General features: G+C 67.3%; 51 protein-coding genes, 1 tRNA gene and 1 pseudogene (1 of these 53 cut by a window edge). 29 read left to right on the top strand and 24 right to left on the bottom strand.

Going from position 1 to position 56,418, the window contains the following annotated elements; all coding sequences use genetic code 11:
• Nucleotides 1-422, bottom strand: the 5' portion of a protein-coding gene (ilvD, locus tag CEF10_RS11860; protein WP_101068378.1) for a dihydroxy-acid dehydratase. The gene continues 1,336 nt to the left of window position 1, outside the view; 422 of the gene's 1,758 nt are visible here — the first part of the coding sequence; the start codon lies at nt 420-422; its stop codon lies beyond the left edge, outside the window.
• Between the two features lie 154 nt (nt 423-576).
• Here ilvD and CEF10_RS11855 point away from each other — a divergent pair, with 154 nt between their 5' ends.
• The 3 genes from CEF10_RS11855 to CEF10_RS11845 are packed head-to-tail and all read left to right on the top strand — an operon-like array spanning nt 577 to nt 3,757.
• Nucleotides 577-1,467, top strand: a complete 891-nt coding sequence (locus tag CEF10_RS11855) for a CPBP family intramembrane glutamic endopeptidase (protein WP_101068377.1) — start codon at nt 577-579, stop codon at nt 1,465-1,467.
• 59 nt (nt 1,468-1,526) lie between these two features.
• Complete coding sequence (gene accD, locus CEF10_RS11850) at nt 1,527-2,486, top strand: acetyl-CoA carboxylase, carboxyltransferase subunit beta (protein ID WP_101068376.1); 960 nt, start codon at nt 1,527-1,529, stop codon at nt 2,484-2,486.
• Nucleotides 2,483-3,757 carry a bifunctional folylpolyglutamate synthase/dihydrofolate synthase gene (locus CEF10_RS11845; RefSeq protein WP_101068375.1) on the top strand — a complete coding sequence of 425 codons (1,275 nt, stop codon included), beginning with the start codon at nt 2,483-2,485 and terminating at the stop codon, nt 3,755-3,757. The genes accD and CEF10_RS11845 overlap by 4 nt, the downstream gene beginning before the upstream one ends.
• Before the next feature lie 400 nt (nt 3,758-4,157).
• Here the strand turns inward: CEF10_RS11845 and CEF10_RS11840 are convergent, their stop codons facing one another.
• Nucleotides 4,158-5,063 (bottom strand): LysR family transcriptional regulator, encoded by a 906-nt coding sequence (locus CEF10_RS11840; RefSeq protein ID WP_101068417.1) that lies wholly within the window; start codon nt 5,061-5,063, stop codon nt 4,158-4,160.
• Between the two features lie 246 nt (nt 5,064-5,309).
• On the opposite strand from CEF10_RS11840, the gene CEF10_RS11835 reads away from it, so the two are divergent.
• On the top strand, nt 5,310-5,756 hold the full coding sequence (locus CEF10_RS11835) for a DUF4399 domain-containing protein (RefSeq protein ID WP_101068374.1): 447 nt from the start codon (nt 5,310-5,312) through the stop codon (nt 5,754-5,756).
• A gap of 26 nt (nt 5,757-5,782) precedes the next feature.
• Here CEF10_RS11835 and CEF10_RS11830 read toward each other — a convergent pair whose 3' ends face one another.
• The 3 genes from CEF10_RS11830 to CEF10_RS11820 form a co-directional block, all read right to left on the bottom strand.
• A complete protein-coding gene (locus tag CEF10_RS11830) occupies nt 5,783-7,810 on the bottom strand; it encodes an NADPH-dependent 2,4-dienoyl-CoA reductase (protein WP_101068373.1) in 2,028 nt (675 codons plus the stop codon).
• Between the two features lie 99 nt (nt 7,811-7,909).
• A complete protein-coding gene (locus CEF10_RS11825) occupies nt 7,910-8,563 on the bottom strand; it encodes a ChrR family anti-sigma-E factor (protein WP_101068372.1) in 654 nt (217 codons plus the stop codon).
• Between the two features lie 5 nt (nt 8,564-8,568).
• Entirely contained in the window at nt 8,569-9,123 is a 555-nt protein-coding gene (locus tag CEF10_RS11820; protein ID WP_332870151.1) for a sigma-70 family RNA polymerase sigma factor, read from the bottom strand.
• Nucleotides 9,124-9,357: 234 nt separating this feature from the next.
• Here CEF10_RS11820 and CEF10_RS11815 point away from each other — a divergent pair, with 234 nt between their 5' ends.
• The 6 genes from CEF10_RS11815 to CEF10_RS11790 all read left to right on the top strand — a co-directional run bounded on the left by CEF10_RS11815 (nt 9,358) and on the right by CEF10_RS11790 (nt 14,327).
• Entirely contained in the window at nt 9,358-10,659 is a 1,302-nt protein-coding gene (locus CEF10_RS11815) for an NAD(P)/FAD-dependent oxidoreductase (protein ID WP_101068370.1), read from the top strand.
• Nucleotides 10,656-11,411 carry a DUF1365 domain-containing protein gene (locus CEF10_RS11810; protein WP_101068369.1) on the top strand — a complete coding sequence of 252 codons (756 nt, stop codon included), beginning with the start codon at nt 10,656-10,658 and terminating at the stop codon, nt 11,409-11,411. The genes CEF10_RS11815 and CEF10_RS11810 overlap by 4 nt, the downstream gene beginning before the upstream one ends.
• Complete coding sequence (locus CEF10_RS11805; protein ID WP_101068368.1) at nt 11,411-12,643, top strand: MFS transporter; 1,233 nt, start codon at nt 11,411-11,413, stop codon at nt 12,641-12,643. Before CEF10_RS11810 ends, CEF10_RS11805 begins: the two co-directional genes overlap by 1 nt.
• A complete protein-coding gene (locus CEF10_RS11800) occupies nt 12,640-13,203 on the top strand; it encodes a DUF3833 domain-containing protein (protein WP_232796484.1) in 564 nt (187 codons plus the stop codon). The genes CEF10_RS11805 and CEF10_RS11800 overlap by 4 nt, the downstream gene beginning before the upstream one ends.
• Nucleotides 13,200-13,934, top strand: coding sequence for an SDR family NAD(P)-dependent oxidoreductase (locus CEF10_RS11795; protein WP_101068367.1), 735 nt, complete (start codon nt 13,200-13,202; stop codon nt 13,932-13,934). Before CEF10_RS11800 ends, CEF10_RS11795 begins: the two co-directional genes overlap by 4 nt.
• A 66-nt stretch (nt 13,935-14,000) precedes the next feature.
• Entirely contained in the window at nt 14,001-14,327 is a 327-nt protein-coding gene (locus CEF10_RS11790; RefSeq protein WP_101068366.1) for a DUF3775 domain-containing protein, read from the top strand.
• Between the two features lie 144 nt (nt 14,328-14,471).
• On the opposite strand, the gene CEF10_RS11785 is transcribed toward CEF10_RS11790, so the two are convergent.
• Genes CEF10_RS11785 through CEF10_RS11775 form a run of 3 tightly spaced genes read right to left on the bottom strand, consistent with a single transcriptional unit; the run spans nt 14,472 to nt 17,337 of the window.
• Complete coding sequence (locus tag CEF10_RS11785) at nt 14,472-15,614, bottom strand: saccharopine dehydrogenase family protein (RefSeq protein WP_101068365.1); 1,143 nt, start codon at nt 15,612-15,614, stop codon at nt 14,472-14,474.
• Nucleotides 15,611-16,672 (bottom strand): saccharopine dehydrogenase, encoded by a 1,062-nt coding sequence (locus tag CEF10_RS11780; protein WP_101068364.1) that lies wholly within the window; start codon nt 16,670-16,672, stop codon nt 15,611-15,613. The genes CEF10_RS11785 and CEF10_RS11780 overlap by 4 nt, the downstream gene beginning before the upstream one ends.
• Before the next feature lie 14 nt (nt 16,673-16,686).
• Complete coding sequence (locus CEF10_RS11775) at nt 16,687-17,337, bottom strand: histidine phosphatase family protein (RefSeq protein ID WP_101068363.1); 651 nt, start codon at nt 17,335-17,337, stop codon at nt 16,687-16,689.
• Between the two features lie 190 nt (nt 17,338-17,527).
• On the opposite strand from CEF10_RS11775, the gene fdhF reads away from it, so the two are divergent.
• Together fdhF and CEF10_RS11765 are read left to right on the top strand one after the other, a co-directional pair.
• Nucleotides 17,528-20,308, top strand: a complete 2,781-nt coding sequence (gene fdhF, locus CEF10_RS11770; protein ID WP_101068415.1) for a formate dehydrogenase subunit alpha — start codon at nt 17,528-17,530, stop codon at nt 20,306-20,308.
• Between the two features lie 40 nt (nt 20,309-20,348).
• A pseudogene (locus CEF10_RS11765) lies at nt 20,349-21,555 on the top strand (hydantoinase/carbamoylase family amidase).
• Between the two features lie 10 nt (nt 21,556-21,565).
• Here CEF10_RS11765 and CEF10_RS11760 read toward each other — a convergent pair.
• The 3 genes from CEF10_RS11760 to CEF10_RS11750 form a co-directional block, all read right to left on the bottom strand.
• The gene (locus CEF10_RS11760; protein ID WP_101068414.1) at nt 21,566-21,964 is read right to left on the bottom strand and encodes an MAPEG family protein; all 399 of its coding nucleotides are present in this window, start codon (nt 21,962-21,964) and stop codon (nt 21,566-21,568) included.
• Between the two features lie 77 nt (nt 21,965-22,041).
• Nucleotides 22,042-22,743 carry a response regulator transcription factor gene (locus CEF10_RS11755; RefSeq protein ID WP_101068362.1) on the bottom strand — a complete coding sequence of 234 codons (702 nt, stop codon included), beginning with the start codon at nt 22,741-22,743 and terminating at the stop codon, nt 22,042-22,044.
• Nucleotides 22,740-24,653: a hybrid sensor histidine kinase/response regulator gene (locus tag CEF10_RS11750; protein WP_232796483.1), complete on the bottom strand. Its 1,914-nt coding sequence runs from the start codon at nt 24,651-24,653 to the stop codon at nt 22,740-22,742. The genes CEF10_RS11755 and CEF10_RS11750 overlap by 4 nt, the downstream gene beginning before the upstream one ends.
• Before the next feature lie 198 nt (nt 24,654-24,851).
• Between CEF10_RS11750 and CEF10_RS11745 the strand changes: the two genes are divergently transcribed.
• From CEF10_RS11745 to CEF10_RS11715, 7 genes are all read left to right on the top strand, one after another.
• Complete coding sequence (locus CEF10_RS11745) at nt 24,852-26,825, top strand: AMP-binding protein (protein ID WP_101068360.1); 1,974 nt, start codon at nt 24,852-24,854, stop codon at nt 26,823-26,825.
• A gap of 5 nt (nt 26,826-26,830) precedes the next feature.
• The gene (locus CEF10_RS11740; protein WP_408638467.1) at nt 26,831-27,643 is read left to right on the top strand and encodes an ABC transporter ATP-binding protein; all 813 of its coding nucleotides are present in this window, start codon (nt 26,831-26,833) and stop codon (nt 27,641-27,643) included.
• Nucleotides 27,644-27,720: 77 nt separating this feature from the next.
• The gene (locus CEF10_RS11735) at nt 27,721-28,707 is read left to right on the top strand and encodes a branched-chain amino acid ABC transporter permease (RefSeq protein ID WP_101068358.1); all 987 of its coding nucleotides are present in this window, start codon (nt 27,721-27,723) and stop codon (nt 28,705-28,707) included.
• A gap of 4 nt (nt 28,708-28,711) precedes the next feature.
• Nucleotides 28,712-28,969 (top strand): hypothetical protein, encoded by a 258-nt coding sequence (locus CEF10_RS11730; protein WP_101068357.1) that lies wholly within the window; start codon nt 28,712-28,714, stop codon nt 28,967-28,969.
• A gap of 1 nt (nt 28,970) precedes the next feature.
• Nucleotides 28,971-30,047 carry a branched-chain amino acid ABC transporter permease gene (locus CEF10_RS11725; protein ID WP_101068356.1) on the top strand — a complete coding sequence of 359 codons (1,077 nt, stop codon included), beginning with the start codon at nt 28,971-28,973 and terminating at the stop codon, nt 30,045-30,047.
• Between the two features lie 82 nt (nt 30,048-30,129).
• Complete coding sequence (locus tag CEF10_RS11720) at nt 30,130-31,413, top strand: ABC transporter substrate-binding protein (protein WP_101068355.1); 1,284 nt, start codon at nt 30,130-30,132, stop codon at nt 31,411-31,413.
• Nucleotides 31,414-31,525: 112 nt separating this feature from the next.
• Nucleotides 31,526-32,350: an ABC transporter ATP-binding protein gene (locus CEF10_RS11715; protein ID WP_101068354.1), complete on the top strand. Its 825-nt coding sequence runs from the start codon at nt 31,526-31,528 to the stop codon at nt 32,348-32,350.
• Nucleotides 32,351-32,419: 69 nt separating this feature from the next.
• On the opposite strand, the gene CEF10_RS11710 is transcribed toward CEF10_RS11715, so the two are convergent.
• Nucleotides 32,420-33,271: a hypothetical protein gene (locus CEF10_RS11710; protein ID WP_157933023.1), complete on the bottom strand. Its 852-nt coding sequence runs from the start codon at nt 33,269-33,271 to the stop codon at nt 32,420-32,422.
• Between the two features lie 128 nt (nt 33,272-33,399).
• Between CEF10_RS11710 and CEF10_RS11705 the strand changes: the two genes are divergently transcribed.
• Nucleotides 33,400-34,620: a phenylacetate--CoA ligase family protein gene (locus tag CEF10_RS11705; RefSeq protein ID WP_101068352.1), complete on the top strand. Its 1,221-nt coding sequence runs from the start codon at nt 33,400-33,402 to the stop codon at nt 34,618-34,620.
• 30 nt (nt 34,621-34,650) lie between these two features.
• Nucleotides 34,651-36,414, top strand: a complete 1,764-nt coding sequence (locus tag CEF10_RS11700) for a peptidoglycan-binding domain-containing protein (protein ID WP_101068351.1) — start codon at nt 34,651-34,653, stop codon at nt 36,412-36,414.
• A 13-nt stretch (nt 36,415-36,427) separates the two neighbouring features.
• Here the strand turns inward: CEF10_RS11700 and CEF10_RS11695 are convergent, their stop codons facing one another.
• From CEF10_RS11695 to CEF10_RS11685, 3 genes are all read right to left on the bottom strand, one after another.
• Nucleotides 36,428-38,245 (bottom strand): PHA/PHB synthase family protein, encoded by a 1,818-nt coding sequence (locus CEF10_RS11695; protein WP_101068350.1) that lies wholly within the window; start codon nt 38,243-38,245, stop codon nt 36,428-36,430.
• 145 nt (nt 38,246-38,390) lie between these two features.
• The gene (gene ykgO, locus CEF10_RS11690) at nt 38,391-38,516 is read right to left on the bottom strand and encodes a type B 50S ribosomal protein L36 (RefSeq protein ID WP_101068349.1); all 126 of its coding nucleotides are present in this window, start codon (nt 38,514-38,516) and stop codon (nt 38,391-38,393) included.
• Between the two features lie 78 nt (nt 38,517-38,594).
• Nucleotides 38,595-38,669, bottom strand: a tRNA-Val gene (locus CEF10_RS11685).
• Between the two features lie 158 nt (nt 38,670-38,827).
• On the opposite strand from CEF10_RS11685, the gene CEF10_RS11680 reads away from it, so the two are divergent.
• The gene (locus CEF10_RS11680) at nt 38,828-39,691 is read left to right on the top strand and encodes an N-formylglutamate amidohydrolase (RefSeq protein ID WP_101068348.1); all 864 of its coding nucleotides are present in this window, start codon (nt 38,828-38,830) and stop codon (nt 39,689-39,691) included.
• A 19-nt stretch (nt 39,692-39,710) separates the two neighbouring features.
• Here CEF10_RS11680 and CEF10_RS11675 read toward each other — a convergent pair whose 3' ends face one another.
• Complete coding sequence (locus CEF10_RS11675) at nt 39,711-40,964, bottom strand: DNA polymerase IV (protein WP_101068347.1); 1,254 nt, start codon at nt 40,962-40,964, stop codon at nt 39,711-39,713.
• A 94-nt stretch (nt 40,965-41,058) separates the two neighbouring features.
• Here CEF10_RS11675 and CEF10_RS11670 point away from each other — a divergent pair, with 94 nt between their 5' ends.
• A complete protein-coding gene (locus CEF10_RS11670; protein ID WP_101068346.1) occupies nt 41,059-41,496 on the top strand; it encodes an NUDIX hydrolase in 438 nt (145 codons plus the stop codon).
• A 4-nt stretch (nt 41,497-41,500) separates the two neighbouring features.
• Here CEF10_RS11670 and CEF10_RS11665 read toward each other — a convergent pair whose 3' ends face one another.
• The 3 genes from CEF10_RS11665 to CEF10_RS11655 all read right to left on the bottom strand — a co-directional run bounded on the left by CEF10_RS11665 (nt 41,501) and on the right by CEF10_RS11655 (nt 43,393).
• Nucleotides 41,501-42,316, bottom strand: coding sequence for a hypothetical protein (locus CEF10_RS11665; RefSeq protein WP_101068345.1), 816 nt, complete (start codon nt 42,314-42,316; stop codon nt 41,501-41,503).
• Between the two features lie 69 nt (nt 42,317-42,385).
• Nucleotides 42,386-43,078, bottom strand: a complete 693-nt coding sequence (gene pyrF, locus CEF10_RS11660; RefSeq protein ID WP_101068344.1) for an orotidine-5'-phosphate decarboxylase — start codon at nt 43,076-43,078, stop codon at nt 42,386-42,388.
• 57 nt (nt 43,079-43,135) lie between these two features.
• Entirely contained in the window at nt 43,136-43,393 is a 258-nt protein-coding gene (locus tag CEF10_RS11655) for a hypothetical protein (RefSeq protein WP_101068343.1), read from the bottom strand.
• Nucleotides 43,394-43,607: 214 nt separating this feature from the next.
• Between CEF10_RS11655 and clpB the strand changes: the two genes are divergently transcribed.
• The 5 genes from clpB to CEF10_RS11630 all read left to right on the top strand — a co-directional run bounded on the left by clpB (nt 43,608) and on the right by CEF10_RS11630 (nt 51,218).
• Complete coding sequence (clpB, locus tag CEF10_RS11650; RefSeq protein ID WP_101068342.1) at nt 43,608-46,226, top strand: ATP-dependent chaperone ClpB; 2,619 nt, start codon at nt 43,608-43,610, stop codon at nt 46,224-46,226.
• A gap of 202 nt (nt 46,227-46,428) precedes the next feature.
• Nucleotides 46,429-48,456, top strand: coding sequence for a glycosyltransferase family 2 protein (locus tag CEF10_RS11645; protein ID WP_101068341.1), 2,028 nt, complete (start codon nt 46,429-46,431; stop codon nt 48,454-48,456).
• 6 nt (nt 48,457-48,462) lie between these two features.
• Entirely contained in the window at nt 48,463-49,434 is a 972-nt protein-coding gene (locus CEF10_RS11640) for a hypothetical protein (RefSeq protein WP_101068340.1), read from the top strand.
• A gap of 208 nt (nt 49,435-49,642) precedes the next feature.
• Nucleotides 49,643-50,497, top strand: coding sequence for a hypothetical protein (locus CEF10_RS11635; protein ID WP_232796482.1), 855 nt, complete (start codon nt 49,643-49,645; stop codon nt 50,495-50,497).
• Nucleotides 50,498-50,507: 10 nt separating this feature from the next.
• Nucleotides 50,508-51,218, top strand: coding sequence for a class I SAM-dependent methyltransferase (locus CEF10_RS11630; RefSeq protein WP_101068339.1), 711 nt, complete (start codon nt 50,508-50,510; stop codon nt 51,216-51,218).
• A 40-nt stretch (nt 51,219-51,258) separates the two neighbouring features.
• Here CEF10_RS11630 and CEF10_RS11625 read toward each other — a convergent pair whose 3' ends face one another.
• The 5 genes from CEF10_RS11625 to CEF10_RS11605 all read right to left on the bottom strand — a co-directional run bounded on the left by CEF10_RS11625 (nt 51,259) and on the right by CEF10_RS11605 (nt 54,042).
• A complete protein-coding gene (locus tag CEF10_RS11625; protein WP_198586191.1) occupies nt 51,259-51,777 on the bottom strand; it encodes a fasciclin domain-containing protein in 519 nt (172 codons plus the stop codon).
• A gap of 71 nt (nt 51,778-51,848) precedes the next feature.
• Nucleotides 51,849-52,328, bottom strand: coding sequence for a fasciclin domain-containing protein (locus tag CEF10_RS11620; protein ID WP_101068411.1), 480 nt, complete (start codon nt 52,326-52,328; stop codon nt 51,849-51,851).
• 130 nt (nt 52,329-52,458) lie between these two features.
• Complete coding sequence (locus CEF10_RS11615; protein WP_101068338.1) at nt 52,459-53,511, bottom strand: asparagine synthase-related protein; 1,053 nt, start codon at nt 53,509-53,511, stop codon at nt 52,459-52,461.
• A gap of 21 nt (nt 53,512-53,532) precedes the next feature.
• Nucleotides 53,533-53,727 (bottom strand): hypothetical protein, encoded by a 195-nt coding sequence (locus CEF10_RS11610; protein ID WP_101068337.1) that lies wholly within the window; start codon nt 53,725-53,727, stop codon nt 53,533-53,535.
• Between the two features lie 9 nt (nt 53,728-53,736).
• A complete protein-coding gene (locus CEF10_RS11605) occupies nt 53,737-54,042 on the bottom strand; it encodes a hypothetical protein (RefSeq protein ID WP_157933022.1) in 306 nt (101 codons plus the stop codon).
• A 199-nt stretch (nt 54,043-54,241) separates the two neighbouring features.
• On the opposite strand from CEF10_RS11605, the gene CEF10_RS11600 reads away from it, so the two are divergent.
• Entirely contained in the window at nt 54,242-55,735 is a 1,494-nt protein-coding gene (locus tag CEF10_RS11600; RefSeq protein ID WP_101068335.1) for an FMN-binding glutamate synthase family protein, read from the top strand.
• Nucleotides 55,736-56,418 lie beyond the last annotated feature (683 nt).

Here is a 56,418-nt window from a genome sequence, read left to right as displayed (position 1 = left end):
AGGCGCACCATCGCCATCATCATGCCCGGCAGGCTCTTGTCGCAGCCGGCGAGCCCGACCAGCGCGTCGTAGCAATGCCCGCGCATCGTGAGTTCGACCGTGTCGGCGATGGCCTCGCGGCTGGCGAGGCTCGAGCGCATGCCCTCGTGGCCCATGGCGATGCCGTCGGTCACGGTGATCGTGGTGAATTCGCGGGGCGTGCCGTGGGCCTCCTTCACGCCGCCCTTGACCGCCTGCGCCTGGCGGGCCAGCGCGATGTTGCACGGCGCTGCCTCGTTCCAGCAGGTGGCGACACCCACCAGCGGCTGGTGGATCTCCTCTTCGGTCATGCCCATCGCGTAATAATACGAGCGGTGCGGCGCCCGTGCCGGCCCCTCGGTCACGTAGCGGCTGGGCAGCTTGCTCTTGTCGAATTTCGTCATGGTGAACTCCCCCGAACAACGTTGCCCTCCGGCATAGGCGAGCGGCGCGCGCGACACAAGCTGCGGCCGTCCGCGTGCGGCTTTTTCCCCCACGCACAGCGCATCTTGCACCCTGGCGATTGCGCGGCCGCGCGGTGGTGACTAACTGTCGGGCATGGCCCGTTACGCCGCCTTCGAGACGCTGGTCGCACCGGCGCGCCCCTCTGCCGATCCGTGGCGCCTTCTGGCGGGTCTCGGGCTGACGGCCGTCCTTTTCATGGCGCTCAGCTTCCTGTACTCGGGCGTGCTGGCGACGGTGATGGGGCAGGGCACGTGGGAGTCCATGTCCGGATCACTGAGCAAGGGCACCACCCCGGCCGCCGTTCTGATCAACCTTTTCATCTTCGGCATGCTGATCCTTGCGATCTGGGGCGCGCTGCGCGTTGTTCACGGGCGCGGGCTGATTAGCGTGATCGGCCCGCCCGGGGTGGCGTTGCGGCAGTTCGGGCGGGTCTGCGTGGCGCTCATGGCGGTGTATCTGCTCGTGGGGTTGCTGCCGCTGCCCGAGGATGTCGCGCCGGTGCCCAACCTTGACCCGCGCGACTGGATCGCGCTGCTGCCGCTCGGTCTGGCCGGCCTGGTCGTCCAGACCTCGGCCGAGGAAATCGCCTTTCGCGGTTACATGCAAAGCCAGCTCGCGGCGCGCTTTGGTCATCCCGCCGTCTGGATCGTCGTGCCTTCGGTCGCCTTTGCGCTTCTGCACTACGCGCCCGGCCAGATGGGTGACAGCACATGGGCCGTGGTGATCTGGGCCGCGCTGTTCGGCGTCGCCGCCGCCGACCTCACGGCGCGCAGTGGCACGTTGGGCCCCGCGATCGCGATGCATCTGATCAACAACACCAGCGCCATCCTGTTCACCGCGCCGCAGGGCAATTTCGATGGGCTGGCGCTTTACACCTACCCGTTCTCGCTCGAGTCGGCGGCGGCCATGGCGGTCTGGCTGCCGCTGGACGTCATGGCGCTGTTCTGCAGCTGGCTTGCGGCGCGTCTGGCGCTGCGCCGCTGATTGCATTTCGCCGCGCCGCCGACTATCTCGGACGCAGGCGAAACAGGGACCGACAGCCGATGAACTGGATCACCAATTACGTGCGCCCGCGGATCAACTCGATCTTCTCGCGGCGCGAGATGCCCGAGAACCTGTGGTCCAAGTGCGAGGGCTGCGGCACGATGCTGTTTCACCGGGAGTTGAAGAACAATCTCAATGTCTGCACCAGTTGCGGCCATCACATGCCGATCGCGCCGCGGGCAAGGTTCGCCGCCCTGTTCGACGGCGGTGCGTTTTCCGAGGTCGCAGTGCCCGCGCCGACGCAGGATCCGCTGCAGTTCCGCGATCAGAAGAAATACCCCGACCGGCTGAAGGCCGCACAGCGCAAGACCGGCGAGAAGGAGGCGATGCTTGTCGCCACGGGCGAGATCGGGCGCACGCCCATCGTGGCGGCGGCGCAGGATTTCGCGTTCATGGGCGGGTCGATGGGCATGTACGTCGGCAACGCCATCGTCGCGGCCGCCGAGGAAGCCGTTAAGCTCAAGCGCCCGCTTGTCCTGTTTTCCGCCGCCGGCGGCGCGCGCATGCAGGAGGGCATCCTGAGCCTTATGCAGATGCCGCGCACCACCGTGGCCGTGCAGATGCTGCGTGAGGCCGGGTTGCCCTACATCGTGGTGCTGACCGACCCCACGACCGGCGGTGTCACCGCGAGCTACGCCATGCTGGGCGACGTGCAGATCGCCGAGCCGGGTGCGCTGATCTGTTTCGCCGGGCCGCGCGTGATCGAACAGACCATCCGCGAGAAACTGCCCGAGGGCTTCCAGCGCGCGGAATACCTGCTGGATCACGGCATGCTCGACCGGGTGACGCCGCGCACCGAGATGCGTGACGAGTTGATCACGATCACCCGCATGCTGCTGGGCCTGCCGCCGGCGGTGAAGGGCGACCTGCCCGCACCGGGGACAGGGGCCGAGCCGGAGCCGGACCCCGTCACACCGGAGTCGGTCGAAGCCCCGGTGGACGAGTCCGGCAAGAAATGAGCGCGGCCACATCGGACGTCATCCTCGAGCGGATGATGTCGCTCCACCCGAAAATCATCGACCTGACGCTCGACCGCGTCTGGCGCCTGCTGGACCGGCTCGGCAATCCGCAGGAGGCGTTGCCGCCGGTGATCCATATCGCGGGCACCAACGGCAAGGGCAGTTCGCTGGCTATGCTGCGCGCTGGTCTCGAAGGCGCGGGGCTGCGCGTTCACGCCTATACCTCGCCGCATCTGGCCCGGTTTCACGAACGCATCCGCCTTGCGGGCGATCTGATCGAGGAAGACACGCTGACGGCCGTGCTCGACGAATGCTACGCCGCCAACGCGGGCGCGCCGATCACCTATTTCGAGATCACGACCTGCGCGGCACTTCTGGTGATGTCGCGGGTGCCGGCGGATTACGCATTGCTCGAGGTCGGGCTCGGCGGCCGGCTGGACGCCACGAACGTGATCGCGCGTCCGGCGCTGACGATGATCACCCCCCTGTCGATCGACCACGAACAGTTCCTCGGCAACACGCTGGCGAAGATCGCGGCGGAAAAGGCCGGTATCCTCAAACGCGGTGTGCCCTGCGTGGTCGGCCCCCAGCAGGAACCGGCCATGGAGGTCATCGAGCAGCGCGCCGCGCGTCTCGGCGTGCCCCTGATCGCCCAGGGCCAGCACTGGCACGTCGGCCAGGAACACGGCCGGCTGGTATTCCAGGATGAAACGGGCCTTGTCGACCTGCCCCTTCCCAATCTGCCGGGCGCCCACCAGATCGAGAACGCGGGCGCCGCGCTGGCCGCCCTGCGCCACCTTGGCCTGGGCGAGGCCGCCTGCACCTCGGCGGTGACACGCGCCGACTGGCCGGGCCGCCTGCAGCGCCTGCCCGAGGGGGCGATCACGCGGGCCGCGCGGGGGTGCGAGCTTTGGCTCGACGGCGGGCACAATGCCTCGGCCGGTGCCGCGCTGGGCCGGCATCTGGCCGGGCTGCCGGCGCGGTCCACCCATCTTGTCTGCGGCATGCTCAACACGAAGGACGTTTCCGGATACATTGCCCCGCTGGCCGAGCAGGCGGAAAGCTTGACGGCCATCGCGATCCCCGGAGAGGCCAACACCCTGCCGCCCGAGACACTGGCGGAGGCCGCGCGGGCGTCCGGCATCGAGGCGACGACCGCGCCCGGTCTGACCGAGGCGCTGAAGGGCATCGCCGCGCAAGCGCCCGGTGCCCGGATCCTGATTTGCGGATCGCTGTACCTGGCCGGGCACGTTCTGCGTGAAAACGGCTGATTCGCCCGTGTTTCCCAAGCCCCGGGAATCACAGGGGAATCCCTTCCGGCTGCAAAAAAGATCGAATGCTGCGAATCACTCCATATTGACCGATTCGCATTGATTCGCCTATATCTGGTTGCAGCGGTCGAATTGTCGATCTGCCCGTCGGCCCGGGTTCCGGTCAGGAAGACACGTCATGCGGCGAACCAACGACCACGACAAGATTGCGTCGCCGGACCGGCGCTTGCGCGGGCGGGCCTGTCAATCCGTGCGTTCCAGACATCGGGTTTTCGGAACAAGGTAGAAGCAGGCAGACCAATCGGAGCAGTGGCAGGGGAGATTGAGGGGCCGGTTCAACGGCCCCCTTTCATGTCCGGCCCCGACGGTCACCCGTGACGCCACGCGGGGCGCGGGAAACCTACCACTTGGTCGGGCCCTTGTCCGCGAACTCGCGGACAAGGAAATCGATGAAGGCGCGCACCTTGGGCTGGGTGTAGCGGCCGGGCGGATAGACCGCGTAGATCCCTTGCGTCTCGACAGGAAGGTCCGGGATCACGTCCTCGACCAGACCCTGTTCCATGGCTTCGGCGTAAAGGAAGCTTGGCAGGTAAGCGATGCCGAGCCCCGAGATCGCTGCGTTGAGCAGCGACTGACCGTCGTTGACGGACAGCCCGCCCGAGGTGCGGACCTGGCGGATCTCGCCCGACGCGGTCGGTATCTTCCAGACGCTGGCACCCGACTGGGTGGTGTAGTGCAGCAGGCGGTGTTCGTTGAGATCGTCGATGCGCTTGGGGCGGCCATGCTTGGCGAAGTAGGACGGGCTGGCGATCATGCGGCGTGTCGTCGTCGCGATCCGCCGCGCCCGCAGGGAGCTGTCCTCCAGCTCGCCCACCCGGATGGCCAGATCGAAGCCTTCCGAGATCAATTCGACGTAACGGTTGTTCAGGACCATGTTCACGGTGATTTTCGGATGGTCCTCGAGGAACTCGCCCAGCACCGGGCTGAGATGGTTCACTCCGAAGTCCGTCGCCACCGAGATGCGCAAAAGCCCGGCAGGATCCGACTGCATGGAACTGACCAGCGCATCGGCCTCGCCCGCGTCGTTGAGCACGCGAAGCGCGCGGTCGTAGTAGGCCAGGCCGATTTCCGTCGGCGAAACGCGGCGTGTCGTTCGGTTCAACAGTCGCGCGCCCAGCCGCGTTTCGAGCGAGGAAACGTGCTTGGACACCGCCGATTTCGAAATACCCAGCTTGCGCGCGGCGTCCGTGAACCCGCCCTGGTCCACGACTGTCGCGAAAGCTTCCATTTCCGTCAGGCGGTCCATGCTGCACATCCCTACTCGTTCAACATGTCCCGTATGGCGGCGAAATCGGGCATCAGTTGGGCCACTCCCCGACAATATCGCGGAGTCGCGGTGGATCGTTCGTGCCGTGGAAACCGGGAAACGGCCGTTGCGCCTTGCACACCGGCAAGGGCGACAGGCCCGCCGGCGCCGCGCGAAACCCTGCAGGTGCCGCCGTCGTTTCGTGGTATCATGGGCATCTGCACACAACCTGGAGGAGATTTTGAGATGAAACATGCGCTATTCGCCGCGGCGCTGACCGCCGCCATTGCCGTTGCCATGCCCGCCGCCGCCGAGAGGACCCCGGCGCCCGAGGGCGCCGAAGTCTATTTCGTCAACCTCGAAGACGGCGTGACCGTCACCTCGCCCGTGACGGTGGTCTTCGGCCTCAAGGGAATGGGCGTGGCACCGGCCGGTACCGACAAGGCGCGGACAGGCCACCATCACCTGCTGATCGACCGGCCGCCGTTGGGCGAGGGGCAAGCGGGCGCAGACGAGTTGTCCATGCCCCTGCCGGCCGACGACCACCACGTGCATTTCGGCGGCGGCCAGACGCAAACGACGGTGGAGCTGGCGCCGGGGGAGCACACGCTGCAGCTGGTCGTCGGCGACCGGAACCACATCCCGCACGAGCCTCCTGTCACCTCCGACGTGATCACCATCACGGTCGAGTAGTCCTTCGGGCCCAGGGCCCAGGCGCCCTACAGCGTGGCGGCGAGCCGCGTGCCCTGGTCGATCGCGCGCTTGGCATCCAGTTCGGCAGCCACGTCCGCGCCGCCGATGACGTGGGGGGCTGTTCCCCGCGCTTCCAGTGCCTCGGCCAAGCGCCGATCGCTGAGCTGGCCCGCGCACAGCACGATGGTGTCCACCTGAAGGCAGCGGCCTTCGGCGGCGTCCTCGCCCAGCGTGATGTGCAGCCCCTCTTCGTCGATCCCGTGATAGGTCACGCCCGACAGCATCTCGACCTGCTTCATCCGCAGCGACAGGCGGTGGATCCACCCCGTCGTCTTGCCCAGGCGCTTGCCCGGCCGTTCCGCCTTTCGCTGCAACAGCGTGACCTGCCGTGCCGGCGGGGCGGGCTGCGGACCCTCCGGCGCAAGCCCACCGCGGGCGTCGGCCGGGTCGCCAACGCCCCATTCCGCTTTCCACTCCGCGAGGTTCTCGGTCGGGCTGTCGCCCTCGTGCACGAGGAATTCGGCCACGTCGAAGCCGATGCCGCCCGCGCCCACGATGGCCACGCGGCGCCCCACGGGCGCGCGGTTCTTCAGGACGTCGACATAGGACAGCACGTTGGGCCGGTCCTGCCCGGGAATGCCCGGGTCACGCGGCAGGACGCCGGTGGCGACGACCACCTCGTCGAAATCGACCAGGCCGCCGGGTTCCACGGCCTGGCCCAGCCGAAGGGTCACGCCGTGGTCGGCCAGCATCGTCTGGTACCAGTCCACGAGCCCGTCGAATTCCTCCTTGCCCGGAATGGCGCGTGCCATGTTGAGCTGGCCGCCGATGCGGGGCTCGCGGTCGAACAGGGTGACATCGTGACCCCGCTGCGCGGCGGTCATCGCCGCCGACAACCCTGCCGGCCCCGCGCCGACGATTCCGATGCGCTTGGCCTGCTGGGTGGGCGTGATCACCAGCTCGGTTTCGTGGCAGGCCTGCGGGTTCACCAGGCAGGTGCTGATCTTGCCGCTGAACGTGTGATCCAGGCATGCCTGGTTGCAGGCGATGCAGGGGGCGATGGTCTCCGCGCGGCCGGCCTCGGCCTTGGCCACGAAATCCGCATCGGCCAGAAAGGGGCGCGCCATGCTGATCAGGTCGGCGCAGCCGTCGGCCAGCAGTTCCTCGGCCACCTCGGGCGTGTTGATCCGGTTCGAGGTGACGACAGGAACGCCCACCTTGCCCATCAGTTTCTTCGTGACCCAGGCGAAGCCCGCGCGCGGCACCGAGGTGACGATCGTGGGCACGCGCGCCTCGTGCCAGCCGATGCCGGTGTTGATGATGTCGGCGCCGGCCGCCTCGACCGCGCGGGCCAGCTGCACGACCTCGTCGAAGGTGGAGCCCTCGGGCAACAGGTCGATCATCGACAGGCGGTAGATGACGATGAAATCGTCGCCCACCGCGTCGCGCACCCGCCGGACGACCTCGACGGGCAGGCGCATGCGGTTCTCGTAAGGCCCGCCCCAGCGATCCGTGCGCTTGTTGGTGTGGGTCACCAGGAACTGGTTGATGAAATACCCCTCGGAGCCCATGATCTCGACCCCGTCGTAGCCCGCCTGCCGCGCCCGTGCGGCGGCGGTGACGATATCGGCGATCTGTTTCTCGATGCCGGCCTCGTCCAGCTCGGTGGGCGTGAACGGCGAAATCGGCGACTTGATCGGGCTGGGCGCCACGCACTCGGGCCCGTAGGCATACCGGCCGGCGTGCAGGATCTGCATGGCGATCCGCCCGCCGGCGTCGTGCACGGCATCCGTGACGGTCGCATGGTTGGCGATGTCTTCGTCCGTGAACAGCCCCGCCGCGCCGGGGAACACGCCGCCCTCGCGGTTCGGGGCCATGCCGCCGGTGACCATCAGCCCGGCGCCGCCGCGCGCGCGGGCAACGTAGAACTCGGCGACGCGGGCCCAGTCCTTCGTTTCTTCCAGACCGGTGTGCATGGACCCCATGATCACGCGGTTGGGCAGCGTGACGTGGCCCAGGTCGAGCGGTGACAGAAGGTTGGGGTAGCTGGTCATTGGCGGCCTCCGGTTTCGCGCCGGCAGCATGGCGGCGCGCAGCCGGCTTGTCACGAGTCACGCGGCGTCATGACACCCCCCACCCCCGCGCGGGACCAGTCAGATGCGCAGGAAGGGCTGGGCAAGTCGCGGAAGCAGCCCACGGAACCGCAGGGGCGCGTCGGTCGCCGCGAGGCAGATGCAATCCTGCCCGATGTCGGCCACCGGCGTGTGTTCCATCGAGTCGTCGGCGACCTCGACGTCGCCGACGCCGAAACGGTCGCTTTCGTCCTCGAAGGCGCCCTGCAGGACCAGAGTCAGCTCGGTCCCGTTGTGCCCGTGGTCGGGCACGGCCGCGCCGGCGGGAATGTAGAGCAGCCGCGCGGAAGCATCCCTGGACGTGGGCAGGATCGCCTGTTTGACGCCCATGCCCACCGGCCGCCATTTCACCGCGTCGAGATTGCCGCCGACGTAATCCTGCACGGGGCCGGGCAGCACACCACGGCGCCGCTTGCGCGGCGCAGGCGGTTCGGCCGTCGCGCCGGCCTCGATCCGGGCCAGCGTCGCCCCGAGGCTGTCGTCGGCCATGGCAACGGTCTCTGCCCCGTCGATCAGCGAGCCACCGATGGCGTCGAAGCTGCCCAGCCGGGCACGGCATTCGTCGCACATCGACACATGCGCGGCCACGACCATGCTGAACGCTTCCGGCAGCGTGCCGGCGGAATAGGCCATCAGCAGGGGGTCGGTCAGGTGGTGATGGATCGTGTCTGTCATCGTCGTCACTTCATTGCGTGGCGCAGGCGGTCCAGCGCCAGTCGGATTCGGGATTTGATCGTGCCCAGTGGCAGGCCGGTCTCGTCGGCGATCTCCGAGTGGCTGAGATCGCCGAAATAGGCCTTCTCGATAAGCACGCGCTGCTTGTCGGGCAGGGCCGCGATCGCCGCGCCCAGTTGCGCCGTTTCCTGTTGCAGTGCCAGCGCGTCGGCCTGGTCGGGTTCGGCCTCGGGGCCCCAGGGCAGGTCCTCGGGCTCGGGGCGCTGTTGCTTGCGCAGCGCGTCGATCTTGCGATTACGCGCGATGGTGAAGATCCAGGTGGCCGCGCTGGCCCGCGCGGGATCGAAAAGATGCGCCTTCTGCCAAAGCGTCGCCATGACATCCTGTGCGCACTCCTCGGCCAGCGCCGCATCGGTGCCCGACCGCATCAGGAACGCCTTCACGCGCGGCGCGAAGTGCTGAAAGAGCACGGCGAATGCCGCGCGGTCCTGATGGTCGCGTATGCGGGCGATGCAGGCCACCCAGTCCTCGTTCGTCTCGTCCTTGTCTTCGGTCTTCACTGGTCGTTGCCGTCCCGGGCGGTTCCGCGTGCTGTCTCCGCGCGAAATAGCACGGGACGGCGGGGCATGCGATGCGCAGGCGCGCTCGAGCGTAGCACTTTCACTGAACATGCCGATATTACGAACGCGCTTCCAAGCTGGATCACCGCGCCTCAGGAAAAATCGATTCTCATCCGATCGCCGGCAAGCCGCGTAAACCGAGCCGTACATCGACGAAACACGGAGCGAGGAATCATGCCATTCGAAGCGGGCGGACAAGGGCGCAGGACGGTCGCGGTCATCGGCGGCGGCATTTCGGGCATGGGCGCGGCGCATGCCCTGGCCGACACGCATGACGTGACGCTGTTCGAGGCCGCGCCGCGGCTTGGCGGCCACGCGCGCACCGTGATCGCCGGCAAACGCGGCGACCAGCCGGTCGATACCGGGTTCATCGTGTTCAACTACGCCAACTACCCGTGCCTGGCCGGGCTTTTCGCGGAGCTCGGCGTGCCCGTCACCGAAAGCGACATGAGCTTCGGTGCGTCCATCGGCGACGGCGCCCTCGAATACGGGCTGGCGGGGGCCGGCGCCGTGTTCGCGCAGCGCCGCAACATCGCGAACCCGCGCTTCTGGGGCATGTTGCGCGACATCTTCCGCTTCAACGCCCACGCGCTGCGCGAATCGCGCGACCGCCGGCTGACCATACGCGATTTCATCGCCAAGATGGGGCTGGGCGACTGGTTTCGCGACCACTACCTGTTGCCGTTGTCCGGCGCGATCTGGTCGACCCCGGCGGAGCGGATCATGGATTTCCCTGCCCACGCGCTGATCCAGTTCTTCGAGAACCACGCGCTGTTGCACCACAGCGGCCAGCATCAGTGGTATACCGTGCAGGGCGGCTCCGCCTCCTACGTCGACCGGCTGGACCGCACGATGCGCGCGAAGGGCGTCGCGATCCGCACCGGGGCGCCGGTGGCCGGCGTGCGCCGTCGGCCCCTGTGGGCCGAGGTTCGCGCGCACGGCGGCGCGTGGGAGCAGTTCGACGAGGTGGTCATCGCCTCCCATTCGGACGATGCGCTGCGCCTGCTGGAGGATCCTGCCCCCGAGGAACGTGCCGCGCTGGGCGCCGTGCGGTATCAGCCCAACGACATCGTGCTGCATGCCGACAGCACTGTCATGCCGCGGCGGCGTGCCGTCTGGTCCTCGTGGAATTACGCCGGCGGCGCCGGGCGCGGCGATGCGCCCATCGGCATCACCTACTGGATGAACCGCCTGCAACCGATCCCGCAGGACGACCCGATGTTCGTCACGCTCAACGCCACGCGCCCCATCCGTGACGAGCTGGTGTACGACCGCGTGACGATGCGCCACCCGGTCTACGACCTTGCCGCGCTCGAGGCGCAGGATCGGGTGCGCGGGTTCAACGGCACGCGCCGCACGTGGTTCTGCGGCGCATGGATGCGCCACGGCTTCCACGAGGACGGACTCGCGAGCGGGCTGGAGGTCGCGCAGGCACTCGCGGCGCGCGGGACCACGCCGGAAATGGCCGCGGAATGAGCCGGGTGGAGCATATCGCCGGCCACACCTGGCACGGGCGCAAGGGCGCGATCGACAACGCGTTCCGCTACGGGGTGGACTACGTGCTGCTCGACGCCGAGGCGGAGGTCGAGGCGCCGCGCCTTTTCGACCGCAACCGACGGGCACCGGCGGCCGTGCACGACCGCGATCACGGCGGCGCGCCGGGGCAGGGTCGCGGCCCCGCCTGGGTGCGCGAGGTTCTGGCTGCGCATGGACTGCCCGCGCCCGCGCGGATCGAGTTGCTGACCCAGCCACGCCTGCTGGGACACCTGTTCAACCCGGTGTCCTTCTGGATCTGCCGGGATGCGGCTGGCGGGGCCCGCGTTATCGTGGCCGAGGTCAACAACACCTTCGGCGACCGCCACTCGTACCTGTGCCACCGCGGCGACGTGGCGGCGATCACGGCCCACGACACGCTGCGCGCGCGCAAGGTGTTCCACGTGTCGCCGTTCCAGCAGGTCGACGGGCACTACGAGTTCCGCTTCGACCTGCGCAACGACCGGATCGGTATCCGCATCGACTATACGGGCGGCGCCGGCGGCGTGATCGCCACGCTGGTCGGTCCGCGCCGGCCGCTCACGACGTCCGGCCTGCTTGGGGCCTGCCTGCGGCGCCCGATGGGATCGCGGCGGGTCCTGGCACTCATTCACTGGCAGGCGTTGCGGTTGTGGTGGAAGGGCGCCACGTACCGGGCGCGCCCGTCGCCGCCGGCGCAGGAGGTCAGCCGGTGATGGCGCCGCGCCTGCCATCCTACGCGCTGTTCGCCGGTCTGCTCGCGGCGGCCGGGCTGCCGCTCTACATTCATGCGCCCAAGTTCTACGTGGACGCCTACGGCGTGTCGCTGGGCGCGCTGGGCGGCGTGCTCTTCGTGCTGCGGCTGGCCGACGTCGTGCAGGACCCTTTGCTGGGCCGGCTGGCCGAGCGGCTGCGCCACCGCCGGGGGTCGTCGGTCGCGGTGGCCGTGCTGGTGATGACGGGCGCGATGCTCGGCCTGTTTGCCGTCACCCCGCCGGTGGCGCCGCTGGCGTGGTTCGCCGCGATGGTCACGCTGGTGTTCTCCGCCTTCAGCTACCTGACCATCTGTTTCTACGCGCAAGGGGTCGCGGCGGCCGGGCGTCTGCCCAGCCAGGGCCACCTTCGGTTGGCGCGCTGGCGTGAGACCGGCGCGCTTCTGGGAATATGCGCGGCGGCCGTGGCGCCGGTCGCGCTGGGCGGCTACGCGGGGTTCGCGGTGGCCTTCGCGGGGCTCGCGCTGGTTGCGCTGGTGGCGATGGCCGGCCAGTGGCAGGGCGCCGCCGTGCAGGAGACGACGGGATTCGCGACGGTGCTGCGCGACCCGGTGGCGCGACGCCTGCTGATCGTCGCGCTGGTGAACGCCGCGCCCGTGGCGGTGACCTCGACCCTGTTCCTGTTCTTCGTGGAAAGCCGGCTGCAGGCGCCCGGTCTGGAAGGGCCGTTCCTGCTGCTGTTCTTCCTGTCCGCGGCGGCCGCCGCGCCGGTCTGGGGCCACATGGCCGAGGCGCTGGGCGCGCGGCGCGTGCTGCTGTCGGGCATGGTGCTTTCGATCGCGGCCTTCGCCGCGGCGGTGACGCTTGGCGCGGGCGATACATGGGCGTTCGGCGTGATCTGCCTGGCCTCGGGCGCCGCGCTGGGCGCCGACATGACGCTGCTGCCGGCGCTGTTCGCACGGCGCATGGAAACGATCTCTCCCGGGGCCAGCGAGGCCTTCGGGCTGTGGTCCTTCGTGTCGAAGTTCACCCTCGCGGTTGCCGCGGTGAGCCTGCTGCCGTTGCTCGAGGCCGGAGGGTTCAAGGCCGGCGCCGACAACGATCCGCAGGCGCTGCTGTTGCTGAGCCTGCTGTACGGCGCGCTGCCCTGCGGGCTCAAGGCCGTCGCGATCGTGCTGCTCGCCGGCCTGCGCCTCGAGCAAACCCCACAATCCGAAAGGAGCATGAGCCATTGACACCCCTGACCTTCTTCCTTCTCGGCGCGGCCGCGATGCTGGGTCTCGTGGTCATCAGGGTGCGCCTGACCGGCTTTGCCGCGCAGCGCCCCGAGGATTACGCCGACGGCGATCCGCCCTTCGACCTGCGCAGGCACCTGAACGGGCCCATCCGGTGCGAGGGCGTGATCTACGGGCCGATGGGCCGCGTGGTGTCGCGCTTCAACGGCGACTTCGAGGCGCAATGGGACGGCAACCGCGGGGTCATGCGCGAGCATTTCGAGTATGACAGCGGCCGCGCACAGGACCGCGAATGGCGGTTGCAGCTTGGCAACGACGGGTCTATCCGCGCCGAGGCGGCGGATGTCATCGGCACCGGCCACGGCCAGCAGTCGGGACCGACGGTGCAACTGCGCTACCGGCTCAAGCTGGACGAGGACGCGGGCGGCCACACGCTCGACGTGACGGACTGGATGTACCTTGCGCCCGACGGCGTCATCGTCAACCGAAGCCAGTTCCGCAAGTTCGGCATCAAGGTGGCCGAGCTCGTGGCGACCATGCGCAGAACGGAGGCGGCGTGACGGACTGGGCCGGCAAACGCTACTGGATCGTGGGGGCAAGCGAAGGGCTGGGCGCGGCGCTGGCCCGCCAGCTCAGTGCCGTGGGCGCCGAACTGGTTCTGTCGGCCCGCAACGCCGACCGGCTGGAGGACCTGGCCCGCGAACTGCCGGGACGCACGCGGGTCGTGCCCATGGACGTCACGGACGACGCCAGCGTCGCGCGCGCGGCCGAGCGGGCGGGCGATGTGGACGGGCTGGTCTACCTTGCCGGGGTGTACTGGCCGATGCCCGCGACGCGCTGGGATGCCGGCCAGGCAACCATGATGGCCGACGTTAACTTCACCGGCGGCGTGCGGGTGCTGGGCCATGTCGTGCCGGGCATGGTCGCGCGCGACGCGGGTCACATCGTGTTGACCGGCTCGCTCTCGGGGTTTCGCGGCCTGCCGGGCGCGGTGGGCTACGGCGCGTCCAAGGCCGGGCTGATGTCGCTGGCGGAAACCATGCGCGCGGACCTGGGGCGCACCGGCGTGCGCGTGCAACTGGCCAACCCCGGCTTCGTGCGAACCCGCCTGACCGACAAGAACGAGTTCCACATGCCCTTCCTGATGACGCCCGAGCGCGCGGCGCGCGAGATGTTCGACCTGATGAGCGACGAAAGCGCCTTCCAGAGGCATTTTCCCTGGGCATTCAGCCTTGTCTTCCGCCTGTCGCGGTTCCTGCCCGACTGGGCCTATTACCGCCTGTTTGCGTAAGATCAAGGAATGGGGCAGAGACAGGCGGCATTGCTGTGGTAGAGTCGCGCCGACAGGAGGAAGACCATGCTCGATATCAGCACCTACAAGGTGGCCCAGATCATCCTGATGGCACGGGAGCTCGACCGCGCCGAGGGCGAGTTGCGGGCCTTCATCGACCGACTGACGGACGAGGAGAAATACAGCCTCGTGGCCCTGATGTGGATCGGGCGCGAAAGCTTCATGGCCGACGAACTTGAAGAGGCCAAGGCGACCGCCCGCGCCGAGGCGACGACGCCGACCGCCGATTACCTGATCGGGACGCCGCACCTGTCCGATCACCTCGAGAACGGCCTCGATGAACTGGGTATCTCTGTCACCGAGGAAGAGGACGATCTGATCCGCGGCGGGTGACGCACGGCGTCCGGTTGCGGTCTGCGGCACGAGATCCGGCATCCGGTCGCGATGCGGCATGGCCGCGCGCAACCGCATTCATCTTGCCCGAAATACTCCCGCCGGAGGCATCCGCACGGGCGCAGCACGAAGAGGCGGTCGCGATCACGCGGTGTGGTCAACCACCTGGAGGTGCTGCGCCAGCGTATCGACCTTGCCAAGAAGCCGCTGCACCAGCTTCGGGTCGCTGGGCGCGGGGGTGACGCCTGCGGGGATCTCCCGGTTGGCCACCGCTTCGATCACCATCGACAGCGGAATCGACACCAGCCGTGCCATCGCGGTGCCGCGCGCGTCGCCCCAGGCGTCCATGACATAGGTCTTGTGCCAGACGGGTCGCCCCTCCCGTTCCGCCTTGAGCGACACGCACAGCACCACGCGATCCGGCTCGCCCTCGTCATAGGCGTTCTCGGCCCAGAGCGCGTCCGACATCTCCTTGAGGCGGGCCTCGCCCTCGGCGCCCTCGAGCGTCTCGATCTCGTCGAAGATGTCCCGCCACGCCTCCGACCAGCCGTTGAGCCGCAGCGTGCCGCGCACGAACTCCTTGACCCGCCAGGAAGGCTCGAAATGGTAATCGTCCATGAAGGGGATGGAATCGCGGTTCGGGTAGACCTCGAAGGTCTCCGGCGTCGGCAGCGGCGCGGTGTAGGCCGAGATCGCGTCCCACGGCCGGTCCACCCGCAACTCGGAAAAGTCGCGGATCGAACGCGAGGGCGAACGCAGCGCCTTGAGCACGCCCAGCGGCGACCAGCTGAACTTGTAACGGAAGGGGTTGGGGTGCTTCGGGATCCCGCCGCAATACGAGGTGAACGACAGGTCGTTGCCCGCGTCGAAGGCGTCGGACGCACGGTAATCGGCCACGAGGTGATGCGCCATCAGGTGGTCGATGCCCGGGTCGAGCCCCACCTCGTTGACCAGGCAGACGCCGCGCACCAGCGCCTTGGCGTGCAGCTCGTGCATCTCGGGCAAGATGTAGCTGGACGACACGAAATGCGCGCCCTTGTTGATGCACATCTCGGCCAGCGGCACGTGCCAGTCGCCCGGCAGCATGGACACGACGATGTCGCCCTCCTGCACCTCGGCTGCAAGCGCGTCGGCGTCGAATACCATGATCCTGTCGGTCAGGTCCCCCACGGCGTCGCGGGCCTTGTCCAGGGTCCGGTTCCAGACGGTGACCTCGTGGCCCGCCTCGATCAGGCGGCGCAGGCCGGGAATGGCCGAAAGGCCGGTGCCGCACCAGTGTATCGTCATGTTCCAATCCCTTTCACGTGTTCGTCGAAGACTGCCCGTGCGCGCGCCCAGACGCCGGTCTCCAGATTGTCCAACCCCGCCAGCGAGGGCAAGAGTTGCGCCGCGAAGTCCTGCGAGGATTCCACCGGCAGCAGTGACGGCAGGTTGTCGATGGCCATCACGTCGAGCGGCGGGTCGTCGGCCACGCGTGTCACAGGGGCCTCCCAGGTGGTGGCGGTGTCGTAGACGGGCACCGGGTTGTAGTCGCTGTCCGGGTCGCAGGCCACGTCGCCGATGACGGTCAGGCGGCGATCCCGCGTCAGCGCCGTTTCGGGCACGAAGACGGGCGTTCCGGGACGGGCGAGGATGCAGTTGATGAACAGCTCGTGGTCGAGGATCTCGGGAAACGGGCCGCCGTGGGCGGTCTCGTCCATGTCCCATTTCGTCGTGGACACGCCCGCTTCCGCGCAAAGGTCGGTCGCGCCGGTGCCCACGCGGCCCAGCGCGCCGATGACGATGGCGGTGGGGCGCGCGTCACCCGCGCCGCGCAGATCCGCGGCGAGGTCGTTCAGCAGCGCGTCCTTGCCCGGGTAGGTGGTGACCGGCGGGCAGATCCCCCCCGCCCGCTGCGCGGCCCAGGCCTTGAGCGACACCGCCGCGCCCGCGTAGCCCGCCCAGTAGCCGAAGGCGGCGACGCGCCGGCCCGCACCGTCCACGAGGTATTCGAGGTCGTAGAGCGCTCCGCCGCCGGCCCTGAAACGCTCCAGCAGGCGGCGCCCCGAATGCTGGCCCTTGAAGGCATGCCCGAACATGACATGGCGGTGCACCAGAGGCGTGCCGTCGTCGGGCAGCTCCTTGAGACCGAACACGATGGCATCGCGCGGGGCATCGGGCCAGCTGCCTTCGGGGGCGATGGCGCAGCCCGCGTCGGCGTAGGCCTGCGTGGGTATGGCCCGGCGTCCGCTTTCCTCGACCGTCACCGTGATGCCGCCGGCGATCAGGTCTGCCGCGCCGCCGGGCGTCAGCCCGGTGCGTTCCTCGTGCGGCCGCTGTTCGGCGCGGAGCCAGAGGTGAGTCATGCCATGATCTCCTTTCAGACGAAGGTTCGGGCGTGCGCCCGCTCCGGTGTGTCAAGGTGCGGCGTTGCGTTGAACCCGCCGACCATCAGCTGGTCGTGGACATACTCCAGCCGGTGCAGCGAGCTGTTGCGCACCTGTAGCATCATCCGCGCCATGCCGCCGTTTTCCAGCCCCAGCGCGTGGCGCATCGCCATGCCGATGACCCCGCCGGAGGTGACGACCAGCGTGCGCCCCGGCGTCTTGCAGATCTCGTCGATAACGGCGGTGACGCGGTCGGCGAAGGTGTCGAAGGTCTCGGGCACCTCTGCCAGGGCGCCGCGCGTCCAGTGTTCGATCACCTCTGGCAGGTAGCGCGAGAACTCGCGCGCATCGCGCGGCGCCGGAACCCCGTGCTGCGATTCGACGGCCCGGGCGAGGTGGAAGTAGTGCAACTCGTTCAGCCGTGCGTCCTGCCGCGTGATGGCATAACCCATCGCCTCGGCCGTGCCCACCTGCCGCGCCAGCGTTCCGGTCAGGACACGGTCGAAATGCGGCTCCGTCGCGGCCAGATGGCTGCCAAGCCATTCCGCTTGCTGGCGGCCCAGCCTGGAGAGCCGGTCATACCCGGCCTCGTCCGTGGCGTGGTTCATCGCCTGGCCGTGCCGCACGAGGATGATCTCGGACAATGGTGGTCGCTCCGCCGGTTCGCATTCGGCGCGACGTTAGCGGGGCTTGCCGTGAGTTGGAAGCCGACGGTGGCCGAAACCCGGACAACCGTGAACGGATGGCTTGGCGCAAATGCGCGGACAGGTGTCGGGATTGACGGACTCGGGCCGTGCGCCCCATGTTTATCATGCGGTCGGCAAGGAGGCGCGCATGTCCGACAAGATCCGATTCACGCTCGACGGCACGGAAGTCGAGGCCGAGGCCGGCCAGACCATCTGGGAGGTCGCCCACGGCCGCGGGCTGGTGATACCGCACCTGTGCCACAAGCCGGCGCCGGGATACCGGCCCGATGGCAACTGCCGCGCCTGCATGGTCGAGATCGAGGGGGAGCGCGTGCTCGCCGCCTCGTGCATCCGCGAGGCGAAGGACGGCATGGTGGTCAAGACCGCCTCGGAACGCGCCGAGAAGTCGCGCAAGATGGTGATGGAGCTTCTGCTGGCCGACCAGCCGGCGCGGGAGGAGGCGCACGACAAGTCCAGCCACATGTGGGACATGGCCGAACTGAACGGCGTGACCGAAAGCCGCTTCCCCGCCATGGAAGACAGCCGCGTGCCGCTGCTCGACGACAGCCACGTCGCGATGCGCGTGAACCTCGATGCCTGCATCCAGTGCAACCTGTGTGTGCGCGCCTGCCGCGAGGTGCAGGTCAACGACGTCATCGGCATGGCCGGGCGCGGCCACGACAGCTTCCCCGTCTTCGATTTCGACGACCCGATGGGCAGCTCGACCTGCGTGGCCTGCGGCGAATGCGTGCAGGCCTGCCCCACCGGCGCGCTGATGGAGGCCAGCGTTCTCGACGAGACCCAGGTCGGCGACAGCGCCGATTACGACCGCGAGGTCGAAAGCGTCTGCCCCTTCTGCGGGGTGGGCTGCCAGGTCAGCCTGAAGGTCAAGGACGACAAGGTGAAATACGTCGACGGCATCGACGGCCCCGCCAACGAGGGGCGGCTGTGCGTCAAGGGGCGGTTCGGCTTCGATTACATCCACCACGATCACCGCCTGACGAAGCCGCTGATCCGGCGCGAGGATGCCCCCGCGAAGGGCCTGAACGTCGATCCGGAAAACTGGCAGCAGGTCTTCCGCGAGGCAGACTGGGACGAGGCGCTGGACACCGCCGCCGCGGGCCTCAAGCGGCTCAAGGACGCGCATGGCGGCAAATCGGTCGCCGGTTTCGGCAGCGCCAAGTGCACCAACGAGGAAGCCTACCTGTTCCAGAAACTGATCCGGCAGGGCTTCGGCCACAACAACGTGGACCACTGCACCCGGCTGTGCCACGCGTCCTCGGTCGCCGCGCTGATGGAGAACGTGGGCAGCGGCGCGGTGACCGCCACCTTCAACCAGATCGAGAACGCCGACGTCGCGATCATCATCGGCGCCAACCCGGTCGAGAACCACCCCGTTGCCGCCACGTATTTCAAGCAGTTCACGAAGCGCGGCGGCAAGCTGATCGTGATGGACCCGCGCGGCGTGGGCCTGCGCCGCTTCGCCACGCACATGCTGCAGTTCAAGCCCGGCACGGACGTGTCGATGCTCAACGCCATCATGCACGTCATCGTCGAGGAAGGGCTCTACGACCAGCAGTACATCGAGGCCTTCACCGAGAACTGGGAGGCCGAGAAGGCGCACCTCGCGCAGTTCCCGCCCGAGGAGATGGAAAAGATCTGCGGCATCCCGTCCGAGACGCTGCGGCAGGTCGCGCGCGAATTCGCGGGCGCGCAGGCGGGCATGATCTTCTGGGGCATGGGGATCTCGCAGCACATCCACGGCACCGACAATTCGCGCTGCCTGATCTCGCTGGCGCTGATGAGCGGCCACGTCGGCCGCCCCGGGACCGGGCTGCACCCGCTCCGCGGCCAGAACAACGTGCAGGGCGCGTCGGACGCGGGGCTGATCCCGATGTTCCTGCCCGATTACCAGAAGGTCACGGACCCGGACGCGCGCCGTGCCTTCACGCAGGTCTGGGAAAGCGATGATTTCAGCGGCGAGGCCGGGCTGACCGTCACCGAGATCATGGATGACGTGCACGCCGGCAACACGCGGGGGATGTACATCCTTGGCGAGAACCCGGCGATGTCCGACCCCGACGTGGACCACGCGCGCGACGCGCTTGCCAAGCTCGATCACCTCGTGGTGCAGGACATCTTCCTGACCGAGACGGCGAACTACGCCGACGTGATCCTGCCCGCCTCGGCCTTTGCCGAGAAGACGGGCACGGTGACCAACACCAACCGTCAGGTGCAGATGGGCCGCCCCGCGGTGCCGCCGCCGGGCGAGGCGCGCGAGGACTGGGCGATCACGGTGGAGCTGGCCCGTAGACTGGGCCTGCCGTGGGATTACGCCAGCCCGGCGGACGTCTTTGCCGAGATGGCGCTGAACATGCCCTCGCTCAACAACATCACCTGGGAGCGGCTGGAGCGCGAGAACGCCGTCACCTACCCCTGCAAGGACCCCGAGGGGCCGGGCGAGGCCGTGGTCTTCGGCGACGGGTTCCCGCGCGCCGAGGGCCGGGCGAAGTTCACGCCGGCCAGCGTGATCCCCCCCGACGAGATGCCCGACGCCGAGTATCCCTTCGTGCTGACGACGGGGCGGCAGCTCGAGCACTGGCACACCGGGTCGATGACGCGGCGCGCCACGGTGCTGGACGCGGTCGAGCCCGAGGCCAACTGCTCGCTCCACCCTGCCACGCTGCGCAAGATGGGCGTGGAGCCGGGCGAGATGGTGCGCCTGACCAGCCGGCGCGGCAGCATCACGCTGATGGCCCGTGCCGACCGCGCGATCGGCCCCGAGATGGTCTTCGTGCCCTTCGCCTTCGTCGAGGCGGCGGCGAACCTGCTGACCAACCCGGCGATCGATCCCTACGGCAAGATCCCCGAGTTCAAGTACTGCGCCGTGCGGGTGGAGAAGGCCGAGGAAAGCGTGGCGGCGGAGTGACCCCCGCCCGGCGCCGAGGTGCAGCGACGAAGGTGCCCCTGTGCTCCCGGTAGAGCCCAGCCGCTTCCTGTCTGACCTGCACGCCCTTCGGGAATTCGGTGCGGCCGGGGGTGGGCAAGGGCGTGGTGCGCCCCGCCTGTTCCGAGGCCGACATCGCGGCGCGCGAATGGCTGGCCGGGCAAATGGCCGGGGCCGGGCTTGAGCCGCGTTACGATCCGGTCGGCAACCTGTTCGGGCTGGCGCGGGCGGAGCGGTCGCTGCTGGTGGGCAGCCATACCGACAGCCAGCCCGAGGGCGGCTGGCTCGACGGGGCGCTGGGCACGATCGCGGGACTGGAAATCGCGCGGGCGGCGCGCGCGGCCGGCGGCCCGCCGGTCTCCGTCGTCTCGTTCCAGGACGAGGAGGGGCGCTTTGGCGTCACGACGGGCAGTTCCGTGTGGGCCGGGACCCTGCCGCTGGCCGACGCGGACGCCCGCGCCGACGGCGACGGGGTTACCTTCGCCGGGGCACGGGCGCGCATGGCGCAGCTGGCGGGCGATTTCATCGACCCGGGCCGATTCAGCGGTTTCCTGGAAATGCACATCGAACAGGGGCCCTGGCTCTACGAGGCCGGTGAGGCGCTGGGTGTCGTCACCGACATCGTCGGCATCCGCGACATGGAGATCACCTTTGAAGGCGATCAGAACCATGCCGGCACCACGCCGATGCATCGCCGCCGAGACGCCTTTCAGGCGCTGGCGGACTTCAATGCGCGCATCAACGCCGGGCTGGGCGAGATCGCGACGCCGCGCACGGTCTGGACGATCGGGCAGGTCGTGCTGCATCCCGGCGCCCATTCCATCGTGCCCGGGCGCGCGGTGTTTTCCATGCAGTGGCGCGACGACGACGCCGGCCGGCTCGACCGGATGGAGGCGGTGATCCGCGACGCCGCAGGCGCGATCGCCGCCGAGCGGGGGCTCGTGGTCCGTTTCGGCGACATGCTCGGGCTGGAACCGGTGCCGATGGACACCGGATTGCAGGCGGAACTGGCCGCCGCGGCGCAGGAGCAGGCGCCGGGCCGGTGGCGCCACCTGCCCTCGGGGGCGTTGCACGACGCGGCCAACGCGGCACGGCTGATGCCGGCGGCGATGTTGTTCGTGCCCTCCATCGACGGCATCAGCCACGCCTTCGCCGAGGATACGGACGAGGCGGATCTGGTGACGGGCCTGCGCGCCCTGGCAGGCGCGGTGTCGCGCCTCGCGCCGTGACGGCGGGTGGTCAGATCGCGCCCAGCAGCCGCAGCGCCATGGCGACGCTGGACAGCGCCGCGATCGCGAAGGCGAGCGTGCGCAGCACCGGGATGCCCAGCGCGTAGACGATGTAATGCGCCAGGAGCGCGAAGAAATACGTCATCGCCAGCACGCCGGGGTACGGGTCCGCCGGCATGCGGATCGCGGCGAGCACCGCGAGCGGCGCGAAGGCGACAAAGCTTTCGACGGCCACGGTATGCGCGCGCATCGCGCGTTGTGCCCATTCCGACTGTGGCGCCAGGTGCGGACCCGGATTGCCCATCGCGCCGAGCAGGCCGCGCACCATGATCCGGTCTAGGATATAGGGCAGCCACGCCACCGCGATCCAGAGCGCGGCGTAAAGCGTGTAGCGTTCGAGGTCGGTCATGGTCTCCTCCCTGACCCTGGTCCGCGCAGGGTAGCGCATGACGCCTTGTTTTCACAGGCCGGCGGGGCGGGCGCGCGTCAGCTCCAGATCACCTCGCCCAGAAAGATGTACCCCGCGCCGTAGATCGTCTTGATAAGGCGCGGGTTGCGGGGGTCTTCCCGCAGCTTGGTCCGCAGCCGCGAGATGCGCACGTCCATTGCCCGGTCGAAGCTTTCGCCGGCGGCACCGCCCAGTGCCTCCTGCATCGCCTGCCGCGAGATCAGCCGCTTGGGCCGCTCCAGGAACAGCCGAAGAACCTGCCCTTCGGCGTGGGAAAACGGTGTCTCGGCCCCGGCGTCGTCCTCGAGCACGTAGCGGTCGAAATGCGCCGCCCAGCCGTTGAAACGCGCGGTTTCACCGGTGGCCGGCGCGGTGCTTCCGCGCCGCAACCGCGCGCGGATCCGCGCGACCACCTCGGCGGGGTCGAAGGGTTTGATGATGTAGTCGTCCGCGCCCAGCTCAAGGCCGGTCACGCGGTCCTGCACCTCGGCCCGGCCGGAAATGATGATGACCGTCGCGCCCTGTTCCAGCGCGAGCTGGTGCACCAGGGTCAGCCCGTTGCGGTCGGGCAGCGACAGGTCGACGAGGCAGACGTCCGGCGTGGCAGCCTTGAGCATGGCCTCGAACTCGGTCGCGCGTCCGAACGCCTGCGTGCGAAAGCCCGCCTCCTCCAGCGCGTCCGACAACATCGTGCGGATCGCGGGCTCGTCGTCAAGGATCGTCACCAGCGGCGCGGTCATGTCGCCCCGGCGCCTGCCCGCACCAGACCGGCATTCAGCTGTGCCGCGTCGAACGGTTTGCGCAGAACCGGCGCGCGCGCGGCGGCCCGGCGGTGCAGCGGGTCGTCCGGCGGCAGCGACGTCATCAGCAGGGCCGGGCAGCGGCCGGCCGGAAGCGCCCCCAGCAGGTCGAGGCCGGTCTGGCCGCCCTCGAGCGTGATGTCGGAGACCAGTGCGGATATCTCGGGAAGGTCCTCGAGCAGGTTGAGCGCCTCGGGAGCGCTGGCGGCTTCCACGACGCTGTGGCCGGCCTCGCGCAGCATGTCGCGCACGGTGCCGCGCAGGTCGGGGCTGTCCTCGACCAGAAGGATCATGCCCGGGCTGGCCGACGCATCGGCCAGCCGCAGTGGCAGGCGGATCGTCACGCGCCCGCCGGTGCCGGCGTTCGACAGCGTGACCTGCCCGCCTGCCAGCTTGGTGGTGTCGTAGACCGTGGCCAGCCCCAGCCCCGATCCCTCGCCGCCCTTCGTGGTGTAGAAGGGTTCGAGCGCGTGTTTCAGCGCATCCTCGGAAAACCCGGTGCCGGTGTCCTCGACGGCGAACTCGATCCAGGTGTTCCGCAGCATCCGGGTGGTCAGCGTGACGGTGCCGCGCGTGCCGCATGCGTCGCGCGCGTTTATGACGAGGTTCAGCAACGAATCCTGCAGCATTCCCGCGTCCAGGAGGACGCGCTCCGCGCCGGCAAGGTTCTGGACGATGAAATCCACGCCTTCGGGCAGGGTTGAGCGTGCCAGCGTCTCGAGATCACCCAGGAACCCCGGAAGATGGACCGGCGCCGGGGTGTGTTCGCGCGGTCCGGTCATGTCCGCGATGCGGTCGAGCAACCCGCCGCCGCGTCGGGCGGCCGCCTGCGTCGCGGTGATCAGCGCACCGGCGTCGTCGGGCAGCTCCATCCGCGCCAGCTTGGCCTGCATCCCGAGGATGATCGTCAGAAGGTTCGAGAAATCATGGGCCAGCCCGGAGGTGAGCTGCGCCGCCATTTCCCGGCGGCGTGTCTGTTGCAGGGCGGCGCGCGTCTGCGCCTCCTCGGTGACATCCATCGACAGGATGTAGACGCCGCCCTGGGTGTCGTCGGGGGTGAAGGCCGTGCGGATCCGGCGCGAGCTGGCCTCGTGCGTGAACTCGAAGACCGACGGCTTGCCTGCGAAAGCTTCGTCGAGGTGGGGCCGGATCGCCGCGTGGGTCTGTGGGCCGAGCGCGGATTCGATCGGCAATCCGACGATCTCGGAGCGGCTGCCCGGCAGCACCGTGTTGAGCCGGCGGTTGGAGTAGGTGTAGCGCCGGTCGGCGCCGACATGCGCGATGTGCGCCGGCATCATTTCTGTCGTCAGCCGCGTGCGTGCTTCCATCTCGGTCAGCTGGCGCTTGGCCTCTTCCAGCGCGGTGATCGTGGATTCCAGCTGCCGGTTGGTCGCGGCGAGTTCCTCGGAGTAGCTCAGAAGCTGGTCCGAGAGTTCCTCGGAGCGTGCCCGCAGAAGCCTTTCCTGCCGCTTGGTGCGGGTGATGTCGGTATAGACGGTGACCCATCCGCCCTGCGGCAACGGCGAGCCCTCGACGCTGATCGTGCGCCCGTTGGCGCGCGTGCGTTCCATGTAATGCGGCTCGAAGGCAAGGGCCTGTTGCACCCGCGCGTCCACGAAGGCCTCGACGTCGCCCACGTCGCCGTAGTCGCCGCGCTTCGCGAGGAAGCGGATCGTGTCCGAGAACGCGGCGCCGGGCGTGACCAGTCGGTCGGGCAGATCGAACATCTCCTGAAAGCGCTGGTTGCACAGCGCCAGCCGCAGGTCGCGGTCATAGATCGTCAGCGCCTGCTGGATCAGGTTCAGCCCGGCCATCGTCATGGCGTGGGTTGCGGGGGGTGTCTGGGTCATCGCGCTATCCTTGCCGGAAAATTGCTAGCACCGGAAGCCTGCGCCGGCAAAACGCGCCTCACGCGCTGTTACAATTCGTTAGGATTGGGCAAATTTCAGGAAAAAGTTGACGCCGAGCGTGATCCGCGCACCCTTGAGGCCGGAGGAATCGCCGCGGGGCGTGCAAGGTTCGCTTTGCGGACACGGGGAGGAGATAACTTGGCACAGTCGTCACGGGCGGCGGATGGATTCGTGTCCATTCCGGCGCTGCTGAAACGCAACGCATCCGAATTCGGGGGGCGCCCGGCCTACCGCGAGAAGGAATTCGGCATCTGGCAAAGCTGGACCTGGGCCGAAGCCGAAAAAGAGATCGAGTCGCTCGCGCTGGGCCTGATCAACCTCGGCGTGGAGGAGGGCGATTTCATCGCCATCATCGGCCGCAACCGGCCGCATTTCTACTGGACCTTTGTCGCGGCGCAGTCCGTCGGCGCGATCCCCGTGCCGCTCTACCAGGATGCGGCGGCCGAGGAGATGGCCTACGTGATGGCGCATTGCGGCGCGCGCTTTGCCGTCGTCGAGGACCAGGAGCAGGTCGACAAGGTCATCGAGATCCAGGACGAGCTCCACCAGTTCGAACACATGATCTACGTTGATCCGCGGGGGCTGCGGAAATACGACCACCACAAGCTGCACATCTTCGCGGACGTCCAGGAACAGGGCCGCGCCGCCTACTGGGAATTCATCGAGGACCTCAAGGCGCGCCGCGAGAAGCTGGACTACGACAGCATCTGCGTGATGCTCTACACCTCCGGTACGACTGGCAAGCCCAAGGGCGTGGTCCTGTCCAACCGCAACATCATCGAGTCGTCCAGGTCATCGGCCGAGTTCGACGACCTGACCCGTCGCGAGGAAGTCCTGGCCTACCTGCCGATGGCCTGGGTGGGCGATTTCATCTTCTCGGTCGGGCAGGCGTACTGGTGCGGGTTCTGCGTGAACTGCCCGGAAAGCCCCGACACCATGCAGACCGACCTTCGCGAGATCGGCCCGACCTATTACTTCGCGCCGCCGCGTGTGTTCGAGACGCAGCTGACCAACGTGATGATCCGCATGGAGGACGCGGGGCGGCTGAAGAAGTGGCTTTTCGACGTGTTCATGGCCCACGCGCGAAAGGTCGGCCCGGCGATCCTTGATGGCAAGCCGGTCGGGCTGTGGGACCGCGCCAGGTACGCCCTGGGCAACCTGGTGATCTACGGACCTCTGAAGGACACCCTGGGCTTCAGCCGCGTGCGCGTGGGCTACACCGCCGGCGAGGCGATCGGACCGGAGATCTTCGAGTTCTACCGCAGCCTGGGCATCAACCTGAAACAGCTTTACGGTCAGACCGAGGCCAGCGTCTTCATCACGCTTCAGCCCGACGGCGAGGTGCGCAACGACACCGTCGGCGTGGCGGCCCCCGGCGTGGAGCTCAAGATCGACGACACCGGAGAGGTCTATTACCGCAGCCCCGGGGTGTTCGAATACTACTACCGCAACGAGGAAAGCACGGCCAAGACGAAGGACGCCGACGGCTGGGTCGCCACCGGGGACGCCGGGTTCTTCGAGGAGGACACCGGCCACCTGCGCATCATCGACCGGGCCAAGGACGTGGGCAAGATGGCCGATGGCAGCCTGTTCGCCCCGAAATACGTGGAAAACAAGCTGAAGTTCTTCCCCAACATCCTTGAGGCCGTGGCCTTTGGCGACGGGCGCGAGCAATGCACGGCCTTCATCAACATCGACCTCAATGCCGTGGGCAACTGGGCCGAGCGCAACAACATCGGCTATGCCTCCTACCAGGAGCTGGCCGGGCATCCGAAGGTCCTCGACATGATGCAGGACCACGTGGAGGAGGTGAACCGCAGCCTGGCGGAGGACTCGATGCTGTCGGCCTGCCAGATCCACCGCTTCGTGGTGCTGCACAAGGAACTGGACGCCGACGACGGCGAGATCACGCGCACACGGAAGGTGCGCCGCAACATCGTCGCCGACAAATACGCCGACATCATCGAGGCCCTTTATGACGGCTCGAAGGAAATCTCGACCACGACCGAGGTGACCTACGAGGACGGCCGCAAGGGGTCGATCAGCGCGACGCTGGAAATCCGCGACGCCAAGGTGGTGCCGGTCGAGAGCAGGAAGGTGGCCGCGGAATGAACGAGATGACCGGCGACAGCTACGTGACGGAAGACGGCCGCACCATCGGCGGCGTCGTCATGGAAATGAAGAACATCACGCTGCGCTTCGGCGGCGTGGTGGCGATCAAGGACATCAGCTTCGACATCCGGCAGGGCGAGATCCGCGCGATCATCGGGCCCAACGGGGCCGGCAAGTCCTCGATGCTCAACGTCATATCGGGGTTCTACAAGCCGCAGGAAGGCGAGGTCTGGTACCTGGGCGAGAAGCGACCGCCGATGAAACCCTACCAGGTCGCCCGGCAGGGAATCGCGCGGACGTTCCAGAACATCGCCCTGTTCGAGGGCATGAGCGTGCTCGACAACGTGATGACCGGCCGGATCCGCCACATGGAGGCGGGGCTGCTGGCGCAGGCGGCCTGGAAGGGAAAGGCGGAAGCGGAAGAGGTCGCCAACCGCGAGGCCGTCGAGAAGATCATCGACTTCCTGGAAATCCAGCACATCCGCAAGACACCGGTCGGGCGTTTGCCCTACGGGCTGAAAAAGCGGGTGGAGCTTGCGCGGGCGCTGGCCGCGGAGCCGTCGATCCTGCTGCTCGACGAGCCGATGGCCGGCATGAACGTGGAGGAGAAGGAGGACATGAGCCGCTTCGTCCTCGACGTGAACGACGAGTTCGGCACGACGATCGCGCTGATCGAGCACGACATGGGCGTGGTCATGGACCTTTCCGACCGTGTGGTCGTCATGGACTACGGCAAGAAGATCGGCGACGGCACCCCCGACGAGGTCCGCACCAACCAGGACGTCATCGACGCCTACCTGGGGGTGGCCCATGACTGATCTCGGAGGGTGCCAAGAGTTTTCGGAAAAACTTTCGGCAAGTTTCTTCGGAAGAATTCTGCGGGAGGAGGCCGCCAATGCCTGAACAGTTCATCTGGGGAATTGAGGTCTTTCTCAATGGCCTCATGACGGGGGTTCTCTATTCGCTTGTGGCGCTCGGGTTCGTTCTGATCTTCAAGGCCAGCGGCATCTTCAACTTCGCGCAGGGCGTCATGGCGCTGTTCGCGGCGCTGACTCTGGTGGGGATCATGGAAGGGCAGGTGCCCTTCAGCCACCTGATCAACGCCACCTTCGGCACCGAGATCCACCATTTCGGCTGGCACGTCCCGGCATGGCTGGCGATCATCTTGACGATGGGGGTGATGGTTCTGCTGGCGTGGCTGGTCAACAAGCTGATTTTCCAGCACCTGGTGAACCAGCCGCCGATCATCCTGTTCATGGCCGCCATCGGGCTTGCCTATTTCCTGGAAGGTCTGGGCGACATGATGTGGGGCGCCGACATCAAGGAACTCGACGTCGGGCTGCCGCAGGGCATCAACACCACGATCGACGAGGTGACCTACAACCTGTTCGGCTACGGTTTCTTCATCGACAACCTCGACCTGTGGGCGACCGGCATCGCCGCGGTCCTCGTGGCGGCCTTGGTGATCTTCGCGCAGTATTCGAAGCACGGCCGCGCGATGCGCGCGGTCGCCGATGACCACCAGGCCGCGCTGAGCGTGGGCATCTCGCTGAAGTTCATCTGGATCATGGTCTGGTCGCTGGCAGGCTTCGTCGCCCTTGTCGCCGGCATCATGTGGGGCACGAAATCGGGGGTCCAGTTCTCGCTGTCGCTGATCGCGCTCAAGGCGCTGCCCGTCCTCATGCTGGGCGGCTTCACCTCGATCCCCGGCGCCATCGTGGGCGGGCTGATCATCGGCGTCGGCGAGAAGCTGTTCGAGTTCATCGTCGGCCCGCTGGTCGGCGGCGCGACCGAGAACTGGTTCGCCTACGTGCTGGCGCTGATCTTCCTCGTGTTCCGGCCGCAGGGCCTGTTCGGCGAGAAGATCATCGAGAGGGTATGACGCGATGCGCAAGCTGATCGCCATCGCCAATGTCGTCGCCTGGTCGGGGTTCTGGGCGTTCGGCTACCTCGCGCTCACGGCGCAGCCCGATCAGACCGTTCAGATGGTTACCGCGGCGGTCCTCGCGGCGCTGGGCGGTGGCGTGGGGATGCTCGCCTACTTCTGGCTGGTGCGTCACGCCGAGGACACGGGCTATGCCAAGCGGCCGAACCGGGCCGTGAAAGACGAAGACAACAACACGTTCCACGAGGAGGTCGTCTGAGATGTTCTATCGCGAAGCAGGGGACTTCAAGACGTCCTATACCGAGGACAGCCAGACCTTCCCGATCAAGTTCGACCGCTACGGCTATTACGTCACGCTGGCGGTGGCCTTCCTTGTCATCCCGTTCATCATCAACGACTACTGGGTGAACGCGGTCTTCATGCCGTTCCTGATCTACTCGATCGCGGCGATCGGGCTGAACATCCTGGTGGGGTATTGCGGGCAGGTCAGCCTCGGCACAGGCGGTTTCATGGCGGTGGGCGCCTATGCCTGCTACAAGCTGATGACCGGCTTTCCCGACGTCAGCATCGCCATCCACATCCTTCTGGCCGGTGGCATAACCGCCGCAGTCGGCGTTTTGTTCGGCCTGCCCAGCCTTCGGATCAAGGGCTTCTACCTCGCCGTTGCCACGCTGGCGGCGCAGTTCTTCCTGGTCTGGCTGTTCAACCGCGTGCCGTGGTTCTACAACTATTCGGCCTCCGGCCAGATCAGCGCGCCCGAACGCACGCTCTTCGGCATCACCGTCACCGGCGCGGAGACGACGGCCTGGGCCGCCTACATGTTCTGCCTGGTTTTCCTTGTGGCGAGCGCCTGGATCGCGCGCAACCTGACGCGCGGCATGGCGGGCCGGAAGTGGATGGCGATCCGCGACATGGACATCGCCGCCGAGATCATCGGCGTGAACCCGCTGCGCGCCAAGCTCAGCGCCTTCGCTGTCAGCTCGTTCTTCATCGGCATCGCCGGCGCACTGTTCTTCGCCGTCTACCTTGGCGCGGTCGAGGTCGGCGAGGTCTTCGGCATCAACAAGTCGTTCCTCGTGCTCTTCATGGTGATCATCGGCGGGCTCGGCTCGATCTTCGGCAGCTTTGCCGGGGCCGCGTTCCTGGTGCTGCTGCCGGTCTTTCTCAAGAACGTGCTGGTGGGCGGTCTCGGCTGGCCCACCGACCTGGCCGCGCATCTGGAGCTGGTCATCGTCGGCGGGCTGATCATCACGTTCCTCGTGGCCGAGCCGCACGGGCTGGCGCAGCTGTGGCGCGTCGCGAAGGAAAAACTGAGGCTTTGGCCCTTCCCGCACTAGGCAGGGCGCGAGCGACAAGCACGACCGGGCGTACCCCGGCACCTGAAACCATCGGACAACGACCAAGGGAGGACCTGAACCGATGAAACTGAAACTGCTCACCGCAGCCGCAGCGGCCCTGATGGCGGCCGCACCGGCGCTGGCGGAACTGAAGATCGTCGATACCAGTTACCGCACCGGCCCCTATGCCGCGAACGGCATCCCGTTCTCGGACGGCTACCAGGACTACTTCACGCTGCTCAACGAACGCGACGGCGGCATCGGCGGCGAGAAGATCAACCTCGTCGAATGCGAGACCGGCTACAACACCGAGAAGGGCGTGGAATGCTATGAATCGACCAAGGGTGGCGGATCGCTGGTCTACCAGCCGCTGTCGACCGGCATCACCTACCAGCTGATCCCGAAGGCCTCGGCCGACGGCATCCCGCTTCACACCATGGGCTACGGCCGCACCTCGGCCAAGAACGGCGAGGTGTTCGAGTGGGTGTTCAACTACCCGGCGAACTACTGGGACGGCGCGAGCCACGCGATCACCCACATTCTCAACGAGAACGACGGCGATATCTCGGGCAAGTCGATCGCGCTTGTCTACCACAACTCCGCCTATGGCAAGGAGCCGATCCGCACGCTCGAGAAACTCGGCGAGAAGCACGGTTACGACCTGACGCTGCTGCCGGTGGATCACCCGGGCCAGGAGCAGAAGTCGCAGTGGCTGCAGATCCGGCGCGAACGCCCGGACTACGTGATCATGTGGGGCTGGGGCGTCATGAACCAGGTTGCCATCCAGGAGGCGGTGAACATCCGCTATCCGATGGAGAATTTCATCGGCATCTGGTGGTCGGGCTCCGAGAACGACGTCAAGGCGGCCGGCGCGGACGCCGATGGCTACAAGGCACTGACCTTCCACAACCTCGGCGACGACTATCCCGTCTATGACGACATTCAGGAATATGTCGTGGAGACCGGCAAGGCCGCCGGCGCGGGCGACCAGATCGGCTCGGTGCTCTACAACCGGGGCATGTACGCGGCGATGCTGGCCGCCGAGGCGATCAAGACCGCGCAGGAGATGCACGACACCAGCAATATCACCCCGGAGCAGATGCGCGACGGCATGGAGAACCTGGTGATGACCGAGGAGAAGATGGCCGCGCTGGGCCTGCCCAACTTCGGTCCCGAGTTCGAGGTCACCTGCGCCAACCACGGTGGTGACGGCATGGGCGCCGTGTCGCAGTGGAACGCGGAGGCCGGCGAGTTCGAACTGATCACCGACTACTATCAGTCGGACCAGGAAATCATCCAGGAACTGATCAAGGAAGACTCCATGGCCTACGCCGAGGAAAACGACATCGAGCTGCGCTGCGAGTGATCGCATCGCAATCCCCGGCCGCGGCACCCGCGGCGGCCGGGGGCCTGAGTATCTTTGGCAAGATGAAGACGGGGTTTGGCCACACGCCGCCCGCCCGCCAGGAGGCACGGGAATGCTGGACGCAGGACGGACCGAAGAGACGCTGCTCGAGGTCAACAACATCGAGGTGATCTACAACCACGTCATCCTCGTGCTCAAGGGCGTGAGCCTGAGCGTGCCCAAGGGCGGCATCACGGCGCTGCTGGGCGGCAACGGGGCCGGCAAGACCACGACGCTCAAGGCGATCTCGAACCTTCTGAAATCGGAACGCGGCGAGGTCACGAAGGGCTCGATCACTTATCGGGGCGAACGTGTGCAGGACCTTGCGCCGACCGATCTGGTGAAGAAGGGCGTCATCCAGGTGATGGAGGGGCGCCATTGCTTCGAACACCTGACGGTGGAGGAAAACCTGCTCACGGGCGCCTACACGCGCGGCGCCTCGAAGGCCGACATCGACGCCGACCTCGAGCTTGTCTACAGCTATTTCCCGCGGTTGGAGGAACGCCGCAGGAGCCAGGCCGGCTACACCTCGGGTGGCGAGCAGCAGATGCTGGCGATCGGCCGGGCCTTGATGAGCCGGCCGGAGACGATCCTTCTCGACGAGCCCAGCATGGGGCTGGCGCCGCAGCTGGTCGAGGAGATCTTCAACATCGTCAAGACCCTCAACGAGAACGAGGGGGCCACATTCCTTCTGGCCGAGCAGAACACGAACGTCGCCCTGCGGTTCGCCAACTACGGCTACATCCTCGAATCGGGCCGTGTCGTGATGGACGGTCCTGCCGATGACCTGCGGGAGAACCCGGACGTGAAGGAATTCTACCTCGGCATGTCCGAGGAAGGGCGGCGCAGCTTCCGCGACGTCCGCAGCTATCGCCGCCGCAAGCGGTGGCTGAGCTGACCGCGGGGTGCCCGTATGTCGGATGTCATCATGCGCGATCGCCGATTCCGGGTGCGGCGCCCCTTTGGGTCAACAACGCCCGAGGATTTCCGCGCGCATCTCCTCGATCAGTTCCAGCGCCTCGTCCCGCGTGTTGCGGATGTTGGGGCGAAACCCCTGCGTCTCGGCGCGCAGGCGGATGTCCTCGGCGGTTTCGGAGCCGGCGGCGAAGCGTGCGGTGCCCAGCGACGCCGCCTCGTTGAGGCGCTTGCCGCGGTGCGCATAGCGCACCCAGGCGGCCGGAAGGATCCGGCAGCCGTTGAGGTTCACGAGAAAGAACCACTTGCGGTCCGTCTCCTTGATGCGCTCTTCGATGTAATCATAGAAATCGTCCACGTCGCGGCTGTGGTGAAACGTGAAATGGGAAAAATCCACGTCCATGATCACGGTCGTGTCGTCGAAGGACAGCCGGCGCACGAAGTCGGACAGGGTATAGTTCGGGTCATGGACGACGCGCTTGCGCCGCTTGCCGGGAAGGCCGGCCAACCGGGCAATCGCCGCATCACGGTCGGAGAACAGGTTCGGGTCGAAGGCCTCGGTGTTGGCCGCGCGAAGGATCTGTTCGCGGGTCTCGTCGGAGGCATCGAAACGCACGGATCCCATGGAGTGGGCAAGGTTGAGCGCCCGGCCGCGACGGGAATAGGCCGTCCATGCCTCGGGGTCGATCCGCGTGCCGTTGAGGTTGACGAGGAAGAACCACAGGTCCTCGCCGGTCTCTTCGATGCGCGCTTCCAGCCGGTCGTAGACGGCGTTGACCGTGTAAGAGGTGTCGAACCGGAAATCCGAGAAATCGACCTCCATGATCTGTTCGGTGTCGTGAAAGGCGATGCGGCGGTCGATCTCGGCCATGTCAATGGCCTGTGTGGTGTCGGAACGGGTCATGGGCAGCAATGTGTTGGGAAACGTCGGATCAGTTTTGTATGCAATCGCATACAGCATGTGTCGGCCCAGCCACCCCAAAGCAACCGGACAAGCTGTCGCAACCCCGAACAGCGGGCAGAGGAAAAGGCATGACCCAGTATTTCGACGATCTTGAGACCCGCACACCGCAAGCGCGTGCCGATGCCATCGCCACGGCCCTGCCAGAACAGATTGCCCGCGCGCAGGCCCTTGAGGGTTACGGCGACAGCCTGTCAGGCACCGATGCCGCCTGCGTCATGACAATCGGGGATCTGGCCGGCTTGCCGGTTCTGCGCAAGTCGGACCTGGGCGAGGCGCAGCGTACCGCACCGCCGCTAGGCGGGCTGACGACGCGGCCGGCCAGCGATTTCGCACATCTCTTCCAGTCGCCCGGCCCCATCTACGAACCCGGCGGGGGCGAGCACGACTGGTGGCGGATGGGCCGTTTCCTGCACGCCTGCGGTGTGGGCGAGGGCGACATCGTGCAGAACTGTTTCGGCTACCACCTGACGCCCGCCGGCATGATCTTCGAATCCGGCGCGCGGGCGGTGGGTGCGGCGGTGCTGCCCGCGGGCACCGGGCAGACCGAGCTTCAGGCCCGGGCCGCCGCCGACCTCGGGGTGACCGCCTATGCCGGCACGCCGGACTACCTGAAGGTGATTCTCGACAAGGCCGACGAAATGGGCCTTCGGCTTTCGATCACCCGCGCGGCGGTGGGCGGCGGGGCGTTGTTCCCCTCGCTGCGGCAGGAATACGCCGACCGCGGAATCACCTGCCTGCAGTGTTACGCCACCGCCGACCTGGGCAACATCGCCTACGAGTCCTCCGCGCAGGACGGGATGATCGTGGACGAGCATGTGATCGTCGAGATCGTCCGCCCGGGCACCGGGGATCCGGTTGCGCCGGGCGAGGTCGGCGAGGTCGTGGTCACCACGTTGAACCCCGACTACCCGCTGATCCGTTTCGCCACCGGCGACCTGAGCGCCGTCTTGGAAGGGACAAGCCCGTGCGGCCGGACCAACATGCGCATCAAGGGATGGATGGGCCGCGCCGACCAGACCACCAAGATCAAGGGCATGTTCGTTCGCCCCGAGCAGGTGGCGCAACTGGTGGCCCGGCATGACGAGATCGCACGCGCCCGCGTCATCGCCGACCGCGAGGGCGAGATGGACGTGATGACCGTGCAGATCGAGGCCGACGGTGGCGACCCGGAAAGCTATGCCGCCTCCGTGACCGATGCGCTCAAGCTCAAGGGCCGGGTCGAGATCGTCGCGAAGGGCAGCCTTCCCAACGACGGCAAAGTGATAGAGGATAGGCGCGACTACGGGTGATCCGAATCCGAACCCGAAGGGGGAACCGGCATGCGCGTCATGACCTGCCTGGTCGCCTGTGCGGCCATCCTCATTCTCGCCTTGCAGCCGGCCCGTGCCGAGGACATGGCGCTCGTCCTTGCGGACCGCGGGCAATCCAGTTTCTTCCGCGGAGACGCCGAGGCTTCATCGAGGGATTTCGTCGAGCCGCTGCGCGCCTCCGGCTTCCGGGTGATCGAGCCCGACACCCGCGATGCCCGTGCGCTCCGCCGCGCCGCCCTTTCACTTGAGAACGCCCTGCAGCAGGACGAGGTCGATCGCCTGGTCCTGGTGCTGTCCGGCCCCTTCGCCCACGGCCCCCGCGACAGCTGGCTTTTGTCCGACGAAGCCTTCGGCGCCACGCGGGTTTCGGTTGCCGCCACCGGGCTGTCGATGACCATGCTGTCCGACCTCGCCGCACAGGCAAAGGGCCGCCCCGTCGTGCTGATCCCACCCGGGCGCGATCCGCGGACACTGGGGGCCGGGCTGTCGCCGGGGCTGGGCCCGTTCACGCAGGATGCACGCGTGACATATGTCACCGGCCCCTTCGATGATCTGGTGCCGGTGCTGCGCGACCGGCTGCTGGCACCGGGCCGCTCTCTGGCGGCCGCGGCGAACCGCGCGCCGTCGTCCGTCTCCTTTTCCGGTTTCACCTCGGCCGAGGTCGGCCTGATGGGGGCGGTGGACCGGGTGGATCCTGCCCGACTGGTCGAAAAGGGGTACTGGCGGGCGGCGCAGGCGCTGGACACGATCGCGGCCTACCAATCCTATCTCGCCGCCTATCGCTCCGGCGGCCACAGGCAGCAGGCGCGCGAGCGCATCGACTGGCTCGAGGGCGCGCCCGAGCGGCAGGCGAAGGCCACGGAACGGGCGCTGGGCCTGAGCCGGTCGGAAAGGCGCGAGATCCAGCGCGACCTCGAGACGCTCGGGTTCTACGGCCGAGCCATCGACGGGATCTTCGGCGCCGGCACGCGGGCGGCCATCAAGGAATGGCAGCGCGATCAGGGCCTCGACGTTACCGGCTATCTGACCGGCAACCAGATAAGCCGCATCCGGAACCAGGCCCGTGCGCGCGAACGCGAAATCGAGCAAGAGCAACGCCGGCGCGACAACGCCTACTGGCGCGAAACCGGGCGCGGCGGTGACGAGGCCGGGCTGCGTGCTTATCTGGACCGTTACCCCGACGGGTTGCACGCCGAGGAGGCCCGCAAGCGGCTGGCCGAGATCGAGGCGGACAAGGAGGAGGCAGACCGCCGCAAGGAGCGGCGCGCCTGGCGCGATGCGCGGGACGCGGACACCGCCGAAAGCTATCGTGCCTATCTCGAGCGGTATCCGGACGGGCCCCATGCCGATCAGGCCCGCGCCCGTCTGTCCGAGATCGCGCAGGCGCAAGAAGAACGCGCTTGGCACGACGCGCGCGAAACCGACACCGTGGACGCCTACCGATCGTTTCTGAACGCCTACCCGCAGAGCCGCTTCGCCCCGCAGGCGCTGCGCCGCCTGAAGGCGCTCACCGAGCAGCAGCAGGCCCCGACGACCGTCGCCCAGGCCAAGGCCGAGGAACGTACGGTCGCCGCCACGAAGGTCGCCCGCTTGCTGATCGAGAAGCGCCTTCAGCAAATGGGTCTGGATCCCGGCGGGGTGGACGGGAACTTCACCGACAAGACCCGCCAGGCAATCCGCGATTTCCAGCGCGGCAACGACATTGACGTAACCGGCTACGTCTCGCAGATGACCATGGTGCGGTTGATGACAGCGGCCATCGAGGGCCGCTGAGCGGCCCCCGCCCCTATTTCTGCAGGACGTAGGTGCCCGGCGCGGGCCCCAGCGGCGGATAGCGGGCCTCGCTTGCGCCCATTGGCGGCGGCGTCGTCGGCGCACCGGACCGCGCGTGCAGCCAGTCGGCCCATTCGGGCCACCATGAGCCTTCGATGGGCTCATGGCGGGCCAGCCAGGTGTCTGGATCCATGTAAAGCGCGCCCGGTTCCCGGTGTCCGACGCGGTAGTGGCGGCGCGGGTGGCCCGGTTCGGACACGATGCCGCCGTTGTGACCGCTGCTGGTGAGCACGAAGCGCATGTCGGTATCGGTGAACAGCTTCGTCTTGTAGACCGAGCGCCACGGCGCGATGTGGTCCGTTTCCGTGCCCACGACGAACATCGGCGCCGAGATGTCCCTGAGCGCGATCACGCGCCCTTCCACGGCGAACCGCCCGGCGGTCAGGCGGTTTTCCAGGAAGAGACCCCGCAGGTATTCCGAGTGCATCCGCGCGGGCATGCGGGTCGCGTCGGCATTCCAAACGCCCATGTCGGTCGGCATGTCCTCTTCGCCCAGAAGGTAACGGCGCACCGCGCGCGACCAGATCAGGTCTTCGGCGCGCAGCGCGCGGAATGCACCGGCCATCTGTTCCTGCTCGAGGAAGCCCTGGTCCCACATCATGTCCTCGAGGAAGGCGACCTGGCTTTCATCGACAAAGAGAAGCAGCTCACCGGCTTCGGCGAAATCGGTTTGCGCGGCCAGAAAGGTGATCGAGGCGAGCCGGTCGTCGCCATCGCGCGCCATGGTCGCCGCGGCGATGGACAGGATCGTGCCGCCCAGGCAATAGCCGCAGGCGTGCACGCGCTGGTCGGGTACGATGGTCCGCACGGCATCAAGCGCGGCCATGACCCCGCGCTTGCGGTAATCCTCCAGCGACAACTCGGATTGATCAGCCGTCGGGTTGCACCAGGAGATCGCGAACACGGTGTAGCCCTGGCCGACAAGCCAGTTGATCAGCGAGTTGTGCGGGCTCAGATCGAGAATGTAGTATTTCATGATCCACGCCGGCACGATCAGCACGGGTTCGGGGTGCACGGCATCGGTTTGCGGGCTGTACTGGATCAGCTCCATGATGTCGTTGCGATAAACGACTTCGCCCGGGGTGCAGGCCAGGTCGGTGCCCACCTCGTAGCCCTCTGGCTCGGGCGCGGGCACCTGCGCGGCATCCTTGACGAAATCGCGCAACGCGTTGGTGCCCCCGCGCATGAGGTTGCGCCCGTTCGACCGCACGGTTTCGCGAAGGATCTCGGGATTGGTCACCGGGAAATTGGAGGGTGAGACCGTGTCCAGAAGCTGGCGCAGCATGAAGCGCGTCCGCTCGGCGTTCTTGGGGTCCATCCCGCGCAGCTCGGTGGCCGCGTGGTCCCACCAGTCCTGCGCGGCGAGGAAACCCTGTTGCCACAGGCTGAACGGCGGCTTGGCCCAATCCGGATCGGTGAAGCGGTGGTCATGGCTCCGCGGCGCGAAGGGGGGCTTGCCCGCCTCCTGTTGGCCCGGGATCATGCTTTCCATCGCGTGCGCCCACAGCTTGTGCGTGTTCGACGCCGCGCGTTCGGCCAGTTCCAGTTGCCGGCCCGGCGCGCGCGACAGGTGGATCGCCCAATCGGTCCAGGCCTTGGCGGTGGCATAGGGCGACACGCCGGCGGTGAAATGTGCCAACGCCCCGCGCAGGGCACGGTCCAGGTTCTGGTAAGGGTGATCGGGTGTCGCCTCGGTTGGGCCCGCCGGCGTGGCGTTCGTGCTGTGGCCGTCGGCGGCCGCGGTTCTGGTGTCTGGGTCGTGCTTGTTCATCGTCGCCTCTTTGGGGCGCGGGTCTTTCCACGCGGTTCCACCATTTCATCTGGCCACTGTGACAGCAATGTTAAGACCCGGACCCAATGCGAAAGGGCCGCATCCGGCGGGATGCGGCCCTTTGTCTCGACATGCGTGCGCGGGTTCAGCCCTGGCGGGCCTTGAAGCGGCGATGGGTCTTGTTGATCACGTAGACGCGGCCTTTGCGGCGCACGACCCGGCATTCGCGGTGCCGGTTCTTCAGCGAACGGAGCGAGTTCTTGACCTTCATCGGTCTCTCCTCATTTGTCGCGGCGCGGGCCAGCGCCAGGGTTGCGGGTGCCGCCGTGGTCCGGAGGCGATGAATGCGTGGTGGGCGGTACTGGGATTGAACCAGTGACCCCTTCGATGTCAACGAAGTGCTCTACCGCTGAGCTAACCGCCCTGACCCCGGCACGCCCCGGCCCGAAAAACAAACAGCATCCGGGTGCGCGGGTCGCGCCAGTCCGCGCGTCTATAAAAGGAGTCGCCGGGGGGATCAAGGCTTTTGGATCGCGAAAATTTCGGTCTATGATGCCGCGTGACAGGAGACAGCAAAGACCCATGCCGACACGCGCCTACGAACTCATCGCGCCACAGACCCGGACGACCAGCGTGGTTTTCGCCTCGCCGCACAGCGGCCGGGATTACCCGGAGTCCTTCCTGCGGCGCATCGGCCTGACCCGGCAGGCCGTGCGCAGTTCCGAGGATGCCTATGTCGACCGGTTGATCGAGGCCGCCCCGCTGGCGGGCGCGAGCCTGCTGAACGCCTGCGCGCCGCGGGCGTTCATCGATTTCAACCGCGGCGCCGATGAACTGGACCCCGCCCTGATCGACGGCGTGCGCAAGATCGGGCACAACCCGCGCGTGGCCGCCGGGCTGGGCGTGGTGCCGCGGGTGGTGGCCAACGGGCAGGCGATCTACCGGGGCAAGATCTCGAAGGCCGAGGCGCAGCGGCGCATCGACCGGTACTGGCACCCCTACCACGCCACCCTGCGCGCCGAGCTTGATGCCGCGCATGCCGCTTTCGGGCAGGCAATCCTGGTCGATTTCCATTCCATGCCGCACGAGGCGATGGATTCAGTGGCCAAGAGCGGGGGACGCCGGCCCGACGTCGTCCTCGGCGATCGCTTCGGGGCTGCGGCGGACGCGGCTGTGGTCGACGGGATAGACGCGGCGTTTGCCTCTGCCGGGCTCAAGGTTGCGCGCAACACGCTGTTCGCGGGGGCCTATATCACCCAGACCTACGGCCGCCCCTGTGGCAACCGTCATGCCGTCCAGGTCGAGATCGACCGCAGCCTTTACCTCGATGAGCGCAATGTCGCGCCCGGCAGGAATTTCGCCGCGTTCCGCGCGCTGCTGGAAGGGGTGGTCGCCGAGATAGCCGCGATCGGGCGCCCGGCCTCGCTTCCGCTGGCGGCGGAATAGGTGGCGCGACCGGTGCGGCTCAGCGCAATGCCCTCCCCTTGAGGATCGCGTCGCCGCCGAACCGCTTGCGGATCCGGTCGGTCGCCCGTTCCGCTGCCCGTCGCCGCCCGGCTTGCGGATCAAGCAGATCGGCGGATCGGTCGGCATCATCGGCCGCGACGATCTCGGACAGCCCGACCCCAAGCAGCCGGAACGGCCCCTGACGCACGGCCTGGTCCATCAGCCCGCGTGCCGCACGGTAGATCGTGTCTGCCATCTGCGTCGGCTCGCGGAGTGACTGCCGGCGGGTCAGCAGGCCGTGGTCGGCGCGCTTGAGCTTCAGCATGACGACCCGGCCCGCGCGGTCCTTGGCCTTTGCCCGGTCCGACACCTTTTCGGCCATGCGCCAGAGGTGCCCGTCCAGCACCTCAGCGTTGCCGGTGTCCTCGGCAAAGGTCGTTTCGTTGGAAATCGATTTCACGGGATGGTGGGCCGAAACCCGGCGCGTGTCCTGACCGCGCGCGAGATGCCACAGCCGATCGCCCATGGACCCGAAGCGCGCGGTCAGGTCCCGGTGGTCCCATCGCAGAAGGTCGGCGAAAGTGCGGATGCCCGCCGATTCGAGCGCGGCCTGTCCCGCGTCGCCCACGCCCCAGATCATGCGCACCGGGCGATCGCGCAGGAAGTCGGCCGTTTCTCCCCGCCCGATCACCGAAAAGCCCTGCGGCTTGTCGAGATCCGAGGCGACCTTGGCCAGGAACTTGTTGTGCGAAAGCCCGATGGAGCCAGCAAGCCCCAGTTCATCCTCCATGCGCCGCACCAGCCCGGCCAGCATCACGGCTGGCGGCGCACCGTGCAGGCGGGCCGTGCCGCCGAGGTCGAGAAACGCCTCGTCCAGCGACAGCGGCTCGACCGCGGGTGTCAGTTCCTCCATCATCGCGCGGATCAGGCGCGAGACCTCGGCGTAAAGCTCCATGCGCGGCCGGATGACCACCGCGTCGGGGCACAGCTTGAGGGCCTTGAACATCGGCATTGCCGAATGGACGCCGCGGATCCGCGCGACGTAGCAGGCGGTCGAAACCACCCCGCGCCGCCCGCCGCCAATGATGACAGGCTTGTCGGCCAGGTCGGGGTTGTCGCGCTTCTCGACGCTCGCGTAGAAGGCGTCGCAGTCCATATGCGCAATGGTAAGCTCGAAAAGCTCGGGATGCGCCAGGATGCGCGGGCTTCCGCAGCTTGTGCAGCGCGGTTCGGCGTCAAGCCGGGTCAGGCAGTCTCGGCAGAGGGCGGGCATGGCATGGCCGGTGATTGGTCCAGATGATGGAATCATAATCGCCTTCGGTGCAAGTTGCATCCCGCGGGCGCCCGGCAAACGGAGACCGGCAGGGATGTCACGGGACACGGCACAGGATTTCGCGGGCGCCAAGCTCGCCCTGTTTCTTGGCGACGCGCTTCTCGTGATCCGGCGTGACCTGCGTGACGACATTCCCTGGCCGGGTCATCTTGATCTGCCCGGAGGCGGGCGCGAGGGGGACGAAACCCCCGAGCAATGCGCGTTGCGCGAAACGCGGGAAGAGGTGGGCCTTGTCGTGCCGCCCGCCGATCTGGTCTGGACGCGCAGCTACCGGCGGCCGCATGGGCGGGTGTGGTTCTTCGTGGCGCATCAGCCGCGCGGCCTGGCCGGCGCGATCCGGTTCGGCGACGAAGGGCAGGGTTGGCAGCTGATGCCGCCGCAAGCCTTCGTGGATCACCCCCGCGCCGTCCCGCACTTCCAGGTGCAACTTGCCGAATACCTCGCGGGCGACGCCCGATCGGCATCCGGCTGAGGTTTCATTCCGCCGCGCGGTCGGTCGCCCCCGTGACCCGCCGCACGCCCTCGACCATGCCTGCCAGCGCCTTGCCCTTCACCAGCCACGAGATGGAGAACGCCAGAAGGCCGACCGTCTCGGCCCAGAACACCGCCCGCGCGCGCGTCAGCGCGGCCGACAGCCCGTCCGGCCCGAACGTGTGAACCGCGGCGATGGCCACCAGCGCCGCCGTGCTTGCGGCCAGCACCAGCCCGCAGGTGCGGTAGATGCGGTTTTCGGCGACCCGGCGGGCGGCAATCGTCCCGGTCAACCGCGTGCGCTGGAAATTGTCGAGGCAGAAAACGGTAAGCGCGAGGAAGAACAGCAGCGCCGAAAGGTTGTGCAGACTGGCCGACAGCCCTGCGCCGAGCCAGTCCAGCATCAAGGGCTCGGGCGCAAGCGCGATCTCCGACCGGGTGGGAAACACGGCCACGCCCAGCGCGCCGGCCGCCGCGGCGAAGGACAGGCGCCGGTCGGTCAGCCGGGCCTCGCGCGGGTGTCGTTGAATGCGCGCAGCCTCGGGGCGGTAGCCCTTGTAGCTGAACAGGAACACTGCAATGGCGCCGATCGTGGCGACCAGCGCCTCGCGCACGGGGGTGTAGTAGAATTCCGAGATCGAGGGCATGAAGGCGACCGGTCCGGTTGCGGCAAAGGCCAGCAGCATCGCGGGCAGGGCGAAACCCAGCAGCCCGACGGCGCGGCGCACGGCGAGGTAGGAGGCGACAAGCTGGTTGCGGTCGGCTTCGCGGATGTTGTCGGCCGGCTCGGCGGTAGGGGCGGTTTGATCGGGTTGCGGCATGGCTCACCTTGCAAAGGGCCGGGCTTGTCCAGATTGCCCCGGCCGGCGCAGGCGGACAAGAGCCGCGCGTCAGGGCAGGCTGGCGAGAATGTCGCGCGCTGCCAGCCTCGGATCCGGTGCCGCCCAGATGGGCCGACCCACGACAATGTGGTCGGCCCCGTCGCGGATCGCCTGTGCGGGGGTGGCGACCCGTTTCTGGTCGCCCTTGTCGGCGCCCTCGGGGCGGACGCCGGGTGTGACGATCAGCCGGCCCTCGGCCTCGGGCAGCAGGCGGATCATCGCTGCTTCCTGCGGCGAGGCGATGACACCGTGCGCGCCGGCCTCGAAGGCGCGCTGGGCGCGCTCGCGCACCAGCTCCGGCATGTCGCCCGGCTTGATCAGCCCCGCATCGAGGTCGGCGCGGTCCAGCGATGTCAGGATGGTGACCGCGAGGATCTTCGTGTTTCCCGCGGCGGCCCCTTCGCGCGCGGCGCGCACGACGTGCGGGTCGCCGTGCACGGTCAGGAAATCCATATCGAACTGCGCCAGACCGCGCACCGCTTTTTCCACCGTCGCGCCGATATCGAACAGCTTGAGGTCGAGGAACACGCGTTTGCCGTGCTCGTCCTTGAGCTCGCTTGCCAGGGCAAGACCGCCGCCGGTGAGCATCCCCAGCCCGACCTTGTAGAAACTTACCGCGTCGCCCAGCGTTTCGGCCAGCTGGAGCCCTTCGAGCGCGTTGGGCAGGTCCAGCGCGACGATCAGGCGGTCATCGGCAGGCATGGCGTATCCTCCATCGGGGCTAGGCACGGCGTGTTGTTGCCCCCTGCGCCGCGCGCGTCAAGCGCTTTGGGTCATCGACCGCAGGCTGCCCGGGCGAAGCCGAAGCGGGTGTGCCTGCCGGCGATGCTCGGGCATCCCTTTCAGTTGCCGCAGGGCGTCGGCGGCGAGCCCGCGGGCAACCCGCGGTGCATCGGCCGCCGCCCGTGCCTGCAGACATACGGTGGGTCCGTCGGTTTCCAGGATGACCACCGCGGTGTGCACCCCGGCACTTGCCACGAAGCGGCGGTCCTTCAGCGTCACGGATTCGATCTGCATGGGTCGGCTCCTTTCGCCGCACAGAATGCCGGAAAAGGCTTTCCGCAAGGTCAATGCGTACGGCTCCATCGGCCGAACCGGGGCAGGCCGCGATTTCCCTTTCGCTGGCTTGAACCCCGCTCGGCGGCTGCCCATCTAACTGTCGAGGTTCCCGATCGCATGCGCCTCGAAGAGGGCAGGCACCCGGGTGAACGCTTGTAGAAAGGAGACAGGGATGAACTTCGAAAAGTTCACGGAACGGTCGCGCGGCTTCGTCCAGGCGGCGCAGACCATCGCGATGCGCGAAAGCCATCAGAAACTGGCGCCCGAGCATCTGCTCAAGGCGCTGATGGACGATGAGGAAGGGCTGGCCAGCAACCTTATCCGCCGGGCGGGCGGCGCGCCGGAGCGCGTGGTCGAGGCGCTGGAAGGCGCGCTGAAGAAAATCCCGCAGGTCACCGGCGACGCCGGCCAGACCTACATGGACCAGCAGACCGGCAAGGTGTTGTCCGAGGCCGAGAAACTGGCTGACAAGGCCGGCGACAGCTACGTGCCCGTCGAGCGGATCCTGACGGCGCTGGCGATGGTGAAAAGCCCCGCCAAGGAGGCGCTGGAGGCCGGTGCGGTGTCCGCGCAGAGCCTCAACGAGGCGATCAACGACCTGCGCCAGGGTCGCAAGGCGGACACGGCGAACGCCGAGGAGAGCTACGAGGCGCTCGAGAAATACGCGCACGACCTGACCAAGGCCGCCGAGGAAGGCAAGATCGATCCGATCATCGGCCGCGACGACGAGATCCGCCGCGCGATGCAGGTGCTCAGCCGCCGCACCAAGAACAACCCCGTGCTGATCGGCGAGCCGGGCGTCGGCAAGACCGCGATCGCGGAGGGCCTCGCGCTGCGCATCATCAACGGTGACGTGCCCGAGAGCCTGCAGAACAAGCGGCTTCTGGCGCTCGACATGGGCGCGCTGATCGCCGGCGCGAAATACCGCGGCGAGTTCGAGGAGCGGCTCAAGGGCGTTCTCAACGAGATCACAGCCGCCGCCGGCGAGATCATCCTGTTCATCGACGAGATGCACACGCTCGTGGGCGCGGGCAAGACCGAGGGCGCGATGGACGCCGCCAACCTCATCAAGCCGGCGCTGGCCCGCGGTGAGCTTCACTGCATCGGTGCGACCACGCTCGACGAATACCGCAAGCACGTCGAGAAGGACGCGGCCCTCGCCCGGCGGTTCCAGCCGCTCACCGTCGAGGAACCGACCGTCGAGGATACCGTATCGATCCTGCGCGGGCTGAAGGAAAAATACGAGCTGCACCACGGCGTGCGCATCTCCGACAGCGCGCTGGTTTCGGCGGCGACGCTGAGCCACCGTTACATCACCGATCGCTTCCTGCCCGACAAGGCGATCGACCTTGTCGACGAGGCTGCCTCGCGCCTGCGCATGGAGGTGGACAGCAAGCCGGAAGAGCTCGACGCGCTGGACCGCGACATCCTGCAAAAGCAGATCGAGGCCGAGGCGCTGCGCAAGGAGGACGACCAGGCCAGCAAGGACCGGCTCGCCAAGCTCGAGAAGGAGCTTGCCGACCTCCAGGAGAAATCCGACGAGATGACCGCGCAATGGCAGGCCGAGCGCGACAAGCTGAACAGCGCGCGCGAGCTGAAGGAGCAGCTGGACAAGGCCCGGATCGAGCTGGATCACGCCAAGCGCGAAGGCAACCTGACCCGTGCCGGCGAACTCAGCTATGGCGTGATCCCCGATCTGGAAAAGAAGCTGGCCGAGGCCGAACAGCAGGAAGAACACGGCATGATGGTCGAGGAGGCCGTCCGCCCCGAGCAGGTCGCGCAGGTGGTCGAACGCTGGACGGGCATTCCGACGGCGAAAATGCTCGAAGGCGAGCGCGAGAAGCTTCTGGGCATGGAAGACAAGCTGCACGCCCGCGTCGTCGGGCAGGATCGTGCCGTCAAGGCCGTGGCGAACGCGGTGCGCCGGGCACGCGCCGGGCTCAACGACGAGAACCGGCCCCTTGGCAGTTTCCTGTTCCTCGGCCCCACGGGCGTGGGCAAGACCGAGCTGACCAAGGCAGTGGCCGAGTTCCTGTTCGATGACGATCAGGCGATGGTCCGTATCGACATGTCGGAATTCATGGAAAAGCACTCGGTCGCGCGTCTGATCGGGGCGCCGCCGGGCTACGTCGGTTATGACGAGGGCGGCGTTCTGACGGAAGCAGTCCGGCGCCGGCCCTACCAGGTCGTGCTGTTCGACGAGGTGGAGAAAGCCCACCAGGACGTGTTCAACGTTCTGCTGCAGGTGCTCGACGACGGCGTGCTGACCGATGGGCACGGGCGCACGGTGGACTTCAAGCAGACGATCATCGTGCTGACCTCGAACCTCGGGTCGCAGGCGCTGTCGCAACTGCCCGAAGGGGCCGATGCTTCGGATGCCAAGCGCGAGGTGATGGAGGCGGTGCGCGCGCACTTCCGCCCCGAGTTCCTGAACCGGCTCGACGAGACGATCATCTTCGACCGGCTGGGCCGCGAGGACATGACCGGCATCGTGGATGTCCAGCTGCAGCGGCTGGAGAAACGCCTGGCGCGCCGCGACATCACGCTGACGCTGGACGACGAGGCGAAGAAATGGCTGGCCGACGAAGGCTACGACCCGGTGTTCGGCGCCCGCCCGCTCAAGCGGGTGATCCAGCGGGCGCTGCAGGACCCGCTGGCCGAAATGATCCTGGCCGGCGACGTCAAGGACGGAGATACCGTGCCGGTCACCACCGGTCCGAACGGGCTGATGATCGGCGAACGGGTGAGCGACTCCAACCGGCAGCCACCGGAGGATGCCGTCGTGCACTGATCCACGTGCGAGACAACGAAGAAGGCCCTGCCGGCACCCGCCAGCGGGGCCTTTTTCTGCGCAAGCCTCGCTGCCGGCATTGCCTTGGCCCGAACCGGACAATCGTGCGTATTGGAAACATCTGTTGCGCCGATGGGTGCACAGACCGTATAATCCCGCAAAATCGCGGCCCCGGCCGCCAAGAACGTGCAGGCACAACGGCATGGCAGAGCAGGCAAAACCCGAAACGCCGGTGCTGCCGCATTGGTTCGACGAGCTTCGCCCCGGCGCGGACGGTGAAGGGTTTCTCGAAAAGGACCTGCGGCACAGTTTCCTTTTCGTCAAGCGCACCGGCCGCAGGTTGCTCGTGACCTTCGACAACCTGTCCAACGTCAACGACGGCGCGCGAACACGCGAACCGTGGGCGTTCAAGTTTGCGCGCGACAACGACATCTCGCACCTGGGCGTGATGGCCCATGTCAGTGACTGGTACCGCGACGCCACCCTGATCGAACGCTTCCGTGCCTTGGCGGAGCGGGGGTTCTTCGAAGGCTACGACCGTGTGATCTTTGCCGGCGTGTCGATGGGCGGTTTCGCCGCGATCGCCTTTGCGTCGCTGGTGCCTGGCGCTCATGTCGTCGCGATCAATCCGCAAAGCACCCTCGACGAGGGGCGGGTGCCGTGGGAGACGCGCTATGCGTCGGGCCGGCGACAGGACTGGACACTGCCATTGTCGGATGCGGCCGAGGTGACGGGCGGCCTGGGCCGGGTGAATGTTTTCTACGACCCGTACCATTCGCTCGACCAGAAGCACATCGACCGGTTTTCGGGCGACAACCTGCGGATTTTCAAGTGCTGGTTCTCCAGCCACAAGACCGCGGTGTTCCTGCGCAAGATCGACGCGCTGAAGACCGTGATGGAGCGCACCGTCTTCGACGAGCTGACCGGGCCGGAGTTCTACCGCCTCTACCGCGGGCGGCGGAACCTGCCGTGGTATCGCGGAGCCGTCTCGGGGTATTTCGTCGAAACCGGGCGCGAACAGGTCGCCGCGCGATTCGATGCCGTGTTCCGCCGCAGGCTGCGAAAGCTGAAGGAACAGGCGGCCGACCCCGGCCAGCAGCCCGCACCCGACACGCCCGCGGAGGCGCAGGAGCCTTCCGCGCCGCCCGCACCGGCCGCGGCCGCGGCGCAGCAACCGGCCGCGAGGATCGTGGCGCCCGAGAACGCCGGAGGCACGGCGCCGGACCGCATCCCGCCAAGCATGAAGGGCCGGCGTGTCATCGTCACCACGATGAAGAACGAAGGCCCCTTCATGCTGGAATGGGTGGCTTACAATCGTTCCATCGGCTTCACGGATTTCCTGATCTACACAAACGACTGCGACGACGGGACCGACCGTATCGCCGAGCGCCTGCAGGAGCTGGGCCTTGGTCAGCACCGGGTGAACCCGTTCAAGCCGGGCGGCAGCCCCCAGCGCGCCGCGCTGAAAGCCGCGCAAAGCGAGCCGCTCTACCGAGAGGCCGACTGGCTGATCTGTGCCGATTGCGACGAGTTCCTCAACATCCGCACGGGCAAGGGGCGGCTGGATGACCTGTTCGCCGCCGTGGGCGATGCCGACGCGATCTCGGTGTGCTGGAAGCTTTTCGGCAACAGCGGGCACCTGGATTACACCGAGGATCTGGTAACCGCCCGCTTCGACCGCTGCACCGGCGAGCACGAGTATCCCAATTTCCGCGCGCGCGGCATGAAGACGCTGGTGCGCAACAACGACCGTTTCTGGAAACTGCGCATCCACCGTCCCGCGTTTCACCTTGACCGCGGCGACGTGAAATGGGTCGACGGCGGCGGCCAGCCGATGCCCGACGTCTATCTCGCGCAGGGGTGGAAGACGCACGCCACGTTCTCGCACGAATTCGCACGCATGCATCACTACGCGGTGCGGTCGGTCGACAGCTTCCTCGTCAAGCGGGACCGCGGCCGCACCAATCACGTCGCCGACGACCAGGGGATCGAGTACTGGTCGAACATGAATTACAACAACAGCCGCGATACCTCGATCCACGCCCGGCTGCCGGGGTTGCGACGCGAGTTGACCAAACTCTTGAAGGATCCCGAGCTGGCCCGGCTGCACGCGGCGGCCTGCGAGACGCATCGGGAAAAGATCCGCGATCTCAGGGCACGCGACGGATGGGGCGAGTTCCGCGAGCGCATCAGCCACATCAACGCGGCACCGGAGCTGGCGGAAGGCTAGGTCGGCATGGCGGGAACGTCCCCCTACGTCGTGGTGCACGGTGGCGTCCACAAGACGGCGACGAGCCACGTCCAGTCCATCCTTCAGCGCAACGCCGGACGCATGCGCAAGCGCGGGGTGCACTACATTCACCACCGCGACACGCGAAAGGATTACACCTATCCCTGTCAGCTCAACGGCTACGAGAAGCTGGGGCTGGGGTACCGCACCAAGGTGCCGGATGCGGAACTGGCCGAGCGGGCGCGCAGGTTCTTCGAAGCCGTCGGCGCCGGCCCGGACGAGCGGATCATCCTGTCGGACGAGAACATGCCGGGCCACTGCGGTCATTGCGTGGGCAGCGGGATGCTCTACCAGAGACGCGATACCCTGCTGCCGATCTTTGCCGGGCAGATCCCCTATCCAGTGCAGGAGGTGCATCTGGCATTGCGCAATTACGCCGATTTCTTTGCCGCGGCCTACGTGGAATACCTGCGCTCGGCGTCGAGCGACCGGGTCATCGGCGAGGCGCGCATGAAGCGGCGCGTTCTGTCACGGATGCCCAGTTGGCGCGGTTTCGTCGAACTGGTTCAACAGTCGTTCCCCCGCGCGCGGCTGATCCTGTGGCGGCACGAGGATTTCCGGGCACTGTCCGACAGGGTCATCGGCAACATTTGCGGCCCGGGTCTGGACGCATCGGACTTGGCATCGCCCAAGCGTACGCGGGGCCGGCCCACCGCCTCGCACCGTGCCGTGCACGAGCTTTTGACCCGGATCAACCGCGAAGGCGGCGAAGCCGCGCTGGCCCGCCGTGTCGAGATCCAGAAGGCCTATCCCCGGGGGGAAAAGTGGCCGGCATACGACCCCTGGACGCCCGAGGAACGCGCCCATCTAGCGCGGCTATACGACAGGGATGTCGCCGGGATCCGTGGCGACCTGGATGTCACTTTCCTGGAGCCCGAGAACCAGGGAGGCCCGTGTTCCGCGCATGCAGCCCCGTGAGCCCGAGAATGCCGCGGCTATACGGCCGCGACATGGCTGGCCGAGATCGACGCGATCCTGCGTTGCGTGGCCCTCGGCAGTTTCAAGGGGAATGACCGCGCGCCGCGGCCCTGTGCGCGATTGCGCGGTCACGGGATTGGCGGTATCCTGAAGCCAATGCCGAGAAGGCTACAACGACAAGCCCAAGGGGCGTGAAGGGGCAGCAGGCATGAGCAGCAAGTATCGCATCGGGATGCTCTGGGTCGAGGGCCCCCTGAGTTATGTCGAACAACTTTGCATCCAGTCGTTCCTCGATGCGGGTCACGAGGTCACCCTCTACCACTACGGCCCCGTGGAGCGTGTTCCCGAGGGGGTTCACCTCGAGCACGGCGGCGCGATCCTGCCGCGCGACAATTTCATCCAGCACAACCGCACGCAAAGCCTCGCGCTGTTTTCGGATGTGTTCCGCTACCACCTGCTCGCGAAGAGCGAGCGGACGATCTGGGCGGACACTGACGCCTATTGCATGAAGCCGTTCGAGACGCCGACGGGACATTTCTTTGGCTGGGAATCGGAAAACCACATAAACGGCGGCGTCCTTGGCCTGCCGCCCGACAGCCCCGCGCTGGCGAACCTGCTCGAGATGACGCGCGACGAATACATGATCCCGCCGTGGTACAGCGAAATGGCGCGCGCCAAGCTCGAAGCCAAGCGCGACGCAGGCACGCCGGTGCACGTGGGCGACTTGCCGTGGGGTGTGTGGGGCCCCCACGCCGTGACCCATCACCTGCACCGGACCGGCGAGCACGAACACGCTTTCCCGCGCGATGTTCTCTATCCCGTCCCCTTCGAAAAGCGCCGCCGCATGGTCAAGGCGCACCACCGCGCCGCCGCCGAGGGCTTCCTGACGGAGCGGACGGTTTCGATCCACCTTTACGGACGGCGCATTCGCGATTTCCTGGCCAGCCGGCCGGATGGTCTGCCCGAGGAGGGCGGGTTGGTCGACGCCCTGCTGAAAAAGCACCGGATCGACCCGTCGGCGGCGCCGATCCCGGCGGCGGTGGACGCGCAGGCGGCGGAGTGAGGAGACGGCAATGAAGGATGCGCAGGGCACCAGCCCGGTCGCGGGCCGCGAGACGCTGACCGACCTGGCCGACCGCTACGGTTCGGACAAGGGATCGCGCAAGCACCGCTACACCGAACTTTACCACATGCTGTTCAATCCCTTCCGGCAGAGGAAGATCACCTTCCTCGAGATGGGGTTGCTGATCGGAGGGCCTGAACACGGCGTAAGTGCGGACCGCGAAACCAGCGACCTGCCGTCGGTCCGCATGTGGCTGGAATACTTTCCAAAGGCACGGATTCACGGCCTCGATGTTTCGGATTTCTCGTGGTTCGAACATCCGCGGTTCACCTTCCACCGCTGCGACCTGGAAGAGCGTGCCCAGATCGCGGCGGCGTCGGAAGCCATCCGCCCGGCGCCCGATATCGTCATCGACGACGCGAGCCACGCCTCGCACCACCAGCAGAATGCATTTCTGGAAGTGTTCCCGCGGATGAAATCCGGCGGGCTTTACGTGATCGAGGACCTGCGCTGGCAACCCGAGAGCTATGAACAGCCCGGCATCACCAAGACGGCGCCGCTGTTTCGCAGCTTCCTCGACGACCGCCGGTTCAGCCATTCCGATCCGGCGGTGGCCGAAGCCTTCAATGCGCTCATCCCCCAGATCTCGGGCTGCATCGTGGAACCTGTCCGCTACCAGAAGAAACGGCGCGACCAGGTGGCGGTGATCCACAAGCGATAGCGCCGCCCGGCCCCCGGCACGGGGGCCAGGCGCCTGGATGTCATTGCGGCATCATGACCTTGTCGATGGCGTGGATCACGCCGTTGCTGGCCTCGATGTCGGCCTGGACGACGTTGGCATCCTCGACCGTCACGCCGTCGGTGCCGTCGATATGCACCTGTTGGCCCTGCACCGTCGCGATGCTGCCGCGCGTCCCGGCGAGCTGGGCCGAGGTCGCCTTGCCCGGCACCACATGGTAGCTCAGCACCTTGGCGAGTTCGGCCTTGTTCGCGGGCTTGAGCAGCTCCGACACCTTGCCCTCGGGCAGCTTGTCGAAGGCCGCGTTCGTCGGGGCGAACACGGTGAAAGGCCCCTCGCCCGAGAGGGTTTCGCCGAGCCCGGCCGCCTCGACAGCGGTCACGAGCGTCGAGAAGCGGTCGTCGGACGCGGCGATCGTGACGATATCGTCGGGCTGGCCGCCCGTCATCATGCCCTGCATCGACTGCATCTGGCTGCACGCGCCGAGTGCCACGAGCCCCGCGCCCGCGAGGGCCGTTATCGCCGTGCGACGATTGAACATCTTGTCCTCCTTTCCGTGCAATGCGCGGGGCGGCACCGCACGCGGGCGACGCCACCCCGAACACCGGCAATTTATTCGGGCATGATGACCGTGTCGATGACGTGGATCACGCCGTTGCTGGCCTCGACATCGGCCTGGACGACATTGGCGCCGTCCACGGTCACGCCACCCTCGGTCATGATGGTGACTTCTCCGCCTTGCACGGTCTCGGCGGTCATGCCGTCGGACAGATCGCCCGACATCACCTTGCCCGGCACGACGTGGTAGGTGAGGATCGAGGTCAGCTTGTCCTTGTTCTCGGGCTCCAGAAGGCCCTCCACGGTGCCCTTGGGCAGCGCGGCGAAGGCCGCGTCGGTGGGGGCGAAAACGGTGAACGGGCCGTCGCCCTTGAGCGTGTCCACCAGATCGGCCGCCTTCACGGCGGCGACGAGGGTGTTGAAGTCGTCTGCGGCCATCGCGGTGTCCACGATGTCGCTGCCGTGGCCGCCGGCCACCGCCGGGCCGGCCATCAGGGCCGCGGCGGTCAGTGCAAGGTAGGTTCTGCGGAACATGTCGTCCTCCTGTTCAATCATGTTTCGATGGGGCAATCCGTGCCCGCATCTGAACCCGATACGCGGCAGCTGCGCGCCCGGTTCACCCGGCAGCTGCCGGATGTCGCCCTTGACACGCGGCGGCGCGCGCCTAAGCGGGGGCGTTGCCCGTAGTCCAATCATAAAAACGTGATGACAGCGCGGACGGCCACCGCGCCCGGCGTTCCTCGGCGACGTCCTTGGTCGTGGACAGGGCCCGCAGGTCGGGGCGGCTGGCCTTGAGGATTCGCCGGAAGAACTTCTTGCGCCGGCGGGCCGGGAACGGAACGGCCATGCAGAGCTCGAACACCCGGCGGTCGCAGGCGGGGGTGATGAAAAGGCAGTGGTTCATGCTCATCAGCCCGGCCTGCGCGTAGGGCAGGGTGTTCTCGATGTAGTTGAAGTCATGCACGACGCGCGCCGCGTTCTCCGGCAGGGCGGCGATCCAGCCGCGCATGCGTGCGGCGCGGTCCTCGGCCTGTTCGGGCGTCGTGATGGCGACCGGGTCGACCCTGTCGATCTTGTGCACGCCCGGCCACCAGATGGCCGAAGCGAGTTCCAGCATGTTGCCGCGGATCAGCAGATCGTCGCGCGGGATCCAGTCCAGCGCGCCGCGGTTCAGGTGCGCGCCGACGGGCGCGACGAACCCGGCCGAGATGTTGTGGTGCAGGGCGCCGTGGCGCTGTGCCTCGGGGCTGCGCATGTCCTTCATGGGGCTGCCCTCGGGGATGACGATGCGGATCTCGCGGCCGAGGTGGTCGGCGATCCGTTCCGCGGCGATCGTGTCGAGAAACGAGGCGCGGTTCATGCCGTGGGAATAGAGCCGGGTGTTCGGGCCGAACCCGTGTTCGGCCGCTGCCAGGAGCATGCGCGAGTCGAGCCCGCCCGAGAGCGCGAACCACGCCGGCGCGTCATCGATCAGGGCGTTGCAGACCACCCCCATCCGCTCTGCCAGCGCGGCAGCCGCATCGTCGACCGACTCCACGCCGTCTGTGAAATCGCGGTCTGCGGCCGGCCAGAACCGGGTTTCTTCAAGGGTGTCGAGAGACAGGTGATGGTTCGGCGTGAGGCGCCGAACGTCGCGGTCGACGGTATCTCCGAAGCTGAAACCGCCCTGGGCCGGCAGCCGTTCGGTACCCATCGAGATCGCGCGGGGATCCGGCACGCCGCAAACGCTGGCGATATCCTAGGCCGGGTTCGGGATGATGTCGCGCACGAGCGCCAGAAGCGGGGTCGCCGCGACCGTGCCCGAGACGGGGTTGTAGACGACCGGCAGCGACCCGGCCGGGTCACCGTAGACGCGGGTGCGGCCCTGGCCGGAAATCACCACCAGGAAGCGGCCGGCGAAATCGCGGATCACCGTCTCGGCCGCTTCGAGCAATCCCGCCTCTCACGCGCGCGCGGGGGGCTTATACTGTGAGCGCAGTCGCCTGCCAGCCCCGTCGACCGCCGGCCCGGGGCAGTAGCCAACGACCGCCCCGTCCTCGTCGGTCAGGTCCGGGCAATGATGCAACCTCCATTCGCCCAGTTTCCGGGTGGTGAAGCTTTCGGGAGCGGCGCCGCCCTCGCGTGTCAGCTGGAATTGCAGCCGGAACGTCTCGGGAAAGGGCAGGGAAAGCCGCTCGCACATGCGCTCGGCCAGGGGTGATTGCCTCGGACGCGCGGAATCGGCCTCTCGGGGTGTCGTCGTGTTCATGGATCCTTTGTCTGCCCGATCTTCGATGGGCCGGTTGCCCCAGCATTCTGCAATGCCGGAACGCTGGCACCCGGGCGCCCGACCGGGCAATCTGTTTCGGGCGGCCGGCCGTGGCATCCCGACTGACGGGTTGCAGGCACGCGGTTGAGGTCGCACTCTGCCTTTGCACGACCCGCGCCGATCACCGAAGGAGAAGCCGATGGATTACGCGATGCACGCACTGCAGATCCTCGCGCTGGTTTTCGTTCTGGTGCTGGGTTTGGCGGTGATTGTGCTTTTCACGCTCTACGCGCTGGACCGCACGCAGACCGGCGATGCCATTCGCCGCAACTACCCGGTGATCGGGCGGTTCCGGCGCCTGTTCACCACCCTCGGCGAATTCTTCCGGCAATACTTCTTCGCCATGGACCGCGAGGAGATGCCGTTCAACCGCGCACAGCGCGACTGGGTGGCCCATGCGTCTGACGGGTCGGGCAACACCATCGCATTTGGCTCGACCCGCAATCTCGGCGTGACCGGCACGCCGATCTTCGTCAACGCGGCCTTCCCGCCGCTGGACGACCAGTTCGCGGCGACTGCGCCGATGCAGATCGGGCCGACGGCGGCGATTCCTTACAGCGCGAAGTCGATCTTCAACATCTCTGGCATGAGCTATGGCGCGATCTCGCGGCCGGCGGTCGAGGCGCTGAGCCGCGGTGCCGCGAAGGCGGGCATCTGGTTGAACACCGGCGAGGGCGGGCTTTCGCCCTGGCACGAAACCGGCGGCTGTGATCTGGTCTTCCAGATCGGTACCGCGAAATACGGCGTGCGCGACGCGATGGGCAATCTCGACGACGACGCGTTGCGAAGGGTATCGGACAACCCGCATGTGCGCATGTTCGAACTCAAGCTCGCGCAGGGCGCCAAGCCCGGAAAGGGCGGCATTCTGCCCGGCGAGAAGGTAACGCCCGAGATCGCCGGGATTCGGGGTATCAGCGCCGGTCAGGACAGCATGTCGCCCAACCGCCATCGCGAGATCGACGATTTCGACGATCTGCTGGACATGATCGGCCACATCCGTGCTGTCACCGGCAAACCGGTGGGATTCAAGACCGTGATCGGCTCGTCGGACGCATGGAAGCCGTTCTTCGAACTGGTGCAGGCACGCGGAGCCGAGTGCGCACCCGACTTCATCACCGTCGACGGCGGGGAAGGTGGAACCGGCGCCGCCCCGATGCCGCTGATGGACCTGGTGGGGATGCCGCTGCGCGAAGCACTGCCGCGCATGGTCGACCTGCGCGACGGCCACGGCCTGAAGGAGCGTATCCGGGTGATCGCCAGCGGCAAGCTGGTAAACCCCAGCGACGTGGCGTGGGCGATCTGCGCGGGCGCCGATTTCGTCACCTCCGCGCGCGGCTTCATGTTCTCGCTTGGATGCATCCAGGCGCTCAAGTGCAATCGCAACACGTGTCCCACAGGGGTGACGACGCACAATCCGCGCCTGCAGGCCGGGCTGGTGGTCGAGGACAAGTACCTCAAGGTGGCGCACTATGCCCGGTCGGTCATCAATGAGGTCGAGATGATCGCCCATTCAGTCGGGGTGGCAGAGCCGCGGCAGATGCGGCGGCGTCACGTGCGCATCGTGCAGGGTGATGGCACGAGCGTGCCGTTCAACCAGATCCGGCCCAGCGTGCAGCCGCCGCTTCCTCGGTGAGCTGTGGGCTCCCGGTGCCCGGCGAATCTCCGGAGGGGAGCAATCGGCCCGGCACCCCCGGGTGATTCACCCCTGATTCCGTCCTGGTGCACCGAGTCGGAGCGGACCCGGGCCCTGATTCAGGAGGATCCGGCGCGATTCCGGTGGCGAACGCCGTCACGAGCGCCACGAGGGCTGTGGATAACCCGGCGGGACGGGAATCTTGCGCGTCAACGCGGGTAACATTCTTGCGCAGCAGCCTCGCCGCAGCGCAACACCAGTTACCTAAGCCCTTATTTTTGCGCCGAAATCCGGGATTTTAAAAAAAAGATGACGTTGGCGAAAAAAAGGGGTTGCAGGGTCGGGCACCAAACCGTAAATACCCCCTCACCGGCGGCGCTGAGGCGCACAACGGAACGCCAGACAGACCAACGAAGCGACGCTTCAGCGGGACGGAAGGCAAAAAACACAGAGGCATTTGACGCAGGACGCGCCAAGAGGTACAAGGGCGCTTCTTGTAGATTTTGTCTCTACGCTCTTTGACATCGCGAGTATCTGAAGAGATATGCGGGCGGTTTGGTCTGATACGATGATCGACGACTGCATATCGACATCCTAGGGTTCGTCCCGATCATGGATGGTCAGCTTCACTGTTTGAACGGACTTCGTTTCCTCGGAAACGATGTACATCAAACAGATGACTT

The sequence above is a fragment of the Roseovarius salinarum genome (genome assembly GCF_002834145.1).
GTDB lineage: Bacteria > Pseudomonadota > Alphaproteobacteria > Rhodobacterales > Rhodobacteraceae > Roseovarius > Roseovarius salinarum.
The sequence above is the reverse complement of the archived record's forward strand: the minus strand, read 5'-3'. Positions and strand labels throughout refer to the sequence as shown.

Excerpts from the sequence above, each read along its gene's own strand:
- CEF10_RS11620 (WP_101068411.1), bottom strand. The coding sequence starts at position 52,328 with ATGTTCCGCAGAACCTACCTTGCACTGACCGCCGCGGCCCTGATGGCC.
- CEF10_RS11635 (WP_232796482.1), top strand. The coding sequence starts at position 49,643 with ATGAGCAGCAAGTATCGCATCGGGATGCTCTGGGTCGAGGGCCCCCTG.
- ykgO (WP_101068349.1), bottom strand. The coding sequence starts at position 38,516 with ATGAAGGTCAAGAACTCGCTCCGTTCGCTGAAGAACCGGCACCGCGAA.
- CEF10_RS11755 (WP_101068362.1), bottom strand. The coding sequence starts at position 22,743 with ATGACCGCGCCGCTGGTGACGATCCTTGACGACGAGCCCGCGATCCGC.
- CEF10_RS11805 (WP_101068368.1), top strand. The coding sequence starts at position 11,411 with ATGGCGCCGCGCCTGCCATCCTACGCGCTGTTCGCCGGTCTGCTCGCG.
- CEF10_RS11720 (WP_101068355.1), top strand. The coding sequence starts at position 30,130 with ATGAAACTGAAACTGCTCACCGCAGCCGCAGCGGCCCTGATGGCGGCC.
- CEF10_RS11710 (WP_157933023.1), bottom strand. The coding sequence starts at position 33,271 with ATGACCCGTTCCGACACCACACAGGCCATTGACATGGCCGAGATCGAC.
- CEF10_RS11700 (WP_101068351.1), top strand. The coding sequence starts at position 34,651 with ATGCGCGTCATGACCTGCCTGGTCGCCTGTGCGGCCATCCTCATTCTC.
- CEF10_RS11735 (WP_101068358.1), top strand. The coding sequence starts at position 27,721 with ATGCCTGAACAGTTCATCTGGGGAATTGAGGTCTTTCTCAATGGCCTC.
- CEF10_RS11825 (WP_101068372.1), bottom strand. The coding sequence starts at position 8,563 with ATGACAGACACGATCCATCACCACCTGACCGACCCCCTGCTGATGGCC.
- CEF10_RS11830 (WP_101068373.1), bottom strand. The coding sequence starts at position 7,810 with ATGACCAGCTACCCCAACCTTCTGTCACCGCTCGACCTGGGCCACGTC.
- CEF10_RS11695 (WP_101068350.1), bottom strand. The coding sequence starts at position 38,245 with ATGAACAAGCACGACCCAGACACCAGAACCGCGGCCGCCGACGGCCAC.
- CEF10_RS11665 (WP_101068345.1), bottom strand. The coding sequence starts at position 42,316 with ATGCCGCAACCCGATCAAACCGCCCCTACCGCCGAGCCGGCCGACAAC.
- CEF10_RS11835 (WP_101068374.1), top strand. The coding sequence starts at position 5,310 with ATGAAACATGCGCTATTCGCCGCGGCGCTGACCGCCGCCATTGCCGTT.
- CEF10_RS11605 (WP_157933022.1), bottom strand. The coding sequence starts at position 54,042 with ATGAACACGACGACACCCCGAGAGGCCGATTCCGCGCGTCCGAGGCAA.
- CEF10_RS11855 (WP_101068377.1), top strand. The coding sequence starts at position 577 with ATGGCCCGTTACGCCGCCTTCGAGACGCTGGTCGCACCGGCGCGCCCC.
- CEF10_RS11845 (WP_101068375.1), top strand. The coding sequence starts at position 2,483 with ATGAGCGCGGCCACATCGGACGTCATCCTCGAGCGGATGATGTCGCTC.
- CEF10_RS11655 (WP_101068343.1), bottom strand. The coding sequence starts at position 43,393 with ATGCAGATCGAATCCGTGACGCTGAAGGACCGCCGCTTCGTGGCAAGT.
- CEF10_RS11705 (WP_101068352.1), top strand. The coding sequence starts at position 33,400 with ATGACCCAGTATTTCGACGATCTTGAGACCCGCACACCGCAAGCGCGT.
- CEF10_RS11740 (WP_408638467.1), top strand. The coding sequence starts at position 26,831 with ATGACCGGCGACAGCTACGTGACGGAAGACGGCCGCACCATCGGCGGC.
- clpB (WP_101068342.1), top strand. The coding sequence starts at position 43,608 with ATGAACTTCGAAAAGTTCACGGAACGGTCGCGCGGCTTCGTCCAGGCG.
- CEF10_RS11630 (WP_101068339.1), top strand. The coding sequence starts at position 50,508 with ATGAAGGATGCGCAGGGCACCAGCCCGGTCGCGGGCCGCGAGACGCTG.
- CEF10_RS11715 (WP_101068354.1), top strand. The coding sequence starts at position 31,526 with ATGCTGGACGCAGGACGGACCGAAGAGACGCTGCTCGAGGTCAACAAC.
- CEF10_RS11675 (WP_101068347.1), bottom strand. The coding sequence starts at position 40,964 with ATGCCCGCCCTCTGCCGAGACTGCCTGACCCGGCTTGACGCCGAACCG.
- CEF10_RS11680 (WP_101068348.1), top strand. The coding sequence starts at position 38,828 with ATGCCGACACGCGCCTACGAACTCATCGCGCCACAGACCCGGACGACC.
- CEF10_RS11810 (WP_101068369.1), top strand. The coding sequence starts at position 10,656 with ATGAGCCGGGTGGAGCATATCGCCGGCCACACCTGGCACGGGCGCAAG.
- CEF10_RS11640 (WP_101068340.1), top strand. The coding sequence starts at position 48,463 with ATGGCGGGAACGTCCCCCTACGTCGTGGTGCACGGTGGCGTCCACAAG.
- CEF10_RS11790 (WP_101068366.1), top strand. The coding sequence starts at position 14,001 with ATGCTCGATATCAGCACCTACAAGGTGGCCCAGATCATCCTGATGGCA.
- CEF10_RS11725 (WP_101068356.1), top strand. The coding sequence starts at position 28,971 with ATGTTCTATCGCGAAGCAGGGGACTTCAAGACGTCCTATACCGAGGAC.
- CEF10_RS11815 (WP_101068370.1), top strand. The coding sequence starts at position 9,358 with ATGCCATTCGAAGCGGGCGGACAAGGGCGCAGGACGGTCGCGGTCATC.
- fdhF (WP_101068415.1), top strand. The coding sequence starts at position 17,528 with ATGTCCGACAAGATCCGATTCACGCTCGACGGCACGGAAGTCGAGGCC.
- CEF10_RS11670 (WP_101068346.1), top strand. The coding sequence starts at position 41,059 with ATGTCACGGGACACGGCACAGGATTTCGCGGGCGCCAAGCTCGCCCTG.
- CEF10_RS11600 (WP_101068335.1), top strand. The coding sequence starts at position 54,242 with ATGGATTACGCGATGCACGCACTGCAGATCCTCGCGCTGGTTTTCGTT.
- CEF10_RS11625 (WP_198586191.1), bottom strand. The coding sequence starts at position 51,777 with ATGTTCAATCGTCGCACGGCGATAACGGCCCTCGCGGGCGCGGGGCTC.
- CEF10_RS11645 (WP_101068341.1), top strand. The coding sequence starts at position 46,429 with ATGGCAGAGCAGGCAAAACCCGAAACGCCGGTGCTGCCGCATTGGTTC.
- CEF10_RS11785 (WP_101068365.1), bottom strand. The coding sequence starts at position 15,614 with ATGACGATACACTGGTGCGGCACCGGCCTTTCGGCCATTCCCGGCCTG.
- CEF10_RS11730 (WP_101068357.1), top strand. The coding sequence starts at position 28,712 with ATGCGCAAGCTGATCGCCATCGCCAATGTCGTCGCCTGGTCGGGGTTC.
- pyrF (WP_101068344.1), bottom strand. The coding sequence starts at position 43,078 with ATGCCTGCCGATGACCGCCTGATCGTCGCGCTGGACCTGCCCAACGCG.
- CEF10_RS11780 (WP_101068364.1), bottom strand. The coding sequence starts at position 16,672 with ATGACTCACCTCTGGCTCCGCGCCGAACAGCGGCCGCACGAGGAACGC.
- accD (WP_101068376.1), top strand. The coding sequence starts at position 1,527 with ATGAACTGGATCACCAATTACGTGCGCCCGCGGATCAACTCGATCTTC.
- CEF10_RS11750 (WP_232796483.1), bottom strand. The coding sequence starts at position 24,653 with ATGACCCAGACACCCCCCGCAACCCACGCCATGACGATGGCCGGGCTG.
- CEF10_RS11760 (WP_101068414.1), bottom strand. The coding sequence starts at position 21,964 with ATGACCGACCTCGAACGCTACACGCTTTACGCCGCGCTCTGGATCGCG.
- CEF10_RS11840 (WP_101068417.1), bottom strand. The coding sequence starts at position 5,063 with ATGGACCGCCTGACGGAAATGGAAGCTTTCGCGACAGTCGTGGACCAG.